The following is a 57,671-nucleotide window of genomic DNA, read 5'->3' on the forward strand; positions in this document are numbered from 1 at the left end:
GAATGACGGGATAGTCGCGGGAACGATCGCTTCGTAAATGTAACGGCCGACCCCGGGCCATGCGAAAATCGTTTCCGTCAGCACTGCGCCGCCGAGCAGCAAGCCGGTCTGCAGGCCGATGACGGTAAGAACCGGAATGAGGGCGTTTTTGAGCGCGTGCTTATAGATGACGAAAAATTGCGACACCCCTTTGGCGCGGGCTGTCCGAATGAAATCGGAGCGGAGCACTTCGAGCATGCTGGATCTTGTCATGCGCGCGATAATCGCCATCGGGATCGTACCAAGCGCGATGCCCGGCAATATCAAATGTTTGATGACCGTCCACACTTGATCCATGCGCCCGGAAATGAAAGCGTCGATCATGTACAAATTGGTAACGGCCTCGATCGGATCGCGCGCATCTACCCGTCCAATGGACGGCAGCCACTGCAGCTTCAGCGCGAACAGCCACTGCTCCATGAGACCGAGCCAAAAGACGGGCATCGATACGCCGATGAGAGCGATAAGCATGCTGGCAAAATCAAACCACGAATTTTGTCTCCACGCGCTTATGATGCCGGCGTTCACGCCGATGACGACGGCGATGAGCATGCTGACGAAAGTGAGCTCCAGCGTTGCCGCCAAATATGGTTTCATTTCCTTGGCGATCGGTTCTTTGGTGCGAATGGAATTGCCAAGGTCGCCGTGAAGCAGATTGCCCAAGTACGCGAAGTATTGGACAGCTGCAGGACGGTCGAGGCCCAGTTCCAGCCGGAGCGCCTGCTTCGCATCCTCGCTCGCCTTCTCGCCGAGAATCGTTTCGGCCGGATCGCCGGGAATCGCGTGAATGATGGAAAAAACGATGATGGTCATGCCGAGCAGCACGGGCACAAGCTGGAGAAGTCGTCTCATCGTATAGGATACCATACCGGGTTCACCTGCCATTCTGAAGACGGTAAATAGGGAGACAGGCGGCGCCTGCCTCCCCATGAACCGCTATCGAGCTCGCTTTATTACTTGAAGGAGACTTTCTCGTACGATTCGCTTCCGGTCGGGGAAGGAACATACCCGTCAATGTTGGCCTTGCTGGCCAAAATCGGCGTAGAGTGCGCGATCGGTGCCCACGGCGCGTCGGCCTTGATGATTTCTTGCGCCTTTTTGTAGTTCTCGGTGCGCTTGGCCTGATCGGTCATCGCTTGCGCTTCGGAAAGCAGCTTGTGCACCTCTTCGTTCATGTAGAACGACTTGTTGTTGCCGCCGGCGTTGTTTTTGTCAAGCAGCGCATACAGGAAGTTATCCGGGTCGCCGTTGTCGCCGTTCCAGCCGAGCATGTAGATGTCGTCCTTCTCGCCCTTCTTCGTATCGTCGAGGTATGTAGCCCATTCCGGGGATACGATCTTCGTTTTGACGCCGATTTTGGCAAAATCTTGCTGGATCGCTTCAGCCACTTTTTTGCCGTCCGGCATGTACGGACGCGCCACAGGCATAGCGTAGAACGTGTATTCGCCCGGGAGGCCGTTCGGGTAACCGGCGTCGGCCAGCAGCTTCTTGGCCTTTTCCAGATCGTAGTCGTAATCTTTAATGTCGTTGTTGTGGCCCCACAGCGATTTCGGCATCGGGTTCACCGCAGGCTCGGCATTGCCGCCGTAGAACGCCTGAATGATGGCCTTCTTATTGACGGCGTAGTTCAGCGCTACACGAACTTTCGCATCGTCGAACGGCTTATGCTTCAGGTTGAAGCCCACATAGCCGACGTTGAACGACGGACGATTGATCTTTTTCAGGTTTTTGTCCGCTTCGATGTTTTTCACGTCGTCCGGATTCACGCCCTCGATCAGATCGAGCTCGCCGTTCTTCAAAGCGGTCAAACGGGCGGAGTTGTCCGGGATGGAGCGGATGATGATCTTGTTCAGCTTCGGGAAGCCTTGCTTCCAATAGTTCGGATTCTTTTCCAGCGTAATGGAGTCATTGCGCTTCCATTCTTTGAAAATGAATGCGCCGGTACCGACCGGTTCCGATTTGAATTTTTCCTTTTTCTCTTGAATCGCTTTTGGGCTGCCGATGCCGAAGGTAGGCATGGCAATGTTTTGCAGGAACGGCGCTTGCGGCTTGTTCAGCGTAAATTGCACCGTGTTCGGGTCGACCGCCTTGACTTCCTTAATGACGTCGTCCTTCGCGCCGCCGAACTGGGACGTGTAATAGTCGAAGGAGTCGCCTTGGAATTTGTACGGGCTGTTCGGGTCTCTCCAACGGTTGAAGTTGAATACGACCGCATCGGCGTTGAAATCGGTGCCGTCATGAAATTTGACGCCTTTACGAAGATTAAACGTATAAACGAGTCCGTCCGGGGATACTTTCCAGCTCTCGGCAAGGCCCGCCTGTACTTCCGTCGTGCCCTCCTTGTATTCGAGAAGAGTGTCGAAGATTTGATGCGTCGCTTTAAACGACTCGCCGTCCGTGACGATCGACGGATCGAGCGCTGCGGAATCCCCGCCGCGGCCGACAATAAGCGTGTCCTGCACTTTCTTGGCGCCGCTGTCCGGCTTGGCGTCCGTTTTCGGAGCTTCCGTCTTGGGCGGCTCTGCCGTCTTCCCGCCGCCGCTGTTGCCGTTGCCGCTGCATCCCGCCAGCACAAGCGAAGCTGCGAGCACGACTGCAGAGACGCCGGTTACCCATTTCTTCATAAAGCTGCCTCCCTTACATCTTTTTTATATGTCGCTCCACTCCGGATTACGGGTAGAGGTGACACGCAACCTGATGACCTTCCGCCGTACGCTTCAAAACCGGCCTTTCTTGCTTGCAGCGCTCGAACGCGGCAGGACAGCGCGTATGGAACGCGCAGCCTTGGGGCGCATTGGCAGGGCTCGGCACATCGCCTTCCAAAATGATGCGCTCCTTTTGCACGAACGGGTCGGGAACCGGCGCGGCGGACAGAAGCGCTTGCGTGTACGGGTGCTTCGGCTCCCGGTACAGCGGCGCTTTGTCCGCTAGCTCCACGATTCGGCCCAAGTACATGACCGCGACGCGGTCGCAAAAATGTTTGATAACGCTTAAGTCATGCGCGATAAATATGTAGGTGAGTCCGAAATTGCGCTGCAGCTCCTGCATCAGGTTCAAAATTTGCGACTGAATGGACACGTCGAGCGCGGAAACGGGTTCGTCTGCAACAATAAGCTTCGGATTGAGCGCCAAAGCTCTCGCGATGGCGATGCGCTGCCGCTGGCCGCCGGAAAACTGGTGCGGGTAGCGGTCCAGCTGCGAGCCGTTCAGTCCGACGACCTCCATCAGCTCGAGCACCTTGTCCTGCCGTTCCTTCTTGCCCGCGGTGCCGTGCACGACAAACGGTTCCTCCAGTATGCGCCGCACCGAATGGCGCGGGTTCAGCGAAGCGAACGGATCCTGGAACACGATCTGCATATTGCGGCGCATGTCCCGAAGCTGCGAGTCCGTCGCCTCCGTCACGTCCTGGCCGTCAAACACGACCTTCCCTTCGGTCGGCTCGATCAGCCTCAAAATCGATCTTCCCGCCGTCGATTTGCCGCAGCCGCTTTCGCCGACAATCCCGAACGTCTCGCCCTCGCGAACGCTGAAGCTGACGTCGTCGACCGCCTTGACATAGCCTGTTACGCGCTGCCAAAACCCGGTACGGATCGGAAAATACGTCTTCAAATGTTCGACTTCCAGCACATGCTTCGTCATCCCTCAGCGTCTCCTTGCTCCAGCCAGCACCGCGACCTGTGATCGTAATCGGCCAGCTTCAATTCCGGCATCAACTCATGGCATTTGTCCATGGCATGCTCGCATCTCGGGGCAAACCGGCATCCTTGCGTAATCGAACCGGGCGAAGGAACGTTGCCGGGTATGGAATACAGTTGCTTTTGCTCGATGTCCATCCTCGGGATGGAGCGAATGAGCCCTTTCGTATACGGATGACGCGGATCCCGGAAAATGTCCTTCACCGGCCCTTCCTCCACCACTTTGCCCGCATACATGACCGCAACGCGGCTGCACATTTCGGCTACGACGCCAAGGTCGTGCGTGATGAGCATAATGGCCGTTCCCGTCTCCCGATTGAGCTTCTTCATCAGATCGAGAATTTGGGCTTGAATCGTCACGTCGAGCGCCGTCGTCGGCTCGTCGGCGATGAGCAGCTCGGGCTCGCAGCATAAGGCGATCGCGATCATGACGCGCTGCCGCATCCCTCCCGACAAGCGGTGCGGATATTCGTCCACAATCTGTTCGGGACGGGGAATCCCGACTCGGTTGAGCATGTCGATCGTGTACAGCCGCGTGTGCTTGCGGCTTGCTTTGCGATGAAGGCGGTACGCCTCCCCGATCTGCTCCCCCACTGTCAGCAGCGGGTTGAGGGAAGTCATCGGCTCTTGAAAGATCATCGAAATTTCGTTGCCGCGAAGCATTTTCATCCGTTTTTCTTTGGCCGTCGTCAGCTCCTCGTCTTTATAACGAATAGAGCCGCCGGCAATTTTGCCGGGAGGCTGAGGGATGAGCTTCATGATCGAGAGCGACGTAACGCTTTTGCCGCAGCCCGATTCCCCGACGACGCCCAAAATTTCGCCTTTCCGTATGTATAAGTCGACGCCGTCGACGGCGGGTACTTCGCCGCGATCCGTCAAGAAATGTGTCTGGAGATCCCGGATTTCCAGTAACACGTCTTTCACTTTGCTGTCGGTCCCCCTCAATTAACAGATGCCGCTGAAATAGAAATGAAATTAGTGGATGTAAGCGCATTCAGAATTTTTGTTAAACATATTGTGCTTGAAGGGAATGCGGAACGAGTCCGTAATGAAAGAGGCAGCTTCGTGTGGAATTAATTGACAATTGGTTATTTATTATATTGTAAAGCTTTATTTTCCAATTCGTCAACAGAAAAGGTTGAAAAATCTATAAATTCAAAATAGACCTTATTCCGGCAGGCGGAATAAGGTCTATTTTGGTAACAATCATTGCTTGATCAACAAACTTGCGCCGGCGATGCCCGGCTTGGTCATTTCATAAGGATCGAGAATAAGATCGAGCTCGTCCTCCGTCAACACCTGATAAAGCAGGCACAATTCGCGGACGGACTTGCCGGTGGTGATCGCCTCACGGGCGATTCTCGCCGCCGTTTCGTAGCCGAGATGCGGATTGAGGGCGGTGATGATTCCGACGCTTTGCTCCACATTGGTCCGGCATGTTTCGACGTTCGCTTCGATCCCGTCCAAGCAATGCGTTCGGAACACTTGGAACACGTTCGTCATCATGCTCAGCGACTGCAGCAAATTGAATACGAGCACCGGCTCCATCACGTTGAGCTCCAGCTGCCCCGCTTCGGACGCGAGACAAATGGTGTGATCGTTGCCGATCACTTGAAACGCCACCTGGTTCACGACTTCGCACATAACCGGATTGACTTTGCCCGGCATGATCGACGAACCCGGCTGACGCGACGGCAGGCTGATTTCTCCCAGTCCCGCGCGCGGACCGGAAGCGAGCAGGCGTAGATCGTTCGCTACTTTGGACATGTTGATCATGCAAATTTTCAGGGCAGCCGACACTTCGGTGTAGGCGTCCGTGTTTTGCGTGGCGTCGACCATATGTTCCGCGCTGCGCAGCGGGTACCCGCTGATCTCGGCCAAGCGCTCCACCGCCTTGCGGATGTAGCGGGGATCGGCGTTGAGGCCGGTCCCCACCGCCGTCGCTCCCATGTTGACCTCGTACAGATGCTCCTTCGTTTGCCGGATCCGCTTGATGTCCCGCTCCAGCGCTTTGCCGTAAGCGGCAAATTCCTGGCCGAGCCGGATCGGCACCGCATCCTGCAAATGCGTCCGGCCCATTTTGATGACGTGGTCGAACTGCTGCGCCTTGGCCCGGAACGACTCGAGCAAAGCTTCCATCGCGATGAGCAGCTTATCGATCAGCATGAGCGAGGCGATATGCACCGCTGTAGGAAACGCATCGTTCGTAGACTGAGCTTTGTTTACGTGCGAATTCGGGCTCAGCAGGAAATAGTCGCCCTTCGCCTCTCCCAGCAGCTCCAGCGCGCGGTTGGCGATCACCTCGTTGGCGTTCATGTTGAGCGACGTGCCCGCTCCGCCCTGGATCGGGTCGACGATAAACTGATCGTGCCATTTGCCGGCGACAATCTCTTCGGCCGCCTTGACGATCACGCCTGCGAGACGCGGATTCAGCTGCTTTACTTCCATGTTGGCCAAAGCGGCAGCCTTCTTCACCATCGCCAAAGCAACGATCAATTCCTCGCGAATCCGGTAGCCGGTAATCGGGAAATTTTCAACCGCCCGCAAAGTTTGAATGCCATAGTACGCATGCGACGGCACTTCTTTCTCGCCCAGAAAATCTTTCTCGGTCCGCACGTTGCCGCTCGTCGCCATGATGGATTACCTGACCTTTCTGGACGTAGCTTTCGCTTGGGTAAAGAGCAGCAAGTAGTCGTGGCCGCCGGCTTTCGAATCCGTGCCGGACATGTTGAATCCGCCGAACGGATGAACCCCGACAAGCGCTCCCGTGCACTTCCGGTTCACATACAGATTGCCGCAATGCATTTCCTCCAGCGCAGCTGCGATCCGGTCTTCGTCCGAAGAGAAGAAGGAACCGGTCAACCCGAACTCCGTATCGTTGTACATCGCAATCGCTTCCCGCCAATCTTTGGCTTTCGCCATCGCCAGCACCGGCCCGAAAATTTCTTCCTGCATGATGCGGGCTTTGCCGTCCACGTCGGCGAATACCGTCGGCTGGATGTAATAGCCGTCGCCGCCGGCCTTCGCTCCGCCGGCAACGAGCCGTCCTTCGCCTTTGCCGATTTCGATGTACTCCAAAATTTTGTCGTACGAGTTTTTGTCAATGACCGGCCCGACGGCATAATTGTGCTCGGGCAGCCCGATCTCCAGCTTTTGCGTAAGCGCGGCGACTTTGCTCACCAATTCGTCGTACACGGGCTCCACCACGATCGCCCGCGAACCGGCCGAGCATTTTTGCCCTTGGAAGCCGAATGCCGAAGCGACGATCGCCGCCGCGGCAGCGTCGAGATCGGCCGTCTCGTCGACGACGATGCCGTCCTTGCCGCCCATTTCCGCGACTACGCGCTTGATCCAAATTTGTCCCGGAGCGGTTTCTGCCGCGAGCCGGTTTATGCGCAGGCCGACTTCTTTCGAGCCGGTGAAGCTGATGAACCGCGTCTTCGGATGCGCCGTCAAATAGTCGCCGATTTCCGCGCCGCTACCGGGGACGAAGTTGATGACGCCGGCGGGAAGCCCGATTTCCTCCATGAGCGCCACGAATTGATAAGCGATTACAGGCGTTGTGGAAGCCGGCTTCAGCACTACGGTGTTGCCGGATACAACGGCTGCCGTCGTCATGCCGACACAAATCGCCAGCGGAAAATTCCACGGCGGAATAACGACCCCGACGCCGAGCGGAATGTAGGTCAGACGGTTGTCCTCGCCGGCGATTTTCGTCAGCGGCTGATGAACGTTCGTCTCGCTCAGGCGGATCATTTCCCTGGCGTAAAACTCCATAAAGTCGATCGCTTCCGCCGTATCCGCATCCGCCTCGGCCCAGTTTTTCCCCGCTTCCAGCACCATCCATGCGGAAAATTCATGCTTGCGCCGGCGCATCAGCTCCGCTGCTTTCAACAAGTATTCGGCGCGCTCTGTTGCCGGCACCTTTTTCCACGTTTCGAACGTCTTCAGCGCCTCTTGCATCGCTTGTTCCGCCAGCTGCTGCGTCGCTTTGCTCATGTTGCCAATCACTTCGCCGGTGTTGCCCGGGTTGATGGAGACGATTTTGGCATCCGTCACGATTTTTTCGGCGCCGATATGAAGCGGATAGTCGCGGCCCAGCTCCTGTTTTACTTTGGCTATTGCCGCTTGCATCGCCTGTTTGTTTTCTTCCTTTGTGAAATCGGTGAACGGTTCGTTTTTGAACGGGCCTACTGTCGTTGTCATCATCTTCTATCACGTCTCCTCTACTTGAACAAATTTTTGAGCACAAACCATACGTTGGCGGGGCGTTCGGCCAAACGTCTCATGAAATAGCCGAACCAGTCGACGCCGTAAGGGACGTACACGCGGACTTTGTATCCTTCCTGCACGAGCCGGCGCTGCAAATCTTCGCGGATGCCGTACAGCATCTGAAATTCGAAGCGGTCGCCAGGAATGCCGCGCTCGCGAATATACCGCTTGGCGTCCTCGATGATCTGCTCGTCGTGACTGGCGATCGCCGTGTAGTTTCCATTGTCCAGATGCAGCTTGATCAGCTTTTTGTAGTTGGCGTCCACATCCGCTTTGTCCGGGAAAGCGACTTCCGCAGGCTCCTTGTACGCCCCTTTCACCAGGCGCAAGTTGGCGCGAATGTCGTTCAAGTCGCGGATGTCTTGTTCCGAACGGTACAAATACGCCTGGATGACGGTTCCAACGTTATCGTATTCCTGGCGCAGCTCGCGGAGTATGTCCAGCGTAACCTGGCAGTGGGAATAGTCCTCCATATCGATGCGGACGAAATTGCCGCGGGACTTCGCACAAGCCAAAATAGAGCGCATATGCTGCATACACAGCTCCTTGCTGATGTCGAGCCCGAGCGAAGTCATTTTCAGCGACAGGTTGGCGTTTACCCCGGCCTCTGCAATCGCTTCCAATGTTTTGATACACATCTCTGCCGCTTCTCTCGCCTCCGCTTCGCTGCTCACGAACTCGCCCAGATGGTCGAGCGTCGCGATTCTGCCGTCGGCGTTCAGCGTCCGCACCGCCTCTATCGCTTGCCGGATCGTCTCGCCCGCGACGAACCGGCCGGCTCCGAAGCGCAAGCCGTACCTTTTCGCCAGCTTGTGCGCGGCGGCATTTTTGCCCAGAGACTGGAACACGTTTCTCATCAATGTTTCCATCTTGATGCCTCCGTCATATTCGGGGTGCAGTATTGTTCATTCCATGAACACTTTTGTATATTGTACGACTAAATTATACAATCGAGAACACATTTTGTATATACCCTGCAAAATAAAAAACGCCCCGTCTGTCGGAAACCCGATCAGGCGGGGCGCTAACATAGCGCATCTTAAACGTCGATGTCGTACTCTTTCATTTTTTTATAGAGCGTTCCCCTGGAAATGCCTAGCAGCTTGGCCGCGGCGCTTTTGTTGCCGTACGCTTTGCGCAGCGCCTCGAGAATGATGGCGTCCTCCTTCTGATTGAAGGAACGCAGCTTCAGCGTGCCCTCTTCCTCGTCGCCTTCGTTATCGCCCGCAGCGGCCGCAGCTACGCCCGGAGGCAAATGGCCGAGCGCGATCGTATCGCCGTCGCACAAAATGACGGTGCGCTCGATGACGTTGCGGAGCTCCCTGACGTTCCCCGGCCAGTCGTAATTCATGAAAGCCGTCATCGCATCCGGATCAATACGCGGCATCGGTTTATGGTACCGGTCGCAAAATTCGCGGATAAACGCCTGCACGAATTCGGGAATATCTTCCGCGCGTTCGCGCAGCGGCGGGATTTCGATGCTCATCGCGTACAGCTGATAAAACAGCTCTTCGAGGAAAAGCCCTTGCTCCATGACCGGCAAAAGCGAAGACTGCGCCGCGGCAATGATTCTGACGTCCGAGGAAATGGGCTCGTTCGCGCCGGTGCGATGAAACGACTTATGCTTCAAATAATGCAGCAGCTTCAGCTGAATATCCGGCGGCATCAGTCCGATTTCCTCAATAAACAACGTTCCGCCGTCCGCGAGCTCCAGCTTTCCCGCCTTCCCGAGGTCTTCTCCTTCCCCGCTGCTGAACGCTCCTCCCGAATACCCGAACAGCTCGCTCTCCAGCAGCCCTCCGGGAATCGCCCCGCAATGCAGAGACAGGAAGGGACCGTTTTGCCGCTTGCCGCTGAAATGGATCGCCTGGGCGATCATCTCTTTGCCGGACCCCGTCTCCCCGATCAGCAGCACGGGCGTACTGAAATCGGCGAATTTGCGGGCGACCTCCAAAGATTGCTTGAAGGCGACCCCCATGCCGATAATGGAGGAAAACGGCTCGTCCTGCCCAGATCTCGGCGGGCCGCGGCGTACAGCTCTTCGTTCAGACGGACGATCCGGGTAATATCCTGTTCGGTGGCGACGCCGCCGATGATCCGGTTGTTGTCGGTGATCGGCGAGGCGCTGATCAGCACATGGGTATTCGGAGCGGGCTGATGGTACGCTTGCCGGACCGTGCGCCCTTCGTCCAAAATTTTATGCAGCATAACCCGCTCGCTGGCAAAATGCTCCCCGATCTTCCTGCCGACGATTTGCTCCTTGCCGATGCCGTACACTTGCTCCGCCGTCTTGTTCCAATAGATGACGCGGCCTTCGCGGTCCACAACCGTTACGGCGTCGTTCACCGTTTCCACCAGCGTATCCAAATAAGAAGTGAGCTGCTTCTTCTCGCTTAGCAGGCAGCGGATCATCGCTTCCGGCGTGACGATGCCGGCGATAGCGTCCGGCTGTTCGCGAATGACGACAGGCCGCCCCCAATCCGCGTCGCTTAGCTCCGCAAGCCGATCCCACCCGCATACGGCGGACGAAGGCCAATCGTTTAGACGAAGCCACGCCTCTGCAGTCATATCCGCATCGGATGAGCTCAGCCGCGCCTGCTCCGTACGGGCGATTACATAGACGAGGTCGCTTTCAACGACAGCAAAACGATGATGCTGGAAACAATCCGTTATTTTAGCCAAAGGCGTATGTGGTTCGAGGCGAATCAACGATGTTTCGACGGCAAGTTGTTCAAAATTGAACATCTTCTGTGTCCTCTCGTGCATGTGTTTCTTTATAAGTTATCATAGTTGAACAACCAAATCCATCGGCAAGACGCAGGCTGCAATCTGTTTCCTTATGCAGGCACGGTCGCCCCTGTCGCGACGTCCGCGGTACTAATAGTTGTTCCCTCGAAGCCCTTCCCTCTTAGCCGAAGAGTCGATTTATTTTTTCAGGCGGATGACGTTCCAGGAAAACTTCGGAAGCCGCGCCGATACGATGCCGTCTCTCGCCTCCGCATCCCCTCTGCTGTGCGGGACTACGCGGTTCGGATCGTCCGCCGTGTTGGCCGCCTTCGGATCGCCGTGCTCCAGCACCAGATGCTCGACTACCTTATAGCCGGCAAAATGGCGCATGTCGCACTCCAGCAGCAGCGGCTGCTCCAGATCGCGGTTGACCGCGAAGATGGTCAGCTCTTCGTCCTCTTCGTTATAAACGCCGATCGCTTCCAAATAAGGGACGTCCGTAAAATCTTTGCTGTCGTATTTCGGGGACGAAATGACCGGGTTCAGCGCCACGCCTCTGCCGTACACGGACGCGTGCATATACGGGTAAAAAATCGTTTGCCGCCAAGCTTCCCCGCCCTTCGCCGTCATGATCGGCGCAATGACGTTGACGAGCTGCGCGAGGCAGGCGATTTTGACGCGGTCGGCATGCCGCAGCAGCGTTATCAGCATGCAGCCGACGACAATCGCATCTTCGAACGTATATACGTCTTCCAGCTGCGGCGGGGCGATTTGCCAAGGCTCGCGCTTGCGGTCCGCTTCGTTGGAGTGATACCATACGTTCCATTCGTCGAACGACAGATGGATCGTTTTGCGGCTCCGTTTTTTCGCTTTCATGTAATCGCAAATAGCGGCGACGGAGCGGATAAAATGGTCCATGTCCAGCGATCTGGCGACAAAATTGGCCGTATCGCCGTCGCGGTTGCCGTAATACGTATGCAGCGAAATATACTCCACATGATCGTATGTATGGTCGAGCACCGTCGCCTCCCAGTCGGCGAACGTGTTCATGGAGCTGCTCGAGCTGCCGCAGGCGACGAGCTCGATCGTCGGTCGACCCATTCATCACCCTGGCCGCCTTCCGTGGCGATGCGCCCGTATTCGGCGGCCGTCTTATGGCCGATTTGCCACGGGCCGTCCATTTCGTTGCCGAGGCACCACGTCTTGAACTTGTGCGGTTCCTTATACCCGTGTGAGGCGCGCAGATCGCTCCAGTACGTTCCAGCCGGGTGATTGCAATACTCGACGAGATTTCTCGCGGCATCGACGCCGCGCGTCCCGAGGTTGACCGCCATGTTCACTTCGGCGCCGGCCTTTCTCGCCCAAGCGGCGAATTCGTTCGTGCCCACTTCGTTCGTTTCGATCGTCCGCCAAGCGAGCTCCAGCCGCCGCGGCCGGCTTTGCTTCGGCCCGATGCCGTCCTCCCAGTTGTAGCCGGACACAAAGTTGCCTCCGGGGTACCGCACGAGCGGAACGTTCAGCTCCTTGACCAGATCGATCACGTCTGTGCGGAACCCTTGCTCGTCGGCGGACGGATGGCCCGGCTCATAGATGCCTTCGTACACCGCCCGACCCAAATGCTCGATGAAAGAACCGTAAATGCGCCGATCGATCGCTGAAATGCGGTAATCTTTGTCCAGAATCATCGTTGCTTTTTTTACGGATGACACGTGATAACAGCTCCTTTGCGGATGATGGTTTGGCAAAAATGCAGTCCTTAGATAAATATGTGAATTGTTTTATATTAATACAAAACGAATATAATTCTAAGCGTTTTCAATGTCAATGTAATTTGATAATATTCCCTGTTCCCTATACTGATTTATAATAATTTAAAACAAACAGGAACGAAAAAACGGAGCATGCGCATTGCTCGCGCAGCTCCGTTTTACCGTTATTGGGCGGAACCAAAAGCAGGGGATCGATCAGTGTTGGGCCAACAAGTACTGGGCATCCCGAAGCAGATAGTTTGCCGCTTGGCTTGAAATATGTTTTCCGCTTTGCGCCTTCACTTCGTTCACAAAATCGGCCACATTGTTCGCTGCCAGTTTAGCTTGCAAGCTGCGCGCTATACCCGCATTATCGATCCAACCGGCACCCGCAAAGCGCGTTACCAATGCCTTCAAGGATTCGATGCTTGCCGTTGTCTGGAAAATTACCGTCTTGCTGCCCACGTTCCCCGCCTGATCGCTTGACGTTACGACCAACGTATGCGAACCGAGCGGCAGCGTATACAGCGGAATTGTCGTCCCTTGCTGCAGCCCGTACACATCCAGCGTTACCGTCGTCTTGCCGCTGTCAACCCCGGACAAGTTATCGTTCACCGTAACGATTGGCGTCATATCCCCGGCGTCGCTAAGCGTTCCGTACACGACTCCGGTAACGGTAATTGTCGGCGCAGTCGCATCCAGATTGAAGCTGACGGTCTTCGCGGCCTCCACATTTCCGGTGTTGTCAGTCGAACGGTAGCTCAATGTATATTTGCCGTCCTGACTGACGGTTACTGCTCCCGTATAGCTTTGCCATGTTGTCCCTCCATCCAGGCTGTACTCCGTTGCAGCCACGCCGGATTCATTGTCAGCCGCCTGGAGACTGACGGTCACCGGGTGCACATACCAGCCGTTCGTTCCGTCCGGCGCAGCCGGAGTCACGCTTGCCGTTGTGACAGGCGGGTTCGTATCCGGAAGACTTTCATCATGCCTGATGTTGATATCGTCGACGTAACCGCGGAAATAACCGCTTTGCCCAGTCGCATTAAAGGAAATGAGGATTTTGTCGACAATTTTCCCGGCAGCGACTTTGCCAATTTGGGCCGAAACCGTGTTCCACGCATCCAACTGAATTTTGCCGCCTTGACCTTGAGCCAGCGGATTCAGTCTGATGCTGTTTTGATCCAATGCATTCAAATCATGCAAATACGTTCCGTCCGTGAACAACAAATCGACTGCAATATAGGCGCTGGTCTTCCTGATTGTCGATGTACTCGATAAGGCGTTCGGTCCTTCAGGGAATATTTTGTACGACAATACCGTTGAAGGCTTAATATCAAAGGCAACATTGAATAATTGATTGTAAGAATAGTTTTCCGACGGATCGGCGGCGTTACCGGAATAGAGCAATGCGTTGGTTTTGTCATAATCCACCACTCCGGGTTTGGATTCCATGCCGCCGATGCTGCAGCAAAATTCGGTTACATTTTTGGAAGCTATTCTGGAGTTGCTCCAATCGGGCGCAAGATCGCCCGGTTCAAAACCGCTGGCGAAATCTGTGCCAGCCGCATATGGCGGTTCGAACTTGGTTAACGCTTTGACGATAACGGTAAACGTTTTAGATTGAGATACGGCGCCTTTGGCCACGGTTGCCGTCAGCGTGACTGCCTTATCGGGATCGCCTGCACGCGGGCGTGCCACCACTTTGCCGGCATTGCTAAGAACAGTTGTATCGGAGCTGCTCCATGCGATCGTAGTTCCCGCCACTCCTGCGGAAGGCAAAGCTACCGCTACCGTTACATTGTTCGTATTGCCCAAATCAAGCGCGGCGATCGCTTTGGCAACAGAGTCCTGATCGCTGATATCGGAACCGAGGAATTCCACTTCCGCTAACGAGGTGGAGGTTCCTCCCCCATTCGCGGTAATTTCCAGTCTATACATTGAGTATTCGGCGTCGCTATTGATTGCGAATGCTCTGGTCTGCTGGCGCCAAGGGAACGTTTCGTTGCTTCTCGTATCCAGCATCGTCCAGCTCTTGCCGTCGTTAGAGCCTTTCACCACCCAGCTCTTCGGATCGGCATTAGAGCTACCCGAAGACGAGGTTAGCGTATACATGCTCACCTTTTCCCTCCCCTTGGTGAATTCATATTGGATCCAAGGAGCGGCGCTGTTGATTGTAGCCGTTGTGCCCGAGTTATTATCAAATAAGCTGTTAAGAGTGGCCGCGGCGGTTCCTTCGCTATCCGTCACTTTCCCTGCGCCTTGCGCGATCAGTTTATCGGTTCTGTCCCGATATGGCCGCGGCACGTCGGTACCTTGCGTAATGGAGATCGGCGCATCGCTGCTGCCGCTTCCCCATGTGGAAGGATTCGGTCCCATATCGAAATCCAAAACGGCTCCGCCCGCAAGATCGGCATGGCTGATGTAGGTTTTGCTGTAACCGATGCCGTTGACTTTCAGGCTTTGCACATATTTATTGTCCATGCTGTTGTTCGGGGCGTTGATGACGATCTTCTTTCCGTTCTCAAGGTTAATCGTCGCTTTCTTGAACAAAGGCGCGCCGATCGCATATTCCGGACTGCCCATTTGCAGCGGATAGAAGCCTAACGAGCTGAAGACGTACCACGCGGACATTTCGCCGTTATCTTCGTCTCCCGAGTAGCCTTGGCCGATTTCGCTGCCGACGTAAAGTCTGGTTAAAGCTTCGCGCACGAGCGCCTGCGTCTTGGAAGGCTTGCCGGCATAATCGTACATATAAATGATGTGATGGGACGGCTGGTTGCTGTGCCCGTAATTCCCCATTCTGACGTCTCTTGCTTCTCTCATTTCATGGATCAAGCCGCCGTACGTTCCCGGGTGCTGCGCCGTTTCCGGCGTGCTGAAAAATTGGTCGAGCTTTTGCGCCAGCTTCTCTTTTCCTCCGTACAAATTGGCCAATCCTTGCCCGTCCTGCGGCGCGTGGAACGCCATGTTCCAGGCGTTTGTTTCCGTATAATCGCCGGAGCCGCCGCCCCAGTCGAGAGGATTGAAATTGCCGGGTGAATTGCGCCATGCGCCGTTCGAATCTTTGCCGTTAAAGAACCCGATATTCGGATTGAACATATTGACGTAGTTTTGCGCACGGTTGATGTAATATTGGTAATCGTTCCTGTAGTTGGCGTTGTAAGGGTCAGTGCTGTCGTTTTTGTCTGCAAGCGCCTTGGCCAAGTTGGCGATGCCGAAGTCGTTGATATATCCGTCCATCGCCCATGACATCGCTTCGCCTAAACCGTTATAGCTCGTGTATCCGTTAAAAACGGACGTGTTCATGCCTTTGCGGCCGACGTTGGCGTTCGGCGGGTTTACCGACGCGTCTTTGATCGCCGCCTGATAAAAGCTTTTGACATCAAAATTGGTGACGCCTTTGAGATAAGCATCCGCAAATGCGACGTCAGCGCTCGTTCCCACCATAATGTTCGCATATCCCGGCGAAGACCATCTGGAGATCCAGCCGCCGTCTTTATACTGCTGCACGAACCCGTCGATCAATTCGCCGGCCATAGCGGGAGTGAGCAAGCTGTATGCCGGCCAGGTCGTCCGGTACGTATCCCAGAAGCCGTTGTTCACGTAAGATTTCCCGTCTACAATTTTCGCGCACGTCTGGACTGCCGTGCTTGTCGAGCAAGTCGTCAGCGGGGTCTGATCCGCATGCTTATAAACCGGAGCCTCGATTGTGCCTGCATTTTCGAACGCCGAGTTCGGCCATAAGAACAGCCGATACATATTCGAGTACAACGTAACAAGCTGATCCTCTGTCGCCCCCTCCACTTGTATGGTGCCAAGCACCTGATCCCACTTGGTTTGGGCCTTCTCTTTGATCGTTTCGAAAGTATCGGCCGGCGAAATTTCCAAGTCCAAATTTTTCTTCGCTTGGTCTACGCCGATCAAAGATGTTGCGATTTTCATCGTTACCGTTTTGTCTGCGGTCGTATCAAACTTGTAATACCGCGATACGTTGGACCCGCCGCCGTTTTTGGACGGATTTCCGCCGGCGGTTGCCGGTTTGTCGAAGGTCGCATAGAAGAACATGCGCGTAGCGCCGTTGGAGTTGCCGCTCTTCTGGTCGGAATACCCTTGGATGGAACCGTCGGCGTTCAATGTAATGCCGCCGCTGTTGCTTTGATTGTCAAAGATCAGATTGGACTCATTGCCCGTAAACGTAAATCTGAACATGGCGGCGTGATCCGTAGGAACGAACTCCGTTTTCATGCCGTTTTCGAAAGTGACGCCGTAGTAGTACGGTTTGGCGATTTCATTGGCATGCTTGAATTCCAACTGACGATCCGTACGGTTCGCGCTGGGGACTCCCGCCGTGTTCGACGGCATCACCTGAAACGTCTGGCGGTCTCCCATCCACGGGCTCGGCTCGTGATTCAAGGCAAATGCCTGGATCGCGGGAAGATTGTTTGCGGTATTTTTTTCGTTATACGTATAGATCCATGAGCTGGAACCCGCGTCGGTCATCGGCGTCCAGAAGTTGAATCCGTGCGGCACGGCTACGGCCGGGACGTTATTCCCTCTGGAGAAAGCGCCGTTCGATTGAGTGCCCCGCAAAATGTCGGCATAATCGGAAAGTCTCGAATATGCTCTCGGGGCCGGATTCCCGTCAATTTTAATGTCGTCTACGGTGGTTTTGAAGGAAGTGCCTGCTGCAGCGGAGGGGTTATCGTAGGCTAAGAGGATGCGCTTGATTGTTTTGCCTGCGGCGACATCGCCTATTTTGGATTTGATGAAATTCCATTGATTGTTATACAGAGCTTTGGAATTCCCTTGCGCCGCCGGATCAAGCTTGAAGCCGTGCTGATCACGCGCTCCGAGATCGTGCAGGTAAGTTCCGTCCGAAAACGCAAGATCCACGGCCGAATAGGTGCTCGTATAATCGGTTTCCGTCGTGCTCGTAAACTGCGGGGCCAAATAATACGAAAGCTCCGTATTCGGCGTCACGTCGATATTGACGTCGTATATTTTGTTGTAGGAGTAGGCCCTCCCGTTCACCAGGTTCGTTCCCGAGAACGTCATCGCCTTTAATCCGCTCCAGCCCGCCCCGTTTTTCGCCGTATACAAACTTGTCGGCCCGTTCGAAATATTCGATTTCATTTCGGCCGGAGGCGGCGGCGGCAATTCGATGCCGTCGGACAGCTGCACTTCTGCCAACTGAATGATGTTATCTCCATTATTCAAGGTGATATCCAGTTTATAATACAAGTAAGCCGTTGCGTTCTGAAAATCGTAGACGTTCGTGACGAACCGGCCGCTGAACGATTGGTTCGTTCGCGTATCGAGCACAGTCCAATTGGACCCGTCGTTCGAACCTTGAAGCGTCCAGTTTTTCGGGTCCCTCCCCGGCGCGTCGTTCGCCGATGTCAACGCATATTTGACGACGGCTCTCGGCACATCGAACTTGAATTGCGCCCAGCTTGTCTTATTGAAATCGAGCCACTTCGTGTTGTTGTTGGAGTCGGTCAAATTCGTCGCGATTTCGTTCGGCGGATTTTCGCCTCTTGCCGTTATTTGCACGACTTTGCTCGAAATGTTGCCGGGGATTCCGGGGTATGGGGTGTTGCCGTCAACCCCCGAAGCCATTTTATTGCCCGAACTATCCGTCTCCGTCGTATTGACCCACGTCGGCTGAGCGTCTCCGGCCTCGAACGAGGTGAAGAAATTCGTCGGCGCCGGGGCGGCATCGGCCCATGCCGTGCCGGCTACGGGAGCGCCCCACAGTCCGGCGAGCATTGCAGAACATGATACCATCGCCATAGATTTGGTAAGCAGGCTCTTTCTCACCCATGCATTCCTCCAATATCAATTTTCTGATAACGCTGTGCAAAATCCGGATGAAATCGCTTACGGATACATCTTATCGAATCGGTGTGTATGTCCACTACGTGGTAAATCTATTATTTATTCCACTTTTGTGATGAGCCCGGCCTTGCGGCCTGCGGCTAACGTATATCAACCTTTGATGGAGCCGGCCAGAAGCCCGCGGATGAAAAAGCGGCTGAGCGAAACGTAGATCAAGAGCGTCGGCAGCGCTGCGAGCAGCGCTCCCGCCATCTGCACGTTCCATTGCACGATTTGGCTGCCGGACAAATTTTGCAAAGCGACCATGATCGGCTGCTGCTTCTGCGTCGTAAGCGTGACGGCGAACAAAAATTCGTTCCAGACGCTGGTGAACTGCCATATGGCGACGACGACGAATCCCGTCACCGACAAAGGCACAATCACATGACGATAAATGCCGAAAAAGCCGCTGCCGTCAATCTTGGCCGCTTCCAGCACTTCCGGTGGCACTCCTACGTAAAAATTGCGGAACATGAGCGTGCAAATCGGAAGCCCGTAAGCGACATGCACCAGAATCAGGCCGGGAATCGAGTTGTACAAACGGATCGACTGCAAAAATTGGATGAGCGGAATGAGAATGCTTTGGTACGGAATGAACATGCCAAAGAGCATGCACGTAAACAAAACGCGGGAGCCCCTGAACGGCCATTTCGATAAAATATACCCGTTCATCGACCCGAGCAGCGCCGAAAGCAGTGTGGCCGGCACGGCCAGCAGGAAGCTGTTCGTCAAATTGGGGATAAGCTTGCGAAACGCTTCTTTATATCCGTACCAGTCGAGATGGCTGGGCAAAGCCCACATTTTGTCTAGAGTGACTTCGCTCAAGTCTTTCACGCTGGTAACGAGCAGCACGTAGACGGGGATCAGATAGACGATGGCCAGAACGGCTAAAATGACGTAGAGAAGCGCACGATTGAAGCGCCGCAAGGTCATGTCACATCTTCTCCTTTCGCATGCTTGAGACCAAGTAAGGAACGATAAACAAGGACACCATCAGCAGCATAATGACGGAAATGCTCGCGCCTTGGGCATAGTTGTTGCCCCGGAACGTCGTCTCGAACATATACACCCCCGGAACATCCGTCACAAACATGGCGCCTGGCCCGGTCATCGCGTAGATCAAGTCGAAAATTTTGAGCGAAATATGGGCCAAAATAATAATCAAGCTCATGGAAATCGGCCTCAGCTGCGGAATGATCACTTTGCGGATCAATTTCCACTCGCCCGCTCCGTCGACTTTGGCCGCCTCCCGCAAATCGTCGGAGATGCCGCGAAGGCCGGCCAAATACATAGCCATGGCGAAACCGGACATTTGCCAGACCGCGGCGATAGCGACGGCTATGATGGCGACCGGCAGGCCAAACTCAATTTGTCCTAATTGGATGCGGGGGATAATATTCGTGCTTGTATACCACTGGGGAACATCGGCGATGCCGAGCGCCTTCAAAATAAGGTTAACACCTGTCGTCGGATTTAAGATCCACTGCCAGATGACACCCGTGACGATAAACGATAGCGCCATCGGGAAAATAAACACATTGCGGAAAAACGTTTCCCCCCGCACTTTGCGATCCACCATAAGCGCCAAAAATAGGCCGATGACCATCGTTACGGCGATAAACATGATCGTAAACATCAGCGTGTTGCGCATGTCGGACTGGAACCGAAAATCCTGAAACAGCAGCGCATAGTTGCTGAAGCCGACGAGTTTCATGTTTTTCACCATCGACTTCCAGGCGGTGAACGATACGAATCCGGTCCAGGCGATAAAGCCGTAAACAAAAATGCCGATCAACACCAAAGACGGAATCAGCATCAGGACGGGAATCCATCTTTCCGATTTCCGGACGCTGCGTGATGCGTTCATGTATGACCCACACCCCTGAAAATAGGGTCAGATGCCGAGTCCGCCATCTGACCCTATCGCTTATTTTTTAATGCCGTTCGCTTCTGCAGCTTGCTTGAGCGATTTCAACGCTTGATCGACGTTGCCTTGCGTGACAAAAATATTGATGATTTGGTTGGCTTGCGTCGCGAAGCCTTCGATGGCGGCTGAACCGTGCGCCAAGCTTGGAGTCAGCTTGCTTTTCTTGAAGTCTTCGATTGTCGCTTTGCCGTAAACGTCGTATTTGGAAACGTCGGCATCGATACGGGCCGGAATCGAGCCCTTTAACGGATTAAACACGTCTTGCCCTTCGACGGAGCCGAGAACTTTCAGCCATTCTTTGGCGCTCGCCTGGTCCTTGGAATCTTTGGGCAGTGCGAACGTGTCGGTAATGACCATGAAGTCTCCGCCCGTATTCGGTGTCGTTACCCAGCCGAAATCTTCGTTCGGCTTCAGCTTCAGATCGGTCGTGAAGTACCCTTTCGCCCAGTCCCCCATCACGTTCATCGCCGCTTCGCCTTTGGCGACAAGCTGTGCGGCATCTTGCCAGTTGCGGGCGGCATGATCTTTATTGACGTAAGCCAGCGTTTTCTTGAACGTTTCCAAAGCGTCTTTAACCTTGGCGTCATCGAACGCCAGATTGCCGGTCCACAGCTTGTTATAGTCGTCTGGCCCCAGCTTGCCGAGCAGGATGTTTTCAAACAGCATCGTCGCTGCCCAAGGCTCCTTATCCCCAAGCGCCAGTGGCGTTACCCCTTTAGCCTTCAATGCGTCTGCCGCCGCAAAAAATTCATCGAACGTCGCAGGCGCTTTCACACCGTTATTATCGAATATTTTCTTGTTGTAGAAAATCACGTTGCCGCGATGAATGTTGACCGGAACGGAGTAAATATTGCCGTCCTTGCTGACCAGATCAAGCAAATCTTTCGGGAATTTGCTTTTCCAGCCCTGCTGATCGTACAAATCGTTGAGCGGGCTCACTTTGCCGGCAGCCACCCAGCCCGTATTCAGCTCGGCGCCGCCGTGTACTTGGAACGCGGATGGCGGATCTCCGCCCTGCATCCGGCTCGCGAGTACCGCTTTCGCGTTAGTGCCCGCTCCGCCTGCTACCGCTGCGTTGATGACTTCGATGTCGGGATGTTTTTCTTTGAACAGTTTGATGAGGCCTTGCAAGCCCGCTTCTTCGCCGGCACCTGTCCACCAGCTGAAAATTTCCACTTTGCCGCCGCTTGCCGCCGGTTTGGCTGCGGGCGCCGGAGCCGGCTTGTTCTCGGTTGCCGCCGGAGCGGTCGGCGTCTTGTTCTCGCTCGGAGCCTGTGCCGGCGCCTGCCCTCCGCATGCCGACAGCATCAAGCTGGTAACGGTTAAAGCCGAAATGATGACACCGAATTTACGTTTCACTTTGCTTCCCCTTTCGCTTGTTCGAGCTTTGGAATCGCTTTCAATACCAATTGTAAGCGAAAGGAAAATCCGGGTTAACGAGGCAAATCTATCTTTTCTTCCACTTTTTTAACCATCCTGCGCTTTCCATCCGTCAAATGGCGTGGTGTTTGCGATAGTCCCCCCGGCGACATTCCCGTCTGCTTGTGAAACCATTCGCTAAAGTAACGGGGATTCGGATAGCCAACCGCGTCGCCGATCTGATAAATCTTCAACGTACTCGATTTCAACAGCTCCATCGCTTTCTCCATCCGCATATCGGACAAGTAATCGCTGAACGATCTCCCCGTCTCCTGCCGGAACAGCCGGCTTAAATAATTCGGCGTCACGCATAATTCCTCGGCAAGTTCGGAAAGATGAAGTTCATCGGCAAATTTTGAACTCATGACGCTCAGAGCCTTTTTGATCAAATAGGAGGCCGGTTCTCGATTTTGTCCGCGCTTGCCTCTTCCTGCGAGGAAGCTGCCCCGTCTTCCCCGAACGCCTTTGCTTTCGCGAGCGCTGCTTCGATCTCCTCCACATCCGACGGCTTCAGCAAATAGTCGACCGCCCCGAGCCGCAGCGCCTCCTGCGCATACTTGAAATCTCCGAATCCGCTCAAAAAAATGGCTTTGATGCGCGACAGCGGCTTGTGCTCTTTCGCCAGCTCTTTAATGGTCGCCACAAGCTCCAACCCCGTCATGTTCGGCATACGAATGTCCGACAACAAAATGTCCACAGGATTTTCCCTTATATAATCGATCGCCTCGACCCCGTCTTCAAATACTTGGACCAATTGAATGCCGAGACGGTCCCAGCCGATATGTTTGCTCAAACCGTCGCGAATCCAGGCTTCGTCGTCAATAATAATGGCCCGGCAAATCGATGCGTTCATGGATTGTTCCCCATCCTTTCCGGTACTTTCACAGAAATATGCGCCGACAGGTTGCGCAATTCCGCTGCGGCATCTTGAAAAGCGTCCGAAGGGCTGGCAAACAACGTTAAAATTTTGGCCAGCGCATTCTCCTGTACTTCTGCCATCGCCGGATAATAAATAAGCGACGGCTCGCTCCTCGCGATGGTCAAGCTTTTCAGAATCAAGGCAAAATCCGGCCTGCTCTCGCGAAACTCAGGAGCGCTCAAGATGGAACGTCTCGCGGGAATACCGCCGTTTCTGGCATAAATCATTCCGCCTTGTTTGCCGGTGGCGAACTCGACAAATTTCCAGGCACCCAGCTGATTCGTGGAGCTTGCATTAATGGATAGCGTCCAGCCATGTTGAAACGGGATGCGGCGCACCTGCCCGGTTTCATCGCGAACGCCGGGAATGAGCGCAATCCGGATATGGTCTTTGTGCGGCGAGCTGCTTTGCGCAATCATCGGATAGGCGGAATTCCAATAAGGAGCGGCCATCGCCACATCGCCGTTGATCAGCGCATCGCGGGTTCTTGCAAAGTCCCATGACATCAAATCGCCGGGAACAACGCTCTCCCGCATCAATTTTTCCAAATATTCGCCGCTTTGAATCGATTCCTTCGAATCAAACAGCACCTGGCCGTCGTCCCCTATAATGTTGCCGCCGAACGACCATAGAATCGAATCGAAAATTTTTTCGCGCTCCTCCGGCACGACGGCAGGCATGACGAGCCCCCAGCGGGTGGGCGAATTCCGATGAATGCCCGCGGTAAATGTTTTTGCGATCTCATACAGCTCGTCCCACGTTTCCGGCGGTTTCGGAATTAAATCGCTGCGGTAATACAGAAAATGAGTGCTGATATCGGTCGGCAGCGCATAGATGCTCCCGTTGTACCGGTATACGGATAGAAAATCGTCAATGTCAACCGGTTCCCCGGAAGCCGAGCCGCTCATGGCAATGTAACGATCAAGCGGCAAAATGGCTTTGGAAGATGCGAACTGAGCGATCGACGTGCTTGGCATCAAAACGACATCGAACGTATTCGAGCCGGCAAAAAGCTGGGTGCCGACGGCGGTAAAATAGCTGTCTCGGCCTACTTCAATAAATTGGACCTTGATGCCCGTCTCCTGCTCGAAAGGCTGGGCAATTTGCCGCAGAGCGGCAGACTCCGTTCCCGTGCGGATCAGCACTTTGACGACAGCTTCGGCCTTAGGCGCAGTCGAAGCGTCGATCATATCCCGGCTTAGCAGCACGAAGCCTGTCACAGCCCACAGGACCAGGAGGGAAAAAGCCGCCGCCATGAGCGTGTTCAGTTTGAAGCGGTTCATCCTGCGACCTCCGTTCGAAACGGAATATAGACGAGCACAAGCGCCCCTTCCCTCTGGGACGGAGAAAAGCGGATGCCGTATTCGGGGCCAAACGCCATCTTGATTCGTTGGTCCACGTTCCGCATCCCCAAATGCTCGCTGGAATCTGGGCTCTGCAAAAGCTTCTTTGCTTTTTCGATATCGATACCGTTTCCCGTATTGAAGACGGATAAGACGACCCGGTCTCCCTCTTTGGTTACATTAACGGATACTTTGCCGCCTTTGGACATTTTGGCGATGCCGTGCTCCAACGCATTTTCCACCAGCGGCTGCAAAATGAGCGGCATTACCAACGCATTTTTCAGAGAAGGGTCCATTTGAATGTCGTACTCCAGCTTGTCCTTGTAGCGGAACGACTGGATCTGCAAATAATTTTCCACATGATCGAGTTCCTTCTTCATGCTCGTCCATTCTTGGCCGGAATGGAGCGTGAACCGGAAAAAACGCCCCAGCGCCGTGACCAGCTTGCTGATCGAATCGGCCTCGTATTCTTTGGACATCCAATAAATCGTATCCAGCGTGTTGTACAAGAAGTGGGGCTGAATTTGCATTTGCATCGCCTGCAGCAGTGCATCCCGTTTTTCTTTTTGCTGCACTTCGTTATCGCGCAAAAGCTGTTGAATGCGCTCGCGCAAACGGTTGAAGTTCCTCTGCAAAATGCTGATTTCCCGGATGGAGCCGACGTTTTCCCGCATATGCAAATTATCGATCGAAGTCGTCGACATCAACCGTGCCAAATGGATCACCGGCCTGGAAATCGCCATGGCTAGCAGGACGGAGACAATGACAAAGATCAGGGTGCCGAGTCCGGCGATAATGATCAAATACTGCAAAATCCGCTGATTGGGGACGACCAGTTCGCGCAAAGGGACAACGGCCGACATTTGCCAGCCGCTTGTCGAGGACGTATTGTAAGCAAGCAGCCACTTGGAATCCACCACCTGAATGCCTTGGCCTTGCTTGTGCAGCTTGCGGATCGTCTCCTTCATGGCGGGATTTTCAAACAGGGCGGAATCCTGTTGGTAAATGACGTCGCCGCCCGCATCCGAAATCATGAAAGAGCCGGTCGAACCGATGTGCACGTTGCCGACGATTTCGCTAATAAACCGGTCATTGAGCTGCACGAACAAATATGCTCTGAGCTGCGAGGTATTGCTGTCATTCAGCTTGCGAACGGCCGTAACCGACTCCCGGATCGGGGTCTGAAACCCTTCCTGCGAACGAAAGATCGCCCATTTGTCGCTGAACCAGTTCATCTTTAGCGGCTGGTTCTCCAGCTGATCCACAATGTAGCGAAAATGGCCGGACTCGATTTGGTCAAACGAATAAAAGAGCTTGTTGGTCGAAAGCACTTGCTGATTCGCGGTAATTAAATAGATGTCGCGGATGTGGTCGAGCCGGCCGCGAAACAAGTACATGTACATCATATCCCGGAACTTCTGGTTCGCTTGAAACAGCTGATACGCGGATTCAAGCGGACTGTCCAAAAAATCGAGCGATTGCTGATAGAGCAAAGGCCAGGTCAGGCGGTCGATCTCGGCCAGATTGGCATCCAAAGCCCTTTGTGTCTGTTCGACGGTTTGCAGCAAATATTGGCTGACCTGTTTTTGCGATATTTCATTTTCCTTCTTGTAAGTAATAACGGCCACAGTCAACGGAAAGATCATGAGCAGCAAAAAAACGGATAATAGCAACGAGCGGATCGAAATCATCCTATTGAACATGAGGCACAGCATCTCTTCCTCTCGGCAACTTGTATGCGCTTTCGAAAATATATTAACAGTTGTTGGAACTTCGTGGAAGAACCTTTTGTTCCAAAAGCTGGATTTGCGTATCGAAAAAACCTCCCTGCGAAGACAGTATGATAATGGACCCTTTTCCGTGGAATACTAAGGGCCACAGCAACAAACACGGATACGGACTTTCAGACAACGCTCAGGAAACATTCATGTGCGATTAAGGTTAAGCCGTTACACTTGTTTCATTCGCTTGCGAGCAATTCAGAAAGGAGGAAGGTTCGTGAAAAAACTCGGGGCTTTAGGCCCTCTGTTATGGACCGCCTTAACCGCCAATTTGTTAGCCTTATCCATTCAGTATGTTTCATTAAAGCCTTACGGGATCAGCTTATTGTACTGGGTGAACGCGCACAAAGACCTCTATGCCCTCTCGGCCGGCATTTTGTTTTGCATTTTGCTTGGCTTCGGGGCGCTCGTGAACAATTATTATTTCGCCATCATCGTGTTTACGGCGCTTATCGGAGCGCTCGATTTCGGCCAATACCATAAGCTGCGAATTCTCGGAGAGCCTATTTATCCGTGGGACTTGAACCAATTGAAAAATATGAAAGAGATGCTTCAAATCGTCCGCAATATGGTTTCTCCGGGCCTTCTTATCGCCGCCGCTCTGCTCGTCGTCATCGCGCTCGCCGCGACGTTCCGCATCCCGCGGAAGCGGCTCAAGCTCCCGCTGCGCGCGGCGTTTCTGACGATCGCGGTGCTGGTCGTGTTCGCCTGCACCCATTTGCAAAACTCCGCTTTTGCCAAGCCTTTGGAGAAACTCGGCGCGGCCGACTACCATTGGAATCAGCAGCAAAACTATTTGGAAAACGGCTTTATGCTCGCTTTCCTGGACAATCTCGGAGCGAAGATGCAAAATCAGCCTGCCGATTATTCGGAAGCGGCGATGGCGCAAATTGTGCAAAAATACGGGCAAACTACAAATGCGTCTGCGACAGCCAGTGGGACGCAGGAGCAGCCGAACATCGTTTACGTGATGGACGAATCGCTGTTTGACCCGACCCGTCTGACCGGCATAACGTTTAGCGAAGATCCGATGGCGAATTTTCACGAATACCAGAATACGTATGCAACCGGCTACAGCTTGTCGCCGACGTTCGGCGGAGGCACGTCGAATGTTGAATTCGAAGCGCTGACCGGCCTGAACATGTCGTTCATGAACGAGGGCGCCGTCCCTTACCAGCAAATACTGGCCAAAAAGAACTCGTTCCCGTCGCTGGTTAGTATGCTCAAATCGCGCGGGTACGAAACGACAGCCGTGCACCCGTTCGACAAAACGTTTTACAACCGCAATCGCGTCTATCCCGTGCTCGGCTTCGATCAGTTCATCAGCCAGGACGATATCAAATATAAGGACAAACTGAGCCCTAACGGTTACATTTCCGACATGTCCGCCGTGAAGCAAGTCGTCGACGTGCTGAATTCGGGCGATCAGCCCCATTTCGTCCACTTGGTCACGATGCAAAATCATTTGCCGATCGCGGAAGGAATGAACGGCCCCAATACGATTCAAGTGTCCGGGCTGTCCGGCAGCGGCCAAACGGAAATGGAGAGCTATGCGCAAAGCGTCAAGGAGACGGATAAAGCCGTGCAATATTTGGTGGACTCGATCCAGCAGCTGAAAAGGCCGACCATTGTCGTCGTTTTCGGAGATCATCTCCCCGCCTTGCAGGATCAAACGTATGCCGACCATTTGAGCGCCGCGACGCCGGAGCAAAAACAGCAGTTTCTGCACGAGACGCCTCTGCTCATAGCGGCTAATTACCCGCTCCAGGACAAAAATCTCGGCACGATCGCGCCCTCTTTCTTCGGCCCGCTCGTGTTCGAGTTGACCGGCCAGCAGCTGCCGCCTTATTACCAGCTTCTGGACAACGTGCGGAAGCAGCTCCCCGGCATTGGTCCGAACTTGTACGTGGATGCCAATAACGTAGCGTCACTGAGCCTCAATGACGAACAAAAACAGCTGCTCCACGATTACGAACTGGTGCAGTACGATTTGCTGTACGGCCGCGGCTACGCCGCCTCGCTGCTAAAGTGATAAACGGCGCATGAAAAAGAAGCCGAAGGGTGCATGGAGCCCCCTTCGGCTTCTTTTTGCAGCTATTCGTTTATAGCTTTATTCGGTAAATGCGAATCGCCTGTTCGGCTGCTTGCTCCAGCAGCGGCCCCGCTTGCGCCATCGCTTCGTCGAGCGTCATCGGCCTGTTGACGATGCTGAGAACGGCGGACACTCCGTGCTCGTACAAGCTTTCAATTCCTTTGCCGACAGAGCCGGCGAGAATGACGACAGGGACATTGTAGCTTCTGGCGACATGAGCGACTCCGCACGGCGTTTTGCCCCTCGCCGTCTGGAAATCGACCTGGCCCTCGCCGGTAATGACCAGGTCGGCTTTCGCTATGGCCGCTTCCAGTCCCGTCTCCCGGATGACGATCGATACTCCCGATTCCAGCTTGCCGTTCATAAACGCCACGATTCCGCCCGACAACCCGCCCGCGGCGCCGGTGCCCGGCATATTGTGGATCGAGATCCCGCGTGTCTGTTCGATCACATCGGCAAAACGCCGCAGCCCTTCGTCCAGCTCCCGCACCATGTCCGGACTGGCACCCTTTTGCGGACCAAACACTTCCGAAGCGCCGCTCGGGCCGACGAACGGATTGTCCACATCGCACGCGACGACAAAGCTGCTTTCCACAAGCCGCGAATCCAGCCCGGATGTGCGGATATGGGCGAGCCTGCCGAGCTGTCCCCCGCCGAAGCCGAGCGGGTTCCCTTCCTCGTCCAGCAGATCGGCGCCGAGCGCCTGCAGCATGCCGGCGCCGCCGTCGTTCGTCGCGCTGCCGCCCAAACCGAGAATAAACTTGCGGCACCCTTGATCCAGAGCCGCCGCAATGAGCTGGCCGAAGCCGTATGTAGAGGTCAAGAGCGGATTGCGCTCCTGCTTGTCAATTAAGTACAAGCCCGACGACATCGCCACTTCGATAACGCATGTGCTGCCGTCCCCGAGAATGCCGAACCCGGACTTGATATCCCGGCCGAGAGGGTTTTTGACGACGGCTTCGACGAATCGGCCCCCCGTCGCATCAATCAGGCACTGCATCGTGCCTTCCCCGCCGTCCGCCATCGGAATGACGGTGGCAACGCTCTCGGGCAGCGCCCGCTTAACTCCTGCAGCGACCGCCAAGCCGACTTCCTTTGCCGTCAAACTCCCTTTAAACGAATCCGGAGCAATCACGATATTCACAATGGCATCTCTCCTTTTGTGGTACCGGCTTTTGCAATCGCTTCCTATGCAAAACAGCGCCAATCCCGCATAGCCGGGACCAGCGCCGTACACTCCTGATGTTTAATAGGCGAGGGCAAACAAGCCTTTGATGTGCGAAAGGTAACGGGCGTTGCTCGCTTTTTTCATAAGGGAGGCCGGCAAGCCTTTCAATTCGATGCCGCTTTCGCCCACAGAGCCGATGCCGTCTTTGCGGCCAAGGCTGGCAAGCGTTCCGGAGAACACCGGCTCGAACTGTTCCATGCGAGTGCCACGGAAATAGGCGGCAATGTTGGCACCGCTGGTTTCGCCCATCTGCCAAGCGAGCTGCGCCGTCGGAGGATAAGGTCTGCCTTCCGGTCCAAATACGACCGCACAATCTCCTGCGAGAAAGACGTCGGGATGAGAAACGGATTGTAAATACGAGTTGACGGTGGCACGGCCGCGGTTCACTTCGACGCCGGAGTTCGCTACAAGCGAGCTGCCCTGGACGCCGCCTGTCCATACCAAAGTATTCGTATTTATAGTCGTGCCGTCTTTCAGAGTTACGGTCGAGCCGTTCACCTCGGTAATCGGCAACCCGGTCAAGAACCGGACCCCGCGCTTTTCCAGGCTCGCCGTCGCACGCTCGATCAAGTCCGTGGAGAAAATCGGCAAAATGGTCGGCATCGCTTCAACCAAATAAAGCGAGACGTCGGCAAAATCGACGCCGTAGGTGCGGCAAATGCCCGGCAGCTCGTCGGCAAGCTCGCCCACGAGCTCCACGCCGGTCAAACCGCCGCCGCCGATAACGAACGTGGCGTCGGCTTTATTTTTCGTGTTGCTGTATTCGCGAATACGTTCGACGACATGGGCATAAATCTTTTTCGCATCCGCCACCGATTTGAGCGTCAGGCTGTTCTCCTGCAGCCCCGGAATGCCGAAGAAATTCGTTTCGCTGCCCAGAGCAAGGACGAGAGCGTCGTACGTATACGATTCGCCCGACTCCAGCGACACTTTGCGTCCGGCCACGTCGATGTTTTGAACGGAGCCGACTTTTACGTTGATGTTCTGGCCTTTCAGCAATTTGTCGAGCGGCAAAGCCACGGCTTGCTCGGACACGTTCCCGGCAGCGAGACGATGCAGCTCCGTGACGATTTGATGCGATGCCACCCGGTTAATGACAGTAATGCTGGCTTCTTGAACGGATAAATGCGCGCGTGCCGAAATGGCGCTCAGCAAGCCGCCATAACCGCCGCCTAAAATCAAAATTTGTTTGCTCACGTTCGTCCCTCCACTCTCCAAGCTTAATCTTACTGCTTCTTTCTTTCGGCCACGATGTCAAGATACGCCTGGCCGAAACGAAGCATTCTTTGCAGCTCCGGATCTTTGAGCAGCTTCAGCATCCCGAACAGGCCGATCGTCGCTTCGCTCTGTTCGGCCCGGTCATTCGCTTCGATGACAGCGGACGCGATGCCTTTTGCCTTTTCCTCCAGCGGCTTGACCACTTCCTTGAAGCCCCCCACGATGTCCTGGATGAGCACGCGGTCCGAGGCGACTTGCTGCGCCAAGTCATAAGTCTTCGTCAGCAGGCTCATCATTTCGGCAAGCTTCGGCAGTTGCTCCACGAGCTGCGTCAACGCTTCCTGCACTTCCGGCTGCAACAATTGATCCAGCACGTCCGGCTTAATGACCCGTTGTTCAGCGGAGGACTGCTCAGCTGCATTCGGAATAGTTGCTTCTACCATTGTACGTTCCTCCATCCTCAAAATTAGTAACTGCATCGCCAGCAGAGGAGAACCGTCATCGACGCTGCGAATGATTTAGTGAAATTATTCACATAGTTGCTCCTAATCCCATTATACACCTAAATGGCCGTTACACAACATTGAAGTTGCGGAAAATCTCCAGGCTGTCCAAGAAAGTATGGCTGCGCTGCGGACCTATGAATGTGGGTCTCCGGCTTCCTTAAAACTCGAGTTCCCTCGAATTATAAAACTTGGCGGGAACACGAGTGCAAAGGCTGATGCTTACGAAGCGAGTTTTGCTGCGCAAAGCTTGCCGCTCTCCGCCCCGCTTTTCCGTCCTCCGCTCGCCTTTCTCGGGCAGCCTGGAATCTCTCGCTTAATCTTCTAAATTTCCGCGTTTGATAGAGTTATGTTTGTCTTGTACGAAAACGAGATTCATAGAATAGATTATACTAACCAAAACCAAGGAGGTGAGAATCGTATGAGTTTCGACGGATCTCCTCTTATATTCCTGAATGGAGTTTCGATTGGCACGATGGTCACCATTCAATTCGATGGCGGCGGCGTTGCCGGTGTGTGGCGCGGAAGATTTCAAGGCTTTGACGGGCGCGGTAACGCTCTCTTCACACGACTTACTTCCTTTACTACGGGACGGGTATTGCCCGGTATTACGAGAATACCGATCCACAGAATCAACGCTGTCAGCGTCTAATGAACGATAGAGGAAGACGGGGGACCCGGTCTTCCTCTTTTCATAGGAGTGATTATATGAACGACAATTCTGCTCAAACTTCGCCGGTTGCCGCGCTGCGCAGCCTGGAGGCGGGCACTCCGGTGCTGATCAAGTTCGACGACGGGGATTGGCATGGCATCTGGGAAGGCTTCGATAGCGACGGCTGCGTCCTGATAAGAGATTTAAAGGCTGTTCATTCGGACGAAACCGTTTTTATCTCGGGGATTACGCGTATTGTCCCGGATCGGGTACAAGACGTCAGCGCTAACGTGGACAATGACCAATAAGCATTAAAAAGCGCTGGCCGCGAGCCAGCGCTTTCTTCCGAGGCGAAGCTTCAACTCCCGTCGCCCACTACAACGTACACCCCGGTATCGTCGGCTTCCACCGGAAAGCCGCGCAGCTTCGCCTGACTGCCGGCAGCGAGATGTCGGCCGCTTTTCAGGTCGAATTCCCAGCCGTGCCACGGACAGCGAAGCACCTCGTTGTCCATGCCGTACTGATAATCGTATACGGCGGACGGAAGCCTGGTCCCTCTTACAGCCCCGAGGCACACCGGCGCCGCCGCATGCGGGCAAACGTTGCGCCACGCATAATAACGGCCGCCTACCCGAAACAGGCCGATCTCCATCTCCTTCACCTTGACGATGAGCTTGCCGCCTTCGCTTAAGGCATCGGGTTCGGCCACTTTGACCCTCATGCAAGTTCCGCCTCCTTCTGCTCGTCCAGCATCGGGAAGCCGTACAGCTCCGCCGCGTTAAGCCCCAAAATGCGCCGTTTCAATTCGCGGGGCAAGCCGTTCAGCACAACTTTCGGATTGTCGAAGTCCCAGTGCGGATAGTCCGACGAAAACATGGCAATCTTATCGGCATGCATCATCTGAAAAATTTGCAGCAAATGCTCGGGCTTCGCCGGCTCCTCGATCGGCTGCGTCGTAACCCGCACATGATCTACGATATATTCCGACGGCAGCCTCTTCAGCCACGGCGTCGAATCGCGCAGCGCTTTATAGTTTTTGTCCATTCTCCACATCAAATGGGGGAGCCAGGCAATGCCGCCTTCGATCGAGACTAACTTCAGCTTCGGATATTTCTCGAACACGCCTTCGCAAACGAGGCTGTTGATATGGGTCATGAAATTCGCCGGCAAAATGTTGTGCCACTCCATATAGCGGGTCGGATAGCCGGAAGGCGTAGGGGCGCCGGCGATCCCTTTCCCCTCGGTGCCCGGATGGATCGCTACCGGCAGCCCGTTGCGCTCCGCCGCTTCGTAGATCGGGTGATAGAAGCGGTTGCCGTACGGCATCCTCGCGCCGCTGCCCATGACGACCTGCACCATGGCCGGATGCTGTCCCATCCTGTCGATCTCTTTGGCGGCCGCGGCCGGATCGGAATGGTTGATCTGAATCGAGCCTTTGAACTTCGGGCTGACGCCGAGCCAATTGTCGGCCAGCCAATCGTTGAAGGCGGACGCGACCGCATTCGCGTAGTCCGGGTCGGCGTGGAGCGAGATGCCTTGCTCGCCGCCGCCGGTCAATATCGCATAATCGATGCCGTTCGGTTCCATATAATGCTTCAGCACAAAGCGGGGATCGCTTCCGGGTACGCCGCCGCCGTCGGGAACCGCGTCTTGCCGCAGCACGCCTACCGGCGAATAGTACTGGCCGTGCACGCCGATCCCGCTTTCGAGCCACTGCTGATGCCATACTTTCGGCAAATAGGGCAGCAAATCTTTCAGCTTTCCAATGGCATTGTGGACGTCGGTATCGACGATGAACGATTCGGCTCGCATCGTACGCTCTCCTTCCGTTTCAAACTTGCCCTTTATTTCGCGCCGTACGTGCGCTTATAGGCCGTATTGTACATGTTCAGCAATTCGTCGGCGCCGAGCTTTTTCGCCTGGTCCAAAAACTGCTGGTAGTTGGCGTCGGTAATCGGCGTTTTGCCCGTTACGAACTCCGTAATTTTTTGCTCCAAAAACTTGACGAGCGGGGTCAGCTTCGATTTTTCCAGATCGAGCTCTTCCGTCGTCTTCACGATCGGTTTCGGAGCGGGGATGATGAACTGCTCGTAGCTCTTGTTGATCGCCTTGCTCTTCTCGTCCAGGCCCCTCTCCCACACTTCCCGCGACAACGCGTTGTTGAACGAAATGTTGTCGTACCATACGCCGAAATCGCGGCGCAGCGGCACGTAAGGGGCAGCGCCGAACTCTTTCATATACACCGGCTTGCCGCCTTCCATCGTGTACGTCTTGCCTTCAATGCCGAGCGACAAATAGTTGGTGCCTTCTTCGCTGGCAAGGTAGTCCAGAAATTGGACGGCTCTGTCCTTGTCCTTCACTTTGGCCGAAATGGCGTGGCCGGAGCTGCCGACGAGCGCCCGCGAGAACTGGTAGCTCTTGATGCCGTTTGCGGCGAACTCGGGAATGGCGTCCAGGTTGAAATCCGCAGCCCCGCCGGCCTTCTTCGCTTTGTCCATCAGCGGGTTCACTTCCGCTTTCCACCAATACCGTAACGGACGACTTCCCTTTCAAAAACCGCTCTTCCCACTGCGCTCCGGTCAGCAAATAAAACTCGGGATCGAGCAGCTTTTCGCTGTACAGCTTGTTCATATAGACGAGAGCGTCCTTGTAGCCGCTATTGTACGGAGCGAATTCCCACTTCTCACCGTTCGGGCTCTGATTGAAGAAGCCCGTAATGCCCGTGAACATTTTGCCGAATACGGTATACAGCCCAACGTCGCCTGTCGCCGGGGTGTTGACGCTGAGCGGGAACGTGTCCGGCTGCTGCTGCTTCAAAGCTTTCAGGAATTGATAAAATTCCTCCGTGTTGGTCGGCGGCTTCAAGTTGTACTTATCCATCAAATCTTTGCGCACCATCCAAATATAGTTGAAGCCTTTCCCGGCCTTGTCGCCTTCGAGCACGGGAACGTCATATATGCCTCCGTCCGCGCCGGTCGCCACCGCTTTCGCCTCCGGATACGTCTCAAAAAACTTTTTCAGATTGGGCGCTTTGTTCAAATAATCTTTCAAGTTCAGGAACACTTTCTCCGGCCCGTTCTCGCGGGCTTCCTGGTTGCTCGGCTGAATGATGTCGGTGACCGAATTCGTCGCGATCATAATTTGCCGCTTTTCCGTAAACCCTTCCTGGCTGACGACCTGCCAATCGATTTTGACGCCCGTTTTCGCTTCGATTTGCTTGAAAATTTCCCAGTCGGTCTTTACTTTGCCTTCCGGACGGTCGTAGACGAGCCACGTAAACGTAATCGGCTTTTGCGAGCCGGCGCCCGCCCCTTTCGCGTCTTGCGCCCCGCCTTTGCCGCTGCAGCCTGCGACCAAACCGCCAAGCATCACCGAAGCAAGGGTGACGGCCATCGTTCTTTTTCTCACTTGCGTTCCCTCCCTGTAATGGACTTTGCAATTAGAGCTATAGAGATAGATTCCGTTGGAATCTACGACTACCCCTTGATGCCGCCGATCATGGCGCCCTGGACGAAATATTTTTGGACGAACGGATATACGCACAAAATCGGCACTGTCGCAATTGTGATCATGGCGTATTTCAGCGTTTCGATATAGGCCGTGTTGCCTTCGCCTTGCACGTTGGAGCTGGCGATAATAATGTTGCGGACCATAATTTGCAGCGGATACATGCTTCGCTCGTTCAAATAAATCAGGGCGTCGAAGAACGAATTCCACTGGTTAACAGCGGTAAACAAGCCGATCGAGACGAGTACCGGCAGCGAAAGCGGCAGCACAATCCGGATGAGCACCTGCAGCGAGCTGCAGCCGTCGATGGTAGCGGCGTCCTCCAGCTCTTCCGGCAGCGCCTCGAAGAATGTCCGCATAATGAACAGATGCCACGTGCTGACGAGCGACGGCAGGACGATCGCCCAAATCGTGTTCAGCAGCCCCAAATTTTGCACGATGAGAAAAGTCGGGATCATCCCCCCGCTGAACAGAAGCGTGAAGGCCGCCATGAGCAGTATCGTCTTGCGGCCGGGCAGCCATTTTTTCGCCAGCGGATACGCCATGGCGGACGTTACGATAAGCGTTAGCAGCGTGTGGACGGCGGTGTAGCGGATCGTATTCCAGTAGCTGATCCACACGTCCGGATTGCTGAGCAGCCGTTCATAAGCGACGAGCGTGACCGATCTCGGCCATAGGACGACTTGCCCGCTCATCACCATCGCATTGTCGCTGATAGAAGCCGAAAACACATAGATGAGCGGGTACGTCATGACGACGATGAGCACGATCATCAAGCCGATATTGACGGCGTCAAACAGCTTCGAGCCGAAGCTTCCCCTCGTTTTCAACGTGCGGCGCCTCCTTTACCATAGACTCGTATCCGAATATTTTTTGACGACGCGGTTCGCCGTTACGACGAGAATGAAGCCGATTGCCGCCTGGAACAAACCGACCGCCGTGGCGAAGCTGAAGTCGGCCGACAATATGCCGCGGCGATAAACGAACGTATTCAAGACGTCCGCGGTTTCGTATGTCATCGAGTTGTACAGCAAAATGATTTTTTGAAATCCGGTTTCCATAAAATGGCCGAGCGTAAGGACGAACAACACGATCATGACGGGGACCATGCCGACCAGCGTCACGTGGCGCATTTGCTGAAACCGGTTGGCTCCGTCGATTTTGGCCGCCTCGTAGAGCGTCGGATCGACTCCGGCAATAGCCGCAAGATACAGAATCGTCCCCCAGCCGACGGTTTGCCAAATTTCCGAGCTTATATAGATCGTACGGAACCATTCCGGCTTGCCGAGAAACAGGATCCGTTCGAACCCTAACCAGCTGAGCATATGGTTGACAATTCCGGTTTGCTGCGACAAAAAGGTAACCATGATGCCGGCGATCACGACGGTAGACAAAAAGTGCGGCATGTAGCTGACGCTTTGCACGAACCGCTTGAACCGTTTGCTCCGGATTTCGTGAAACAGCAAAGCGAGCACGATCGGCGCCGGAAAACGGAACAGCAGGTCGTACAAGTTCAGCATGACCGTATTGCGGATCAGCTTCCAGGCATCCGGGGTGTTGACGAAAAAATCGACAAAGTGCTTCAGGCCGACAAACTTGCTGCCCATAATGCCGCGCCCGATCGAGAAGTTTTGAAAGGCGATGATGACCCCGTACATCGGCACGTATTTGAAAATGATATAGTACAAAATGCCGGGCAGCATTAACAAATATAAAGCTTTGTGCTTTTTCAGCATGCTTCGCTTCATTGGCAACAGCCTCTCCCCTTGGCAACCGTTTTCGCAAAACGTTCGTCGACCGTCTCGGTTTCGACTATACGGCGCTGCGCGGCAAGCGGTAAAGCATCATGTTTTCGCAGCGTCGCCATTTTTGCATCGCGCGCTTAAACCGCGCCGGACGAAAAAAATGAGACTTCCCAAAAAAAGAAGTCTCACGTTTGATGCATCGTCCGGAACTTGGCCGGGGTCACGCCTTCGTAGCGGCGAAAATTGCGGATGAACGAATTTCTGCCCCAATAGCCGACTTGCCCCGCAATATCGTCGATCTTCATATCCGTTTCGAGCAAAAACTGCTTCGCCTTCTGCATCCGGTATTTGGCGATGTATTCCACGTACTTTTCTCCCACTTCCTCCTTGAACGTGCGGCTGAAATGTCCGACGGACATGTTCATCTGCGCGGCGAACTGTTCGATCGACAGCTCTTCGTTGTAATGGTTTTGAATGTAGGCGACAATCTCCGTAAGCTGCCGTTTCCGGTCCGACGGCTCCATCGTTCGGAACAATACGCCGTGGATGTCCCGGAACGTCTGCCTCATTTCTTCCCACGTCACGCAGCGGCCCACGGAAGCGAAGAGCTCCGAATACAGCGTGATGTCAAAATCGTTTCGTTCGCTCTCGACGGCGCGAATCCACGCGTTCAGCACGTCGGAGCACAAATTTTTCATTTGGTAAGCGTCCGCATTTCCCCGCATCCCGGCGTCCAGCAAGTCGAATACGGACCGGAGCAGGCTCTCGTAATCGCCGGCTTTATACCTGTTGAATATCCGGTTCACTTCCCCGACGGACAAAAAGCTGTCCCCGGACGCGCGCTCGTTCCAAACGCTTTGTTCGCCGCAAATTTCCGCTCCGGCATGCAGGCTTTTGTACTTGAGCATGGAGAGCGCATGGCTGTAGGACATATGAAGGTCGGCGACCGTATGCACCGTCTTCCCGATTCCGATGGAAGCTTTGTAATAAGGCTGCTGCAGCAATATTTTGACGGCATCCGCCGTCTCTTTCGGATCGCAGCGCACCGTTTCGTCGTGATGCAGCACGCACGCCAGCTGATCGGAGCTGGTCTGGCATACCCAGATCGAAGCCGGCGACAGCTTGCGGATGTTCTCCTTCAGCTCGGCCAGTATGAACGATTTGGACGTTTCCGACAGCTGGTCCGTATAAGGCGCATAGTACTGGATTTCGATGCAGAGCACGGTCGCGGTCGTTTTCGGCTTGTACGGGAAATCGATTTCTTTGGCGTAATATTCGATGGATAAGCTGTCGCGGTATTCGCCGCACAATATTTTGGCAATAAAATGCTCCTGCACGATCGGGTACATGCCGCTCACCATCTGCGACAGCTCTTTGTTCTTGGAGATGAGCAAGCCGGAAAACCGTTTGATCACATCAAATTCGTTGCCGCCGTCCGGAACGGACATGTCGCCCAGCCGCTGCGATTCCAGCCCTGCCTTAATATCCCGGATCGGGTTGTACAGCTTGCGGCTCAAATAATAGGAAACGAGGCTGCCCAGGGCGATAAACAGCGCCAGAAATGCGATGGTGATCGCTCGGATCGTTTGCGCCGGCTTGAGCAAGGTAGGCAGGTCGATCACGCTCACGTAGTACCAGGAGTCGTTGAACCGGGATTTGACATAAGAAAGCGCTTTCTGACCGGATTTTACAAACAGAGAATGTTCCGGACTCGAGCGGATCATCGCCAGGAACGAGTCGTTCCGGAGCTCGGACGACCCGTTCCTGATCAGGACGGCCCCCGACGGATCGACCAGCATCGTGTCCGTCACCCATTTTTGCTGAATCCCGAGCTGCTCGCGCATTTTGTCCAGGTCAACATTGACGGCCAAATAGACGTCGGGGCTGTTGCTGTTGAAAGGATAGCTGAGCAGCGCGGCGATGTTGGAATGAGACGAGACGATGTCCGAAGTGAAAGGCGGCTTTTCATATACGGTATGAGGCCCGGTAAAAACCATTGATTGCTTGCCTCTGTAATTGGCCAAGTAAGCAAGCTTATCCGCGTCTTTGATCGGGTATTGCTCGCGGAAATATTCGTCTTTGCCGGTGTACGTATTGCCGTCGATGACGAGATCTTCGTTTGCGAAGTACAGGAACGCTTTGTATACGAGACTTCCCGAGTCCAGCTTGTTCATTTGCTGCATCAGCGAGTGGATCAATTCAAAACGCTGGGCGATATCGGACGTATCGCCGGACGTTTTCAGAAACGTTTTGACGTTGGAGGTCGTCAGCATGTTCACCATTTCGGTCTCGAGCGCCGCGAAGGTGGCGTCGGTCTGCTCCGAGAAATGCTGCATGATCGTATTGTTTAATTTTTCCGCATCTTGCTCGATGAGCCGCACGACAAAAAAATTGGTTAATACGCTCGCGACGAGGACCGGAATGAGAATGAGCGCAAAATAGTTCGCGAAAAACCGCCAAAACAGCGCAGTGCGATGCGTATGCAGGACGCGCCTCAAAATGATGCCCTCCTCGGTACGATTTGATGTCGAATATACTTTGGCCTCCCAAGAAAGTAGGGCTGCGCTGCGGACCTAAGAGTGCGGGTCTCCCCTTTCTCCGGCAGCCTGAACAGCATCACGAAAACGTTTTGGTAAAATACAAATTCAAATCGTCGTCAACCCTAGTCTCGCTGCCCGGGACTACCGGCTGTTGGTTGTACATCAGCCCCCGGCCATCCGGTATGTACCCTCTTTTGGCGTATAACCGCTGCACACTTCCGTAGCTGTCATAAAGCCCGACGCCAATGCCCACAATTCCGTATTGCTGTTTGGCGATATTCTCTGCGGCTTCCATGAGCGCATTGCCGATTCCAAGCTTCCTGAGCGGAGGGATCACGTTAAAATCGTTGATTTCCGGTATGCCGCGTTCCGCAAAGTAAGGATAGTGAGAAGTGGCCAGCAGATGCAAGCTTCCCGCAAACTGCCCGTTGTAAAACGCTGCCAGCGTTATTCGCTCCCCGGTTACGTTCTCTTCCCAACACTTCAGGACGTAGTCCATCGATTTGTTAATCTGATGTTCGCTGAAAACCCGATGCACTAATTCCACATCTTCTCTCGTCATTTGCCGAATATCGATCGAATCCGTCAAGCCCATACAACGATGCCCCTTATCCATTAGTTTTCATCCTGATTTTACCATACGGCGGCGCATTGGCATACAACAGGAATGCAACTCCTTCTCCAGACCGAGCATATTTAAATCCTGCGCCTGATCCTGAATTTGCCAGATGAATCTATACTTGAAACGTGATCGCCCCAGTGAAGCATCGATGGAGCTGCGGCCAATCTCAACCTATATTCGTAAAGTGCAGGTGGATTCCATGAAAAAGGAAGAAAACAACAAAACACTCATTGTGATCGGTTTGCTGCTTGGTCTCGTCTTTTCGGAGCTGGATCAAACGGTGGTCTCGACCGCGTTGCCGACGATTATTCGCGATCTTCACGGTTTGGCGCTGTTCGGCTGGGTGGCGGGCATTTATATGCTTTCGATTACGATCTTTATGCCGATCTTCGGCAAGCTGGCCGATCTGTACGGCCGCAAGCGGATTTATTTGATCTGCGTCGCCATGTTCATGATCGGATCGATCGTATGCGGCTTCGCGGATTCCATGACGGTGCTGCTGATCGGCAGAGGCATCCAGGGCGTCGGCGCCGGCGGTCTCATGCCGCTGGCCATGACCATTATCGGAGATACGTTTCCTCTCGAGCAGCGGGCCAGGCTGCAGAGCCTTGTCGGTCCGATGATGATTTTGCCGCAGCTGCTCGGGCCGACGATCGGGGGCTATTTTGTCAGCCACTTGAACTGGCATTGGATATTCCTGATCAACATTCCGGTCGGTCTCATCGCGGCGTTCATCGTATCCAAAGGCTTGCGCGAAAAGGTCAGCACCGAGAAGAAAACGATCGATTGGGCCGGCGCCTTCACGCTCGTTCTCTCCATGCTTTCGCTGCTGCTGGCTCCGGTGCTGATCGACGTCGCCGGCTATACGTGGTCATCGCCCATTGTGCTCGGCTTGCTGGCATTGTCGGCAGCGCTTATTGTTCTTTTCATCCGGATCGAGTATACCGCCGTGGAGCCGATCATTCCGCTTCGCTTATTCAAGCAGCGCTCGGTCGTCGTCTTGTCGCTGATCGTCTTCGTTACGATGCTCGGCATTATGGGCGGCATGTCCGGCTTCCCCTTCTTCGCCCAGAACGTGATGGGGATGTCGCCTACCGCGTCCGGCTATTTGTCGCTCGCTTTCATGGCCGGCGCCATCCCGGCGAGCATTGTTTGCGGCTTCCTGATTACGAAGATCGCTTACAAGTACCTCTTTATCGTCTCGTTTGTGTTTCCCGTCGCCGGCTACATCGTGCTGTCGCAAATCGGCGTCAATACGACTGTATTGTACGTGATAGTGGCGTTCTTCATTTTGGGGCTCGGCATTGGCGTGCTGTTCGGCAGCGACAATCTGATCGTGCAGGAAACGGTGGACAAAGAGCATACCGGAGTCGGCATAGCGACCGTACAGCTGTTCCAATCGCTCGGAGCTACGCTTGGTTTCAGCATTTTCGGCAGCCTGCTCTCGAGAAATATTCACAGCGGCATCTCCGCGCTGTCCGACCGGTTTCCGCCGGGAACATCGGAAGCCATCGTCAATGGCGCCCTGCCGCAAGGATTATCGCCGGACCTCTTGCTGCAGATCAAAACGGTGTTCGCCGAGGCGTTTCAGCAAATGTTCTGGATCGGGGCCATTTTCGGTATCGCAATGTTTATCATCTGCCTGTTTATGAAGAAAGAGCTGCTGACACCTAAACAGGAAGCAAGCCAGCCACAAGTAGAAGCAGTTACCCAATAAGGAATCGTCAGCATGCAACGCTAATAGCCGGAACCCGCTGCTACCGCGGGCTCCGGCTTTTTGACGCGCTCAATCGGACAACGCCCGATTGTTCAGCAATAACCTTTTTACGAAGACGGCAAAAATCAAAAGCGACACCGCAACAGAGACACTGCTTACCGTAAACAGTACCTGGAATCCCGTGAATTGTGAGACCCAGCCGAGTATAATCGAGCCGAGCCCGATTCCGAGGTCGAATGCCGTCATGAAGGAAGCGTTGGCTACCCCTTTTCTGTCCGGGCGAGCCAGGCGCAAGGTCGCCGCTTGAAGGGCCGGCTGCGCCGAGCCGAAACCGATCCCGTACAGAACGGCCGCGGTAACGACGCCGATTAAGCCGCTGGCGAAGCTTAACACGAGTAAAGCTGCGATCGTGACGAACAGAGCCGGAACGATCACGTTCGCTTCTCCCAGCTAGCTATTACTTGGACGATCGTTTTTGTTTTTGGAAATTGGCTATTGCCACCAGCGGCCAAATCCAACGGTAGCTGTGGTAATGGATGTAGAACCCGCCAGGCAAGCCGGCGCCGGTCGGATAATGAAGCTTCCAATCATTTGGGCTATGCTCCGAGAACGCGATTAGGCGCTGCAGCGCTTTTTCCGTTTCCGGCGTTGCCCCAAGGCCTGCGGACAGCAAAGCATCGGCAGCCCAGGCGGTCTGGGAAGGTGTGCTGTGCCCGAGCGGAACGTATTGCCTGACCGCATCGCTGCGGCATGACTCACCGAATCCGCCGTCGTCGTTTTGGATGCTCCTGATCCAGCGAACCGCTTTCCGCATAGCCGGATGATCCGCCGGCAAGCCTACGGCGCGCAATCCGGTCACTGCCGCCCACGTGCCGTACATGTAACAAATCCCCCAGCGGCCGTACCAAGAGCCGTCCTTTTCCTGAGCCCGCAGCAGCCACGAAACCGCCCGATCGACGAGCGGAACTCCCCTTTGGAGTCCGGCTTTGTTTCCTAAAAACTCCAGAACTCTGCCGGTAATATCCGCCGATGGCGGGTCCACCAGCGCATCCTGCGCATTTTCGAACGGCAGCCTGGACAGCAGCCGGGAACTCGCACCTTTTTCAAATGCCGCCCAGCCGCCGTTATCGTTCTGCATGGACAATAACCAGTTCAATCCCCGTTTATATGACACCGCATAATCCGGAGGCGCGGCACCGAGCAAAGCGCTTATGACTCTCAAGGCAGCCGACGTATCGTCGACATCGGCTATTTTCAGATTGATATCCGAGAACCCCCACCCGCCGGGTCTCGCGAGCGGATTGTTTACTTTCCAATCTCCGCATTCGGCATGCTGCCGGCTGATCAAATATTGTCCGGCTTTCAAGATGGCGGGATTTGCTGCGGAAATCCCCGACTCCAGAAGCGCATGGCCGATTAACGCCGTATCCCACACGGTTGAAGTAAAATTTTGCACAAATACGGGGCCGCCTTCGGAGCGGGAAACCAATCGCTTCATTCCGTCGACCGCCTTCGCGATAACCGGATGCTCGTTCTCGTAACCTAGAGCAAGCAAAGCGTAAATCATCAGGAAGGTAGAGCTGAAGTAGCTGCCCAGCGTCCCGTCCGGTTCGATTCGTTCCAGCATGAAACGTTCGGCGTCTCGCAGCGCATCGGGCATCGATTTCGGATCAAGCGCCGCCGTCCCGCCTCCCGGGGCAGCTTCAAAACCGCGCGCAGGAAGAACAAGATCTGAAATATCTGGAGTATCCGGCTGAACCAAGGCGTACCGGAAATGGGCGGCCGTCAAAACCGGTACCAGATGCACGCGCGCGTAAACCGAAAACCGATAAAAGCGGATCGGATAACGGGACGGATGCCGAATCATGTCCAGCGGCAGCAGAAGTGGCTTGCACCACGGATATTGACCGTTCATCGCCAGCATGACTTTGGTCATCGGCCCGCATTTTGCGAGTCCTCCGCGATGCAAAATCCATTGTTTCGCCCGCCTCATGCGCGGATCCGCTGCGCCGACATGTCCCGAATACAGCAACGCGAAATAGGCCTCGACCGTTGACGACAAATTGCCGTCAGCTTCATCGCGGTACAAGCTCCACCCGCCGTCATGCCGCTGCATGGTTAGCAGCCGTTCCGCCAAAAGCCCGACAAGCTTGTCTTCCTTCAGACCGAGCGCTCTCACGATTACGATCATGTAGCATCCGTCAGCGGACCGCTCTCAACGCCGAAACGCCACGCCCCATCCTCCGATTGCCGGAGCAGAAGCTCATGCTGCAATCGCTCAATCGCCCGGTCTGCCCGATCCGACAACTCCATTGCCATCATCCTTGCATACAAACGTTCATATCACTTTGTATGCGGACAAAGGCGACGCGGACTGGGTTTAGCTTTGCCGGGGGGGGGGACATGCCCTCGAATGGCTGTCATGTTATAATGGACGCAGTCAGGCTATCACACTGCGCGAAAGAAGGCTGCTAGTCGGATGAACGAAGCGAAGCGAGCGAACATTAGGCTGAAACGCATTTACGACCCGCCCGTCCCCGAGGACGGCGTCCGCATCTTGGTTGACCGGCTTTGGCCGCGCGGTATCAGCAAAGAACGGGCCGCAATCGGCGAGTGGATGAAAGAAATCGCCCCGAGCCCCGAACTCCGCGAATGGTTTTGTCACAAGCCGGAGCTGTTTGCACAATTTCGCGAACAATACGAAGAGGAACTGAAGGAAGATCCGATCCGCAGCGGACTCGTCGACCGGATCTGCAAAATGGCGGAGGAATCCAGCGTCACGCTCGTGTACGCCGCGAAAGATCCCGTGCACAACCATGCCGTCGTTCTGCAGCATTGGCTGAACAGCAGCTCTCCGTAACGCAAAAAAAGGCAGTCTGGAAAAGTAGCCGCTTTTCCAGACTGCCTTTTTTGGCTCAATCGATAATGGGTCAATTCATAATATATTGATTCAAGAAGTCGTTGCGGAACTTTCCTTCGGGGTCGCAGCGAACGAGCAGTTGCCTGAAGTCGGGCAGCTTCTCGTAGAGCGATTGCAGCCGGGCAGGCGGCATGGCAAACAGCTTGCCCCAATGCGGACGAGCCTGGAACGGGGCAAGCTGCTTTTCGATAAGCGGCAGCACTTGCCGGACTGCTCCCCAATCGGCCTTCCACGTAAAGTGGATCCCGACCGAGTTTTGCTTGTAACACGGACTCATCCACAGCTCATCTGCCGCAATCGTGCGAACCTCGGAAACATAAAGGAGCGGCGATATATGTTCCCGTATCCGGTCCAGCGCGCACAATGCCTGATAGGCGTCATGGCGAGGAACGAAATATTCGCTTTGCAGCTCTTCTCCGGCGCTTGGGGTAAAATTCATGCGAAAGTGCGGCAGCCGTTCGTACCACGGTCCCGGAACGCCCATCTGTTCGCTGCAATTGTCAGCCGGGTAACCCGGCACCGGGTGCCGATGCGCGGCGGCTCGCGCCGCCCCGAAAAAGTCGGTCTCCGTATCGGGCGAACCTTGCTCGGGTACTTTCCGCTTCAGCCACACTTGGTTGAACGCCGCTTGCTTCCAATCCGTGAACAGACTGACGCTGTAAGCGCTGGAGAAAATATCGTCAAAATGCTCGTCCAGACGCTCCAGAGGCAAGTTGTCGTACACATGCTGACTTATCTGAAAGGCCGGGACCACATCCAGCGTCAGCCTCGTAACGACGCCCAATCCCCCGAGTCCCACTGCCGCTCCGGCGATTGCCCCGTCCTGTTGGTCGCGGGAGAACACGGCCAACTCCCCATCCGATTTGACGACCTCCAGGGAATGCACCGCTGTAGCCAGATTGCCGTTCAGGTCGCCGGAACCGTGCGTTGCCGTCGCGCATGCGCCGGCAACGGTAATGTGCGGCAGCGACGCCAAATTGTGCAGCGCATAGCCGCGGTTGTGAAGATATTGGCACAGCTCACCGTACCGGATGCCGGCTTCGACCGTTACTGTATGGCGCGTTTGGTCCAAGGCGAGCACTCGGTTCAGCCTTTGAAGCGAGAGCAGGCTTCCGGTGCAATCGGCGATCCCATTAAACGAGTGGCGCGTGCCAAGCACCTTGATTCGGCTGCTGCGAGCCACCAACCGTTGGATTTGCTCCACGTTTTCGGGGATATGAAGCTCCGAGGCGCTGTATCTGTAGTTGCCCGCCCAGTTTCGATCATGATCCACATCTTCACGCTCCTTGCCGGAATCGGAATTATCATTGTTTATATTACCAAAATAACGCAAGGCCGTGAATCAATAAACGGAGCCGCCGGCTCATGATCACGGATAGGTCATCAGTCCTCCCCCATAAGGAAACGCGGTGCCTCGATTCCACACTGCCCGAACCGAATCACGGAACCCGATATATTGCAATCGGTGCGGAATGCGTCGACACTTACATCCAAGCGGAATTGCGATTTGAATAAATTTCGCTATAATACGATATTTTTTTATGCATTATCCAATATTTTGTATTCAAATCGAATAATTTTGTAGTATAATAAAAAAAACCGAAAAACGGTGATGCCGCATGTATTATTGCTTGCAATGTAAAGTCGTTCATTACAACATATCGAACCAAGTGATCGTTTTTAAATCGGGATTCCGCTATATCAATAAGGTTCGATTGCCTGTAGGTCTTTGTTCCTTTATGAAAGTAGTACCTCCGATTGACAACACAAAATTTTTATGATATTTTCATTTGGTGCAATTTGATGTTTGAGGAGCAGAAGTGCGTTTGCATCTTCGGAATCAGCATTGTTTTGCGGCAAGGAGCGTGACCAGTGTCGATAACTGAACGCCTTAGAAATGCCAGGAAGAGCAAGAAAATAACTCTCCGGGAAATGTCCGAAAAACTCGGCATTGCCAAAAGCACATATGCAGCCTACGAATCAGGTTTCCGAACCCCCTCCCTTGACACCTTAATTTCCATTTCCAAAATATTGGGAGTCACCAGTGATTACTTGCTCGGCCTAACCGAATCTGCGGATTATGATGCAAGCAATGCGAAACAGTATTTGCAAAATGCCAAGTTCCACTGGGATGGAGTTCCCTTAACCGATGAGGATCTCGAGCTCATTAATCTTTTGTTGGAACGAATCATTCGCGACCGAAAAAAGCCTCTGGAATAACAATACATAGACGGTGTTTGCCGCCCTCCTGGAAGACAATGGGAAAACTTCGGTTTTTCTTTGAATTCTAAGGGGGTTTTTTTGTGGAAAAAAGGGGGAAAATATATGTTTTCTTTTTTGTTAAAAAGTGGGATAATGAAAGAAATCAAGGTCTTTGGAACTATTTCCTTCTTGGCACTCACTGCCGATATAGGTCTAAGGGTTTAGTTGACGGGAGGCAGATACGATGGACAGAGCGTTGAAGCTGATGCATCTGAATGTTTTATATAATCGTCTTGAATTTAATTTAAAACGTCTGAATTACGTGTCTTCTGTTCCAGGCAGTCTCGACCTCAAGCAACTGCTGCAAGCTAAGCGTGAAATATCCGAGGAAGCCGAGTTTCGCCTGTTGGACCGCAGAATCGCTATTTCCAAATGCTTGCTTCGTATACAAGAACATGTCGAGGGCTCTACGGTCAGTTTATTTCTGGTCGACCGGTCGGCCGGGCAATTCATACACTGCTCAACGCCGGCTTCTCCGGTCGTTCTTCCCTGTACGGCCACGTTAACGGAAATAAGCGATATGCCGTTCCCACCCTCTAAGGCGGGAAACATCACCTTCTATTCTGATGTTCAACGCGATCCTTTGTTTCAACGAATGATCAATCCCGCCTTTTTGAAACAGTTTCAATCGTGTTTCGTTCTTTCTATGCCTCTTGATGACTCGCTATATTTTTGCATTCATCACTACTTTAAGACATATGACAAAGAACCTTCCTTTCAAATTCAACACAACATTGCATGCGCCGGTGAACGCGCCTTCCCTTTGTTAAAAGAGTGGTATGAATATAATTTCGCTGCATATTATGCGGGCAAAAAGAATAGAAATAAGTGATGCACCGATAACGACAGCTAAAACGCTATTTTCGGTTATTCATACAACTTTCCCCTATCAAAGCCCGGTTGTTGGTATATTCGCTATAGAAAGCAAATAGCGTCCATTGACCAAGTTGTCCGGCGGGAAGGGGTAATTTTATGATTAGCAGCAATGACATCATGAATGGGCGATATGCTCGTAACCATTTTTCGCAATGTCCGAGAAAAATTCCGGGCTGCAACAGCCAGCCGCACAATTGCGATTACTGTCGCGCCCGCGCTTACCGGCCAATTGGCGGCGCTCCTAACGTGGCCAAATCCATCATGTTCCCGGGTGGTTACAAGTGCTCAAAACATCAAAAATAAAGAGAAAACGATATTTGCAACTCTCGGCAATGATCATCGTCCTGTTCGCAGCGATGATCATCCTATTTTTTTACGTTCCCCCTTTCTTTCAAGGACAATCCGCCAAAGCTGCCGTAAACCGGTTCTATCAATATGAAACAGCGGGCAATTTCGGCAACTCGTGGGAGCTGTTTCATCCGCAAATGCAAAAGATGTTCTCCAAAGATGCTTATATTCAAAGAAGAGCCCACGTATTTATGCAAGATTTCGGTGTAAGCACTTTTCGCTTTGAACTTGGGCAGCCCAAACAATTGTCCAGGTGGCGCATGAGCAAAGATGTCCCCGAATTGGCTCACGTTTTTGTCGTCCCGGTCGTTCAACATTTTCAAAGCGCATTCGGCAATTTCTCTATCCGCCAGGATGTATACGCAGTCAAGGATAATAACCAGTGGCGGATTCTTTGGGCGTATGACGAAAGGTAAGATGCCGACAGGTCAATTGGGGCTAACCTGCGTTTTTCCGGCGCCGAATGCAGTGCTCGATCACGCCTTGCAGCCATTCCAGCTGCTCTATGCTGGCCACCTTTAACAAATACCGCATAATCCTTCGGGTCTGCAGAGGAGATAATGGTTTCATATTGGGCACACCTTCTAAGCGTTTAATCAGTCAAGTTATTCGCTTGCCACCGCCAGGCGTCTTCGCACATTACGCCGATATCCCGTTTTGCCACCCACCCCAACTTTTCCCTCGCCTTGTCGGGAGCGGCAATACTCACATCTACATCGCCGGGCCTGCGGGTCGTGTAGGTAACGGGAATTGTTTTGCCTGTTGCTTTTCTAAAAGCGTCAACAACCTCGAGAACGCTATATCCCTTGCCCGTGCCGAGATTGAAAGCTTCGATCCCCGCCTCTGTCAGTACCTTATCAAGAGCTTTGAGATGCCCGTCGGCCAAATCCATAACGTGGATGTAGTCCCTGATCCCGGTCCCGTCGGGTGTGCAATAATCGCCTCCGAAGATGGAAAGCTCCTTTAATTTTCCGGCCGCCACCTGGCTCACGTAGGGCACTAAATTGTTCGGTATTCCCCTTGGATCTTCCCCGATTTTGCCGCTCGGATGAGCCCCGATCGGATTAAAATAGCGGAGCAGGGCGATGCTCCATTCCGTATCCGACAGCCACAAATCATAAAGAATTTGTTCCAGCATCAGCTTTGTACGCCCATACGGATTCGTTGCCCCGAGAGCGGCCTCCTCCGTTATCGGCACCTGCTCAGGCACCCCGTATACGGTTGCCGACGAGCTGAACACCAGTTTCTTGACTCCGTGCTTCTGCATAACTTCGCATAGATTAAGAGTTCCCGTGATATTGTTGTGATAATAATGCAACGGTATTCGAGCCGATTCTCCCACCGATTTTAAGCCGGCAAAGTGAATGACCGCTTCGATGCGATGGCTCGAAAATATGTTCCTTAAAGTTTCCCGATCGAGCAAATCTGCCTGATAAAACGTAAAATCGCGGTCCGTAATTTCCCGGACCCGTTGCAAAGTAGAGAACTTGCTGTTGGATAAGTTGTCGATAACGACGATATCATACCCTGCGTTCAACAATTGAACAGAAGTATGGCTGCCGATATAACCTGCGCCTCCTGTAACCAAGATGGCCACTGTCATCATTCCTTCTTCTAAAAATGATTTAACGGCTTCGGTTTAAAATACCGTTAATCGGGTTATAGTCGAGCATAGCAATCCAAGGCCGCGAAGCTATTTCGTTTTGGCCGCGCTTGTCTTGCTGCTGCCGGTACGTCATGAACAGCCAAATATCCGCTTCCGGAACGAGGGTGGCAGTCTTTCGCGATTGTCGTAAAAAAGGAATCGCTTCGCTATAGTTCCCCGCTAACGCAAGAGCTTGCCCTGCACGCAAATCCAGCAGCGGCGAGCTGTCCCGATAAGTTGCAAGCACATAGTTTTTGAACCGGTTCGCCGACTGTTGATAACGAACCATCTGTTCTACGATGAGCGCATTCGATGCGATCTCGCCGTCCTTCGAAGCTTTGCCCTTCAAGAAGCTGTCGATGGCGGCCTGCACCCCGTAATCCAGCGTGCTTTCGTAGTAATCGAGCATGGCCGGCTGCAGACGCAATGCTTTTTCCGACTCTCGATACGCGTCTTCCCATTTCTTGTAATATCCGAGTGCCAGCGACAGTTCATGCGGCCATTCCGCATTGTAGGGATCCAGCCTTTGCGCGAGCAGCAATTGCGAGAGCTGCTCGTTCGTCCCTATTTTGGCTCTGGCCAGCTGGACATGAGGCTGCGGATCCAGCGGAAGAAGCGCAGCTGCCCGGGCCAAATGAGCCGCTGCCTCATCACTTTGGCCTTGCTCCAGCTCGCTACTCCCAGCCTGCAAATAATAATCGCCCACTGCCTGTGGGATGGTTGCCAGAATAAGACATCCGGCAACACCAGCCCCCAGAGCTTGAAAGCGAGTCGTGGACCAGCGAAGCGGCGGCATTTGGGCGGAAACGATGCCGGCGATCATGAGGACCAGCAGCAGCATCGAGTAGAAATTCAGGTCAAAATCGATGAAAGAATGAAGCCCGATAACAATTGCGGCGACGCCCAGTACGCGCGCCAATGAAGGAGGATCTGCTTTTCGCAAGCAAGTAGCCAAGCTCCACCAGAACAGAACAAAAAGCGCCAAGCCGACAAGCCCCAGCTCTACCGCTATTTGCAAATAATGATTATGGGTCAAATTGGCAATGTAATAGAAACGCTGATATTGGTGGTACATCCGCGACCAACCGTCTCCCCCGCTCCCCACAACGGGATGGTCGCGGATCATTTTAAGCGCGTCGCGGTCAAATTCTAGACGAAGAAAAGCGTTTGTTTCGTTCAAGCTCATATTTGTTAGGCGCTGCAGCTTCTGTGATGACAGTTTGATTGCTGCTTGACTCAAAGACGAAGAATGAAGCACTCCCATTGCCACCAGCCCTGCAGCGATAACTGCCGCCACATTCAAACGCCGGCTTTTCTGTTGAATCATCAATGCGGCAGTCGCCAACCCGATAACCGCCCCCGCGGCCCCTCCTCCCATCAGCCAGCTCCAGGCGCCGTTCCAATCCGCCGACGAGGCATGACCGTCTGCGCCTTTCACCGTCAATAGTCCCGCCGTCATCGTGCCTATAAAAAATGCGGCACCTGCCAACCGCTGGCCCCTGGGCAAGGCGACAACTAACCCGATCATCGCCGCCGGCACGGCCAACAACGCCCCTCTTGAAGCCGCCAGCAGAAAGGTCAAGCTGTACAGGAAGCAAACGATGCCGGCAACAGGCAGCATCAGCCATTTACTTTTCCCGGAAAAAGCCGCTCCGATCGTAACAAGCCACATAGCCAAAACGTATATCGCATACGTGTTTGCATATTGAAAAGTCGATGCAAACCGGTTTTTTTCGCTCATCAAATTATTGGCATCGTTCAGCCCGACATGTCCGCCCATATATATGGCGAGACCGATCGACACTACACCTAAACTTGCCGCAATAAGAACCCATGACAGCCACAGCCCCCAGCGAGGCTCGATTTTGCATTCTTCGCGCATGGCATATAAAACCAAAAGTCCGCCGGCCCATTGCAGGACGACATTGGCGTGCCCCTGAGGAAACAGGGCCGTAAAGGAAGTAAGCAAATACAGAAGCAAAATCGCCAGCACCGACAGCTCGAGCCAGCTGCTGAACAGCGCGATCCGCCGGCGCTCCAGCCGAAAACCGAACCACCATAGCAAAAAAGCAAACGCCACCATCGCTTCCGCAATGTGCTGCTCTTTTTGAAAGAAAAGCCCATGAAAAATGAAGCTGCATGCAACCGTTAACCCTAGTAGAAACGCACCCGTAAGCCTCGCATATTTTGGCACTGTCGATTCCTCTTTTACGCTTACTTTATTGCGTCGAAAACCGAACAAGACCCCGGTCAAAAGATGCAGGTCCCAGGGTCTCGCGTTCTAACGATCATTTTTTTGGAGTAATGACGATATGCACTCTTCCTTTAAGAAGCCAGATGGCACCGACCAGGAAGATAAGGAAGGCCGCAATCCCGATAATCCATGTCCAAGGAATAATCATAACGCTGGTTTGGCTTTGCACCGTTAACTCCCGCGTCTCGCCATACGTGATCGTGAGAACGACATCATACTTTCCCCAGAGCGGGTAATCCGTCCATCGTACGTGGATGGGAAAGGCTCCTTGCGGAAGCATCGCATCGAGACTGACAGGAATTGTTTGAATCACTTGCCCGTTGCGCAGGATCTGCAGGCTCCCTTTCGGTTTGGCGGAAATGTTGCCTTCATTGAGCAGCTCTGCGGTGAAATCGACATAGCCTTTCCAATAATGCAGAGCTGCGCCTAGCGGTTTACGAAATTGCAGCGATTCGCGAACGGTTCCGGGTATGGTTAAGTAGATCCGTACGCCGACACGTTCTACAATGCTCAGCTGTACGTTCTTTTTTTGATCAGAGCCTACCACGTTGCTGGATCTTGGCGGTAGTTCGGCGATAATCCCGCCCGCATATTCCCCTGGCAGGAGCTGCTCAGGCACGCGCATCCGGAAGGTCACCTTGCGGTTTTCCCCGGGCTTAAGCGTCACCAAACTATCGGAAAGTTCTACCCACTGTCCGACTTGCTTGCGCGGACTCGTCTCGTTCTGTAAGGCAAAACCGCCCTGCGTTGTGGTATAAGCATCCACCGGATACAGCTTGACGGTAACAGTTTGATCCGTTGGATTATGAACTACAACCGTGTCGTTGATCTGCTCTCCTGGCTTCGATTTGTAAACCAACCAGTCCCCGCTCAGCGGCAAAATGCCGATTGAGTTTGTTTCCGCACCCGAAATCGCCGCAGCCGGAAGCGCCATTGCAGCAGCGATTAATAGAAGGAATCCTGCTAGAAGTTTAATTCGCATAGGGTCAAGAAATCGTAACGGTCAGAGTCGATACGTAAGGATTGAGCGGGCTGCTTCCGACCGTACCGCTATAGTTCGAACGGTAGGCGTTTGCCGGCAGGGTAAACTGAATGGTTGGCGTAAACGTATATTTGCCTTTATTGTTGCCGGGAGAGGAAATAAACGTCTGGTTAGATGATGTTAAGGTGACCGTGTTCGACACCAGCGTATTTTCCGGATCCGACCCGGTCTCTTTCGTGATGGTACCGGAACTGATGGACATTCCGGCTTGACCCAATGCAATTGTGCGAGGCGTCGTCTCAACGGTTCCTGCCCCACTTACTAGATCCGTAGCCGAAACGGTCAGCGACCAGCCGGTGCCGGTGCCGCGCGGATCTTTAACGGTCCACACCGAACCGGCGGATCCGCTGACGGTTTGATTTTCGCCGTTCAACGTTGTGCTGGTTAAAGTAAAGTTCGCCGTATTGATGCTCAAAGGCCCTCCCATAACGCTCTGGGACACAACTGCCGTACCGGTATCCGCCATGGTTGAGGAGGTTAAGCCAAAGACACCTAATAACGAAAGCAATAGGATTTTTCTTTTCATACTTTCTCCCCCAATGTATTCAACCCGAGAATAATTACGAGAGGCTATTTTACAAAAATGAGACCGGCGCCAAATCGATAGGCGCCGGTCTCATGCTCGAATCGTTACTTGTATTTTGCCAGAACTCGTTCAATAATACTGGCCATCTCGCCGCGGGTGATCGTCGTATCGGGGCCAAATTCCTTACCGGCATCTGCCGAAAAAATCCCCGCTTTAACGAGAGCAGCCAAGAGCCCCTTCTCTTCGTCTGACAAACCGCTTAAATCGGTAAACGGCAATGCGTCCGTGGAAGGCTTCAGCTTGAGCGCTTTGGCAAGCACAATGGCCACTTTTAGCCGTGTCAACGGCGCGTCCGCTTGCGTATCGACCGGGACGAGTCCAAGTTTGGCGGCATCGGCGATAGCAGCTGCTGCCCAATCCGCTGTATCTTCTTTGGGCGGCATGCCAAGGAGACGCAGCAAGACAGTGGCGGCCTCCGCCATATTGAGCGGATTGTCGGGTCTGAACGATCCGTCTTCATAACCTACCATGAGCCCGGCCTGCACCAAATGAACGATAGACGACGATACAGGGCTGTTATCCGGTACGTCGAAAGGTACACAGTGTTTGTTCCCCAGTTTTACACCTTTGTCGCACCGGGGCCCTCCGTACACGGATTTGGAGACATTATCTTCTGCAAAGGCTACACTAGATGTCGAAATGATGGTCGCTGCAGCAAGAACTGCACTCAATACGCGTTTCATCCTTAAAAACACCTCTCCTAATTTAATTGGTTATGTTCAATCGAGCACGGCTCGAACGAAACCGAACGGCTGTAGACAAACCCCAGAAGCAACCAAAAGTAGGGCGCAACAGACACCACGCTAATATTAAAGAAAGCTTGCACCAAATACCCGACGATAGCGGCCAGCATCCCGTAGGTCATAATTTGTTGGTCGCCTTTAAGCATCCTGGCTTTCTTGAAGCCTGAATGTAGGACCATAAACAGAAATAACAAATAAACGATTAGTGTGGGCACGCCCATCGTTAGAGCTATTTGCAGATAATCGTTATTTGCGTCGTAGATCTTTGCGGTACCGATGTACTTTTTATAATCCGGATCGATTCCAGGGTGAAAGACGTGCCGGAACGTATTGGGGCCTGAACCTAACCAAAAGTGCTCTTTAATGAGAGGCAAAGATGCTTTCCAGATATACCACCTGGAAGCGCCGGCCGTGTTGCTGTTATGATTTGTAATGACGCTATGAGCATCGTTTGCTATCGTTTTTGCCCTGTTGGAGTAAGTAAATCTCGATGATGCATTAATAACGGCAAAAATAAGAACGAAAGTAACTAACAAAAGTCCGGTTGCGCGCCAAAGATGTCGTCTCCTTGCTACAACAAACAAAACAATTGTGACGAATCCGACAACGCTTCCCAGCCATGCACTGCGGGTTTCCGAGTATAACAGGCTTACATACAGCGCACAGAGAATAATTAAAAAAAGGATCTTATGTCTTCGCCCCTTGGCTGAAAGGAAGAACGTTATCGTGAGTAATAAAAGTAGAGCCAAGTAGGAGCCAAAATAGTCCGGATTATCAAACAAGGAGAAACTTCTCGAGCCAAAATAAAATCCCGGATTATGATCTTGCGGTAGTAGGCTCCATCCAAAATGCTGAAGTATGCCATATATCGCAGGCAATATTGAGCCGAAAATCATCATGAAAATGGTTTTCTTTTGAGTTTCGAAACAGCTAAATCGAGCTGCTGTGGCAAACAATATTACATATGCAAGCATAACTATAAAGCCTTGATGCTCTGTCTTGTTCCCGATCAAGCTAATATTGTGGGACAGCAAGGAAGAACATCCGATCAACACGATCAAAAAGGCAAGTGTAGATTCAGCCCTTGTGATACTATGAAAATGCCTACCGCCTTTATTTGAACGTGGTGAACCGAATGCTAAACTAAAATATTTCCATATCTCTGCAATCAAAACAAAACCAATAAAATAATATACTTTACTATCTGCATAATAATGGTTTCCATTGAACGGAAAAATGAGATACGGATACAAAAAGAAAAAAACATACATGATCGTTTACAGTAACGTGCCTCCCCTAATCTTTTTGCATCCGGTTAGATGAACTCCGGGAGAGATGTGGCAAAAATCGCCGATTTCACAATCGTGATCAATGGAACTATTATTATTAATAATGCAATGTGAACCAATATTAGCTTGACTGCTAATCGTTGTATTAGGCATAATCACTGTTCCATATCCGATTTGAGCGTCTGGTGAAATAACTGCGGAAGGATCGATTATTGTTGCGTAATGAAAACGTCGTTCAGATAATACAATGGGCTCAATCATACCGGCAATAATTTTGCGGGTATCATTATGCCCGATTGCAACGACGATGCCGACCTGTCCTGGTAAAGTTTGTAGTATACTTCTTATTTCTCGAATAGTACTGGCTACACGTTTTCCGCGGACCTCAGTTCCCACCGTCTTATCATCAACGAAAATTTGCTCGATTTCGGGAAACTGTCGCTCGGCAATATTGCTTACGACTCTACCATGACCTCCCGCCCCAATGATTATCAGTTTATCCACCGCACCACCTCCATCATCGCAAACATTCATTTAGGCAATAATTCCCAGACCTCTCAGTCGTTGGACCTCCTGTCCTATGCCCTCAGCAAAGGAGCGGCTTACGAAATTAAAATCTTCTGACGCTTCGCTGTGATCAAATGCTTTGTTTTCATTCAAACGCAAAATTTGTTCTACCTTGATTTTTGGATTTTTGGAAAATTTATTATACAAACTAATCAAGGGTATGGCCGTATTCAATGGAACATAAACTTTTTTGACTGCTTTGTTCAACGCTTTTGATGTTTGATCTACGATTTGATTATAAGTGACTGGATGTTGACCTGATACGTTATACGATTTTCGAATCGTACGATCCGTATGAACTGCCTTCAAAATAGCATCCGCAAGGTCTTCCACATGAATGGGCTGCTGTAACGACTCGCCATTGCCTGCGATTGGGATTAACGGAAACTTGTGAAGTGTTTTAACCAACCTGCACATGTTCCGATCACGCTCTGTTCCGTAGATCATTGTCGGTCGAATAATCGTGTAGTTCAGTTTACTTTCTTGCACCGTTTTTTCTGCGGCCAATCGGACTGCTTTGGTTTTGGCTTCCAATGTTGTGAAAAGAGCAGTGGTGCTTACAAATATAGCTCTTTTCACGCCGGCTCGCTGTGCTTCTTCTACGATTTGCGGCGCATGGCCAAATCCTAACGAAGCTATATTAATTAAAGTATCTACACCCTGCAACGCTTTGCGAAATGACGCAGGATTCTCGAATGAACCATAAGCCAGGTTTACTCGCTTTGAATCCAACAAATGGACATCGCTTGTTTCTCTAACAAAACAACGAATTTCAATATCTCTTTTGACTAGCCTTTCCATCAGATGAGTACCCGTAAAGCCGGTTGCGCCTGTGACTAATATCATTCTCAACGACACCTTCTTTAAGTTCTTGAATGATCGACAAATATTTTTGGGCAAGCGCTTCTCGGGAGTAATGCTGCATCACATATCGATATCCGTTTTCGCTCAGACGCTCTCTTAACATTGTGTTATATAGGATTGACAAGGTAGCTTCGACAATTTCATCGACATTTTCAGGGGTTACAACAATTGCCCCTTGCGACTGTTTCAATATTTCAGCCGCTTCGCCAGATAAGGATGCAACAATTGGACAGCCACTCCCAAGTATTTCGAACATTTTTGATGGAATATACGAATCGAACATGGGCAAATTGCGAAGAGGCACGAAGCTCAGTTCGGCTTCCGCATAAAAAGCTGGTATTCTCTCTTTTGGCTGCGAGCAAATAAATTGAACATTAGTTAGTCCCATTTCTTCGACCAGATGTTGAAGCTTCTTCTTTTCTGCCCCTTCTCCTACGAACACCAGTTGCACATCTTGGAGATGCGCTAATTTTTTGCTACGTAAACCAATGTCGAAAGCCCTTGCGAAATTCCATGAGCTCCTACATACAGAAGGATTCTTTTGTCTTCCCATCCGAACTCTTTTCTTAGCTCATTGTTGTTGTGCAAAGTTTTTTTATTAAAAACCTCCGTATCCACGCCGTTGGTCACCACGTCAATTTTGGTTTCCGATATACCTCTTGCGGCGATCTGCTTCCTAAATGCTTCCGTTACAACTACGA

The 57,671-nt window shown here is 53.2% G+C and carries 50 protein-coding genes and 3 pseudogenes (1 of these 53 running past the window's edge); 9 read left to right on the forward strand and 44 right to left on the reverse strand.

Annotated elements, in window-relative coordinates; translation table 11 throughout:
* The 18 genes and pseudogenes from SD70_RS15500 to SD70_RS15580 all read right to left on the reverse strand — a co-directional run.
* Window positions 1-906 (reverse strand): annotated as a pseudogene (locus SD70_RS15500) (ABC transporter permease); the annotation flags it as partial.
* 86 nt (window positions 907-992) lie between these two features.
* Complete coding sequence (locus SD70_RS15505; protein ID WP_041048452.1) at window positions 993-2,663, reverse strand: ABC transporter substrate-binding protein; 1,671 nt, start codon at window positions 2,661-2,663, stop codon at window positions 993-995.
* A gap of 46 nt (window positions 2,664-2,709) precedes the next feature.
* On the reverse strand, window positions 2,710-3,678 hold the full coding sequence (locus SD70_RS15510; RefSeq protein WP_041048453.1) for an ABC transporter ATP-binding protein: 969 nt from the start codon (window positions 3,676-3,678) through the stop codon (window positions 2,710-2,712).
* On the reverse strand, window positions 3,675-4,658 hold the full coding sequence (locus tag SD70_RS15515) for an ABC transporter ATP-binding protein (protein WP_041048454.1): 984 nt from the start codon (window positions 4,656-4,658) through the stop codon (window positions 3,675-3,677). Before SD70_RS15515 ends, SD70_RS15510 begins: the two co-directional genes overlap by 4 nt.
* A gap of 282 nt (window positions 4,659-4,940) precedes the next feature.
* Complete coding sequence (gene aspA / locus SD70_RS15520; protein ID WP_041048455.1) at window positions 4,941-6,368, reverse strand: aspartate ammonia-lyase; 1,428 nt, start codon at window positions 6,366-6,368, stop codon at window positions 4,941-4,943.
* A 6-nt stretch (window positions 6,369-6,374) separates the two neighbouring features.
* A complete protein-coding gene (gene pruA, locus SD70_RS15525; protein ID WP_041048456.1) occupies window positions 6,375-7,943 on the reverse strand; it encodes an L-glutamate gamma-semialdehyde dehydrogenase in 1,569 nt (522 codons plus the stop codon).
* Window positions 7,944-7,960: 17 nt separating this feature from the next.
* The gene (locus SD70_RS15530; RefSeq protein ID WP_041048457.1) at window positions 7,961-8,875 is read right to left on the reverse strand and encodes a proline dehydrogenase family protein; all 915 of its coding nucleotides are present in this window, start codon (window positions 8,873-8,875) and stop codon (window positions 7,961-7,963) included.
* 170 nt (window positions 8,876-9,045) lie between these two features.
* On the reverse strand, window positions 9,046-9,960 hold the full coding sequence (locus tag SD70_RS38115) for a sigma-54 interaction domain-containing protein (protein ID WP_231571238.1): 915 nt from the start codon (window positions 9,958-9,960) through the stop codon (window positions 9,046-9,048).
* Window positions 9,912-10,751 (reverse strand): PAS domain S-box protein, encoded by an 840-nt coding sequence (locus tag SD70_RS38120; RefSeq protein ID WP_231571239.1) that lies wholly within the window; start codon window positions 10,749-10,751, stop codon window positions 9,912-9,914. Before SD70_RS38120 ends, SD70_RS38115 begins: the two co-directional genes overlap by 49 nt.
* Before the next feature lie 180 nt (window positions 10,752-10,931).
* Window positions 10,932-12,418: pseudogene (arfA, locus tag SD70_RS15540) on the reverse strand (arabinosylfuranosidase ArfA).
* Window positions 12,419-12,697: 279 nt separating this feature from the next.
* The gene (locus SD70_RS15545; protein WP_052487494.1) at window positions 12,698-18,304 is read right to left on the reverse strand and encodes a GH92 family glycosyl hydrolase; all 5,607 of its coding nucleotides are present in this window, start codon (window positions 18,302-18,304) and stop codon (window positions 12,698-12,700) included.
* A gap of 168 nt (window positions 18,305-18,472) precedes the next feature.
* Window positions 18,473-19,294: a carbohydrate ABC transporter permease gene (locus tag SD70_RS15550; RefSeq protein ID WP_041048458.1), complete on the reverse strand. Its 822-nt coding sequence runs from the start codon at window positions 19,292-19,294 to the stop codon at window positions 18,473-18,475.
* A 1-nt stretch (window position 19,295) separates the two neighbouring features.
* Entirely contained in the window at window positions 19,296-20,228 is a 933-nt protein-coding gene (locus SD70_RS15555; protein ID WP_041048459.1) for a carbohydrate ABC transporter permease, read from the reverse strand.
* A 60-nt stretch (window positions 20,229-20,288) separates the two neighbouring features.
* On the reverse strand, window positions 20,289-21,647 hold the full coding sequence (locus SD70_RS15560; protein ID WP_041048460.1) for an ABC transporter substrate-binding protein: 1,359 nt from the start codon (window positions 21,645-21,647) through the stop codon (window positions 20,289-20,291).
* Window positions 21,648-21,721: 74 nt separating this feature from the next.
* The gene (locus SD70_RS15565; RefSeq protein ID WP_156158041.1) at window positions 21,722-22,072 is read right to left on the reverse strand and encodes a helix-turn-helix transcriptional regulator; all 351 of its coding nucleotides are present in this window, start codon (window positions 22,070-22,072) and stop codon (window positions 21,722-21,724) included.
* Between the two features lie 20 nt (window positions 22,073-22,092).
* Window positions 22,093-22,560, reverse strand: coding sequence for a response regulator (locus SD70_RS15570; protein WP_041048462.1), 468 nt, complete (start codon window positions 22,558-22,560; stop codon window positions 22,093-22,095).
* The gene (locus tag SD70_RS15575; RefSeq protein ID WP_041048463.1) at window positions 22,557-23,909 is read right to left on the reverse strand and encodes an ABC transporter substrate-binding protein; all 1,353 of its coding nucleotides are present in this window, start codon (window positions 23,907-23,909) and stop codon (window positions 22,557-22,559) included. Before SD70_RS15575 ends, SD70_RS15570 begins: the two co-directional genes overlap by 4 nt.
* On the reverse strand, window positions 23,906-25,672 hold the full coding sequence (locus tag SD70_RS15580) for a sensor histidine kinase (protein WP_041048464.1): 1,767 nt from the start codon (window positions 25,670-25,672) through the stop codon (window positions 23,906-23,908). Before SD70_RS15580 ends, SD70_RS15575 begins: the two co-directional genes overlap by 4 nt.
* A 295-nt stretch (window positions 25,673-25,967) precedes the next feature.
* On the opposite strand from SD70_RS15580, the gene SD70_RS15585 reads away from it, so the two are divergent.
* Window positions 25,968-27,782: an LTA synthase family protein gene (locus tag SD70_RS15585; RefSeq protein WP_041048465.1), complete on the forward strand. Its 1,815-nt coding sequence runs from the start codon at window positions 25,968-25,970 to the stop codon at window positions 27,780-27,782.
* Between the two features lie 70 nt (window positions 27,783-27,852).
* Here SD70_RS15585 and SD70_RS15590 read toward each other — a convergent pair whose 3' ends face one another.
* From SD70_RS15590 to SD70_RS15600, 3 genes are all read right to left on the reverse strand, one after another.
* Window positions 27,853-28,986 (reverse strand): glycerate kinase, encoded by a 1,134-nt coding sequence (locus tag SD70_RS15590; protein WP_041048466.1) that lies wholly within the window; start codon window positions 28,984-28,986, stop codon window positions 27,853-27,855.
* A 102-nt stretch (window positions 28,987-29,088) separates the two neighbouring features.
* On the reverse strand, window positions 29,089-30,267 hold the full coding sequence (locus SD70_RS15595; RefSeq protein WP_041048467.1) for an NAD(P)/FAD-dependent oxidoreductase: 1,179 nt from the start codon (window positions 30,265-30,267) through the stop codon (window positions 29,089-29,091).
* Between the two features lie 29 nt (window positions 30,268-30,296).
* Complete coding sequence (locus SD70_RS15600) at window positions 30,297-30,746, reverse strand: DUF1641 domain-containing protein (RefSeq protein ID WP_156158042.1); 450 nt, start codon at window positions 30,744-30,746, stop codon at window positions 30,297-30,299.
* A 466-nt stretch (window positions 30,747-31,212) separates the two neighbouring features.
* Here SD70_RS15600 and SD70_RS15605 point away from each other — a divergent pair, with 466 nt between their 5' ends.
* Together SD70_RS15605 and SD70_RS15610 are read left to right on the forward strand one after the other, a co-directional pair.
* Window positions 31,213-31,443, forward strand: a complete 231-nt coding sequence (locus SD70_RS15605) for a hypothetical protein (protein ID WP_041048469.1) — start codon at window positions 31,213-31,215, stop codon at window positions 31,441-31,443.
* Window positions 31,444-31,499: 56 nt separating this feature from the next.
* Window positions 31,500-31,751 (forward strand): hypothetical protein, encoded by a 252-nt coding sequence (locus SD70_RS15610; RefSeq protein ID WP_041048470.1) that lies wholly within the window; start codon window positions 31,500-31,502, stop codon window positions 31,749-31,751.
* A gap of 50 nt (window positions 31,752-31,801) precedes the next feature.
* Here SD70_RS15610 and SD70_RS15615 read toward each other — a convergent pair whose 3' ends face one another.
* The 8 genes from SD70_RS15615 to SD70_RS15645 all read right to left on the reverse strand — a co-directional run bounded on the left by SD70_RS15615 (window position 31,802) and on the right by SD70_RS15645 (window position 39,830).
* Window positions 31,802-32,164 carry a Rieske (2Fe-2S) protein gene (locus SD70_RS15615; RefSeq protein WP_041048471.1) on the reverse strand — a complete coding sequence of 121 codons (363 nt, stop codon included), beginning with the start codon at window positions 32,162-32,164 and terminating at the stop codon, window positions 31,802-31,804.
* Entirely contained in the window at window positions 32,161-33,255 is a 1,095-nt protein-coding gene (locus SD70_RS15620) for an amidohydrolase family protein (protein WP_041048472.1), read from the reverse strand. Before SD70_RS15620 ends, SD70_RS15615 begins: the two co-directional genes overlap by 4 nt.
* Before the next feature lie 32 nt (window positions 33,256-33,287).
* Window positions 33,288-33,737: a hypothetical protein gene (locus SD70_RS38125; protein ID WP_231571244.1), complete on the reverse strand. Its 450-nt coding sequence runs from the start codon at window positions 33,735-33,737 to the stop codon at window positions 33,288-33,290.
* Window positions 33,721-34,851 (reverse strand): extracellular solute-binding protein, encoded by a 1,131-nt coding sequence (locus tag SD70_RS38130; protein ID WP_331436791.1) that lies wholly within the window; start codon window positions 34,849-34,851, stop codon window positions 33,721-33,723. Before SD70_RS38130 ends, SD70_RS38125 begins: the two co-directional genes overlap by 17 nt.
* 68 nt (window positions 34,852-34,919) lie before the next feature.
* Window positions 34,920-35,780, reverse strand: coding sequence for a carbohydrate ABC transporter permease (locus SD70_RS15630; RefSeq protein WP_041048473.1), 861 nt, complete (start codon window positions 35,778-35,780; stop codon window positions 34,920-34,922).
* Window positions 35,781-35,795: 15 nt separating this feature from the next.
* Complete coding sequence (locus SD70_RS15635; protein WP_041048475.1) at window positions 35,796-36,698, reverse strand: ABC transporter permease; 903 nt, start codon at window positions 36,696-36,698, stop codon at window positions 35,796-35,798.
* Window positions 36,699-36,880: 182 nt separating this feature from the next.
* A complete protein-coding gene (locus SD70_RS15640) occupies window positions 36,881-39,193 on the reverse strand; it encodes a helix-turn-helix domain-containing protein (RefSeq protein WP_231571240.1) in 2,313 nt (770 codons plus the stop codon).
* Window positions 39,194-39,311: 118 nt separating this feature from the next.
* A complete protein-coding gene (locus tag SD70_RS15645; protein WP_041048477.1) occupies window positions 39,312-39,830 on the reverse strand; it encodes a GNAT family N-acetyltransferase in 519 nt (172 codons plus the stop codon).
* Window positions 39,831-40,056: 226 nt separating this feature from the next.
* On the opposite strand from SD70_RS15645, the gene SD70_RS15650 reads away from it, so the two are divergent.
* Complete coding sequence (locus SD70_RS15650) at window positions 40,057-41,574, forward strand: MDR family MFS transporter (RefSeq protein WP_041048478.1); 1,518 nt, start codon at window positions 40,057-40,059, stop codon at window positions 41,572-41,574.
* A 69-nt stretch (window positions 41,575-41,643) separates the two neighbouring features.
* On the opposite strand, the pseudogene SD70_RS15655 reads toward SD70_RS15650, so the two are convergent.
* From SD70_RS15655 to SD70_RS39820, 3 genes and pseudogenes are all read right to left on the reverse strand, one after another.
* A pseudogene (locus tag SD70_RS15655) lies at window positions 41,644-42,021 on the reverse strand (MFS transporter); the annotation flags it as partial.
* Window positions 42,022-42,031: 10 nt separating this feature from the next.
* On the reverse strand, window positions 42,032-43,765 hold the full coding sequence (locus SD70_RS15660) for a terpene cyclase/mutase family protein (protein WP_331436792.1): 1,734 nt from the start codon (window positions 43,763-43,765) through the stop codon (window positions 42,032-42,034).
* Window positions 43,762-43,887, reverse strand: coding sequence for a hypothetical protein (locus tag SD70_RS39820; protein WP_331436793.1), 126 nt, complete (start codon window positions 43,885-43,887; stop codon window positions 43,762-43,764). The genes SD70_RS15660 and SD70_RS39820 overlap by 4 nt, the downstream gene beginning before the upstream one ends.
* A 166-nt stretch (window positions 43,888-44,053) precedes the next feature.
* On the opposite strand from SD70_RS39820, the gene SD70_RS15665 reads away from it, so the two are divergent.
* A complete protein-coding gene (locus tag SD70_RS15665; RefSeq protein ID WP_041048480.1) occupies window positions 44,054-44,434 on the forward strand; it encodes a DUF488 domain-containing protein in 381 nt (126 codons plus the stop codon).
* Between the two features lie 70 nt (window positions 44,435-44,504).
* Here the strand turns inward: SD70_RS15665 and SD70_RS15670 are convergent, their stop codons facing one another.
* Complete coding sequence (locus SD70_RS15670; RefSeq protein WP_041048481.1) at window positions 44,505-45,767, reverse strand: FAD-binding protein; 1,263 nt, start codon at window positions 45,765-45,767, stop codon at window positions 44,505-44,507.
* 346 nt (window positions 45,768-46,113) lie between these two features.
* On the opposite strand from SD70_RS15670, the gene SD70_RS40380 reads away from it, so the two are divergent.
* The 4 genes from SD70_RS40380 to SD70_RS15685 all read left to right on the forward strand — a co-directional run bounded on the left by SD70_RS40380 (window position 46,114) and on the right by SD70_RS15685 (window position 48,396).
* Window positions 46,114-46,275, forward strand: a complete 162-nt coding sequence (locus SD70_RS40380; protein ID WP_197081054.1) for a DUF3973 domain-containing protein — start codon at window positions 46,114-46,116, stop codon at window positions 46,273-46,275.
* Window positions 46,276-46,366: 91 nt separating this feature from the next.
* On the forward strand, window positions 46,367-46,714 hold the full coding sequence (locus SD70_RS15675) for a helix-turn-helix domain-containing protein (RefSeq protein WP_231571241.1): 348 nt from the start codon (window positions 46,367-46,369) through the stop codon (window positions 46,712-46,714).
* Window positions 46,715-46,940: 226 nt separating this feature from the next.
* Window positions 46,941-47,588 carry a hypothetical protein gene (locus SD70_RS15680; RefSeq protein WP_041048482.1) on the forward strand — a complete coding sequence of 216 codons (648 nt, stop codon included), beginning with the start codon at window positions 46,941-46,943 and terminating at the stop codon, window positions 47,586-47,588.
* A 361-nt stretch (window positions 47,589-47,949) separates the two neighbouring features.
* Entirely contained in the window at window positions 47,950-48,396 is a 447-nt protein-coding gene (locus SD70_RS15685; protein ID WP_156158043.1) for a hypothetical protein, read from the forward strand.
* A gap of 22 nt (window positions 48,397-48,418) precedes the next feature.
* On the opposite strand, the gene SD70_RS39270 is transcribed toward SD70_RS15685, so the two are convergent.
* From SD70_RS39270 to SD70_RS33415, 11 genes are all read right to left on the reverse strand, one after another.
* Window positions 48,419-48,550 carry a hypothetical protein gene (locus SD70_RS39270; protein ID WP_269432477.1) on the reverse strand — a complete coding sequence of 44 codons (132 nt, stop codon included), beginning with the start codon at window positions 48,548-48,550 and terminating at the stop codon, window positions 48,419-48,421.
* Between the two features lie 22 nt (window positions 48,551-48,572).
* On the reverse strand, window positions 48,573-49,577 hold the full coding sequence (gene galE / locus SD70_RS15690) for a UDP-glucose 4-epimerase GalE (RefSeq protein ID WP_041048484.1): 1,005 nt from the start codon (window positions 49,575-49,577) through the stop codon (window positions 48,573-48,575).
* A 28-nt stretch (window positions 49,578-49,605) separates the two neighbouring features.
* On the reverse strand, window positions 49,606-51,819 hold the full coding sequence (locus SD70_RS15695) for an O-antigen ligase family protein (RefSeq protein ID WP_041048485.1): 2,214 nt from the start codon (window positions 51,817-51,819) through the stop codon (window positions 49,606-49,608).
* A gap of 94 nt (window positions 51,820-51,913) precedes the next feature.
* Window positions 51,914-52,861, reverse strand: coding sequence for a WxL protein peptidoglycan domain-containing protein (locus SD70_RS15700; RefSeq protein ID WP_082053395.1), 948 nt, complete (start codon window positions 52,859-52,861; stop codon window positions 51,914-51,916).
* Between the two features lie 4 nt (window positions 52,862-52,865).
* Window positions 52,866-53,447: a WxL domain-containing protein gene (locus SD70_RS15705; RefSeq protein ID WP_041048487.1), complete on the reverse strand. Its 582-nt coding sequence runs from the start codon at window positions 53,445-53,447 to the stop codon at window positions 52,866-52,868.
* Between the two features lie 104 nt (window positions 53,448-53,551).
* A complete protein-coding gene (locus SD70_RS15710; protein ID WP_041048488.1) occupies window positions 53,552-54,190 on the reverse strand; it encodes an S-layer homology domain-containing protein in 639 nt (212 codons plus the stop codon).
* 17 nt (window positions 54,191-54,207) lie between these two features.
* Window positions 54,208-55,503: an O-antigen ligase family protein gene (locus tag SD70_RS15715; protein WP_197081055.1), complete on the reverse strand. Its 1,296-nt coding sequence runs from the start codon at window positions 55,501-55,503 to the stop codon at window positions 54,208-54,210.
* A gap of 24 nt (window positions 55,504-55,527) precedes the next feature.
* Window positions 55,528-56,043 (reverse strand): PglD-related sugar-binding protein, encoded by a 516-nt coding sequence (locus SD70_RS15720; RefSeq protein ID WP_052487498.1) that lies wholly within the window; start codon window positions 56,041-56,043, stop codon window positions 55,528-55,530.
* A 30-nt stretch (window positions 56,044-56,073) separates the two neighbouring features.
* On the reverse strand, window positions 56,074-56,952 hold the full coding sequence (locus SD70_RS15725) for an SDR family oxidoreductase (RefSeq protein ID WP_041048490.1): 879 nt from the start codon (window positions 56,950-56,952) through the stop codon (window positions 56,074-56,076).
* Complete coding sequence (locus SD70_RS33410) at window positions 56,879-57,523, reverse strand: glycosyltransferase family 4 protein (RefSeq protein WP_082053397.1); 645 nt, start codon at window positions 57,521-57,523, stop codon at window positions 56,879-56,881. The genes SD70_RS15725 and SD70_RS33410 overlap by 74 nt, the downstream gene beginning before the upstream one ends.
* On the reverse strand, window positions 57,436-57,671 hold the final stretch of the coding sequence (locus tag SD70_RS33415) for a glycosyltransferase family 4 protein (protein WP_082053398.1). 520 nt of this gene lie beyond the right edge of the window; the window shows 236 of its 756 coding nt (coding positions 521-756); its start codon lies beyond the right edge, outside the window; the stop codon is at window positions 57,436-57,438. The genes SD70_RS33410 and SD70_RS33415 overlap by 88 nt, the downstream gene beginning before the upstream one ends.

The organism is Gordoniibacillus kamchatkensis, from assembly GCF_000829455.1.
Taxonomy (GTDB): Bacteria; Bacillota; Bacilli; order Paenibacillales; family NBRC-103111; genus Gordoniibacillus; species Gordoniibacillus kamchatkensis.

Excerpts from the sequence above, each read along its gene's own strand:
- SD70_RS15505 (WP_041048452.1), bottom strand. The coding sequence starts at position 2,663 with ATGAAGAAATGGGTAACCGGCGTCTCTGCAGTCGTGCTCGCAGCTTCG.
- SD70_RS15510 (WP_041048453.1), bottom strand. The coding sequence starts at position 3,678 with ATGACGAAGCATGTGCTGGAAGTCGAACATTTGAAGACGTATTTTCCG.
- aspA (WP_041048455.1), bottom strand. The coding sequence starts at position 6,368 with ATGGCGACGAGCGGCAACGTGCGGACCGAGAAAGATTTTCTGGGCGAG.
- pruA (WP_041048456.1), bottom strand. The coding sequence starts at position 7,943 with ATGATGACAACGACAGTAGGCCCGTTCAAAAACGAACCGTTCACCGAT.
- SD70_RS15530 (WP_041048457.1), bottom strand. The coding sequence starts at position 8,875 with ATGGAAACATTGATGAGAAACGTGTTCCAGTCTCTGGGCAAAAATGCC.
- SD70_RS38120 (WP_231571239.1), bottom strand. The coding sequence starts at position 10,751 with ATGTTCAATTTTGAACAACTTGCCGTCGAAACATCGTTGATTCGCCTC.
- SD70_RS15550 (WP_041048458.1), bottom strand. The coding sequence starts at position 19,294 with ATGACCTTGCGGCGCTTCAATCGTGCGCTTCTCTACGTCATTTTAGCC.
- SD70_RS15555 (WP_041048459.1), bottom strand. The coding sequence starts at position 20,228 with ATGAACGCATCACGCAGCGTCCGGAAATCGGAAAGATGGATTCCCGTC.
- SD70_RS15565 (WP_156158041.1), bottom strand. The coding sequence starts at position 22,072 with ATGAGTTCAAAATTTGCCGATGAACTTCATCTTTCCGAACTTGCCGAG.
- SD70_RS15570 (WP_041048462.1), bottom strand. The coding sequence starts at position 22,560 with ATGAACGCATCGATTTGCCGGGCCATTATTATTGACGACGAAGCCTGG.
- SD70_RS15575 (WP_041048463.1), bottom strand. The coding sequence starts at position 23,909 with ATGAACCGCTTCAAACTGAACACGCTCATGGCGGCGGCTTTTTCCCTC.
- SD70_RS15580 (WP_041048464.1), bottom strand. The coding sequence starts at position 25,672 with ATGTTCAATAGGATGATTTCGATCCGCTCGTTGCTATTATCCGTTTTT.
- SD70_RS15600 (WP_156158042.1), bottom strand. The coding sequence starts at position 30,746 with ATGGAGGAACGTACAATGGTAGAAGCAACTATTCCGAATGCAGCTGAG.
- SD70_RS15605 (WP_041048469.1), top strand. The coding sequence starts at position 31,213 with ATGAGTTTCGACGGATCTCCTCTTATATTCCTGAATGGAGTTTCGATT.
- SD70_RS15610 (WP_041048470.1), top strand. The coding sequence starts at position 31,500 with ATGAACGACAATTCTGCTCAAACTTCGCCGGTTGCCGCGCTGCGCAGC.
- SD70_RS15615 (WP_041048471.1), bottom strand. The coding sequence starts at position 32,164 with ATGAGGGTCAAAGTGGCCGAACCCGATGCCTTAAGCGAAGGCGGCAAG.
- SD70_RS15620 (WP_041048472.1), bottom strand. The coding sequence starts at position 33,255 with ATGCGAGCCGAATCGTTCATCGTCGATACCGACGTCCACAATGCCATT.
- SD70_RS15635 (WP_041048475.1), bottom strand. The coding sequence starts at position 36,698 with ATGAAGCGAAGCATGCTGAAAAAGCACAAAGCTTTATATTTGTTAATG.
- SD70_RS15645 (WP_041048477.1), bottom strand. The coding sequence starts at position 39,830 with ATGGGCTTGACGGATTCGATCGATATTCGGCAAATGACGAGAGAAGAT.
- SD70_RS15650 (WP_041048478.1), top strand. The coding sequence starts at position 40,057 with ATGAAAAAGGAAGAAAACAACAAAACACTCATTGTGATCGGTTTGCTG.
- SD70_RS15660 (WP_331436792.1), bottom strand. The coding sequence starts at position 43,765 with ATGATCGTAATCGTGAGAGCGCTCGGTCTGAAGGAAGACAAGCTTGTC.
- SD70_RS39820 (WP_331436793.1), bottom strand. The coding sequence starts at position 43,887 with ATGGAGTTGTCGGATCGGGCAGACCGGGCGATTGAGCGATTGCAGCAT.
- SD70_RS15665 (WP_041048480.1), top strand. The coding sequence starts at position 44,054 with ATGAACGAAGCGAAGCGAGCGAACATTAGGCTGAAACGCATTTACGAC.
- SD70_RS40380 (WP_197081054.1), top strand. The coding sequence starts at position 46,114 with ATGTATTATTGCTTGCAATGTAAAGTCGTTCATTACAACATATCGAAC.
- SD70_RS15680 (WP_041048482.1), top strand. The coding sequence starts at position 46,941 with ATGGACAGAGCGTTGAAGCTGATGCATCTGAATGTTTTATATAATCGT.
- SD70_RS39270 (WP_269432477.1), bottom strand. The coding sequence starts at position 48,550 with ATGAAACCATTATCTCCTCTGCAGACCCGAAGGATTATGCGGTATTTG.
- SD70_RS15700 (WP_082053395.1), bottom strand. The coding sequence starts at position 52,861 with ATGCGAATTAAACTTCTAGCAGGATTCCTTCTATTAATCGCTGCTGCA.
- SD70_RS15705 (WP_041048487.1), bottom strand. The coding sequence starts at position 53,447 with ATGAAAAGAAAAATCCTATTGCTTTCGTTATTAGGTGTCTTTGGCTTA.
- SD70_RS15710 (WP_041048488.1), bottom strand. The coding sequence starts at position 54,190 with ATGAAACGCGTATTGAGTGCAGTTCTTGCTGCAGCGACCATCATTTCG.
- SD70_RS15725 (WP_041048490.1), bottom strand. The coding sequence starts at position 56,952 with ATGATATTAGTCACAGGCGCAACCGGCTTTACGGGTACTCATCTGATG.
- SD70_RS33410 (WP_082053397.1), bottom strand. The coding sequence starts at position 57,523 with ATGGGAAGACAAAAGAATCCTTCTGTATGTAGGAGCTCATGGAATTTC.